This is a genomic window from Embleya sp. NPDC008237 (genome assembly GCF_042956465.1).
Lineage (GTDB): Bacteria > Actinomycetota > Actinomycetes > Streptomycetales > Streptomycetaceae > Embleya.
In genome coordinates, this window is record NZ_JBIBGL010000025.1 from 1 (window position 1) to 57,671 (window position 57,671).

The following is a 57,671-nucleotide window of genomic DNA, read 5'->3' on the forward strand; positions in this document are numbered from 1 at the left end:
GCGCACGACTCGCTGCTGTGCGTGGGCGTGGGCAAGAACAAGGCCGACCCGAACCGGTTCAAGTTCGCGGGCACCGGCTACTACATCAAGACCTCGGAGGAAATGCGCGCACTGTTCGGCGAGCTGCCCGAATCGTGCGACAACACCCTGGCCATCGCCGAGCGCATCCAGCCCTACGACGAGGTGTTCGCCGAGGTCAACCGGATGCCGCAGTTCGACGTCCCGGAGGGCGAGACGCAGGCGACGTACCTGCGCAAGAAGATCGCCGAGGGTCTGCAGCGGCGGTTCGGCGACAACCCGAGCCAGGAGGTGCTGGACCGGATCGAGTTGGAGATGGGCGTGATCACGCCCATGGGCTTCGACTCCTACTTCCTCGTGGTCGCCGACATCTGCCAGTACGCCCGGGACAACGGCATCCCCGTCGGCCCCGGCCGAGGCTCGGCGGCCGGTTCGATGGTGGCCTACCTCACCGGGATCACCGGCCTGAATCCGCTCGACTACGACCTGCTGTTCGAGCGCTTCCTCAACCCCGAGCGGATCAACCCGCCGGACGTCGACATCGACTTCGACGACCGCCAGCGCGACCAGATGGTGCGCTACGTCACCGAGAAGTACGGCTCCGCCTACACCGCACAGGTCAACACCTTCGGCACGATCAAGGCCAAGGCCGCGATCAAGGACTCCAGCCGGATCCTGGGCTTCCCGTTCGCCACCGGCGACCGGATCACCAAGGCGTACCCGCCGGACATCATGGGCAAGTCGATGCCGCTGGCGGGCATGTTCGACAAGGATCACCCGCGCTACACCGAGGCCGGCGAGATCCGCGCGCTGTACGAGTCCGACCCCGAAGTGAAGATGGTGATCGACACCGCGCGCGGCATCGAGGGCCTGACCCGCGGCACCGGCGTGCACGCCGCCGCGGTGATCCTGTCCTCGACCCCGCTGATCGACCTGATCCCGCTGCACCGGCGGGACAAGGACGGCGTGATCATCACCGGCTTCGACTACCCGTCGTGTGAATCGATGGGTCTGGTCAAGATGGACTTCCTGGGTCTGCGGAACCTGGGCATCATCGATCACGCGATCAAGATCATCAAGGCCAACCGCGGTGTCGACGTGGACATCGAGAAGATCCCACTCGACGACCCGACCACCTTCGAACTGCTCTCCCGCGGCGACACGTTGGGCGTGTTCCAGCTCGATGGCGGCCCCATGCGCGCGCTGCTCAAGCTGATGAAGCCGACCGAGTTCGAGGACATCTCCGCGGTCTCCGCGCTGTACCGACCCGGCCCGATGGGCATGAACTCGCACATCAACTACGCGCTGCGCAAGAACGGGCAGCAGGAGATCACGCCGATCCACCCGGAGTTGGAGAAGCCGCTCAACGAAGTCCTGGGCCCCACCTACGGCCTGATCGTGTATCAGGAGCAGGTGCAGCGTGCCGCACAGGTGTTGGCCGGCTACAGCCTGGGCCAGGCCGACCTGCTGCGCCGGGCGATGGGCAAGAAGAAGAAGGAAGTCCTGGAGAAGGAGTTCATCCCGTTCCAGGCGGGTTGCCGCGAACGCGGTTACGGCGACGAGGCGATCCAGGCGGTGTGGGACGTACTGGTCCCGTTCGCCGGCTACGCGTTCAACAAGTCGCACTCCGCCGCCTACGGCCTGGTGTCCTACCAGACGGCCTATCTCAAGGCGAACTTCCCCGCCGAGTACATGGCCGCGCTGCTCACCTCGGTGGGCGACGAAAAGGACAAGATGGGCATGTACCTGGCCGACGCCAGGTCGGCCGGCATCCGGGTGCTCTCGCCCGACGTCAACGAGTCCGTGGCCGACTTCACCGCCGTCGGCTCCGACGTACGGTTCGGCCTGCGGGCGATCCGCAACGTGGGCGACAACGTCATCAACGACATCGTCGAAGCGCGTACCAGCAAGGGGAAGTTCAACTCCTTCGCCGACTTCCTGACCAAGATCGGCCTGCCCGCGTGCAACAAGCGCGCGGTCGAATCGCTGGTCAAGGCCGGGTCGTTCGATGCGCTCGGACACACCCGCCGGGCCCTGGTCGACGTCCACGAGCAGGCCCTGGACGCGGTGGTGGGCCTGAAGAAGCAGGAGGCCGCGGGCCAGTACGACCTGTTCGGCGGCGGCGACGAGGCCGCCGCGGAACCGGCCGTCGGACTCGACTTCACGCTCACCGACCAGGAATGGCCGCGCAAGCTCAAGCTGGCCACCGAGCGCGAGATGCTCGGCCTGTACGTCTCCGCGCACCCGCTCGACGGCGCCGAGCACATCCTGTCCCGGCATCGCGACACCTCGATCACCGAGCTGAAGAACTCCGGCCGCACCGAGGGTCAGGTACAACTCGCCGGCCTGATCACCGGCATCCAGCGCAAGGTCAACAAGAGCGGTTCGCCGTGGGCGATGATCAACCTCGCCGACCACGACGGCGAGATCGAGGTGCTGTTCTTCCCGCAGTCCTACACGCTCGTCGCACACGCGCTGGAAGAGGACGTCGCGGTCAGCATCAAGGGCCGGCTCAACGAGCGCGACGGCGCGCTGAGCGTGTTCGGCTCCGAACTGGTTCCGCTGGACATCGGCTCGGCCGAACACGGCGGCAAGGCCCCGGTGTGCCTGCGGCTGCCCACCACCAAGGTCAACGAGAAGCTGGTGAAGGACATCAAGCGGGTGCTCTCCTCGCACCCCGGGGACAACCCGGTGCACCTGATCCTGGAGAGCGCACGCATGCGCACCCGCTACAACCTCGACTTCCGAGTCAACCCGGAGGGCGGCCTCGCGGGCGAGATCAAGTCGATGCTGGGCGCGGGAGTCTGGAGCATCTGAGCCGACCCGGACCGACGGAAGTCGGACGACCCGGAACCCGCGGGACCGACCGAGGGGTCGGGATCACGAGACGCACTCTCGTGATCCCGACCCCTCGGTCGTCTCCCCGGCGGCCGGCCGGGTAAGCAACGCTCGGGCACACGAAGCTCGGGCAGGCGACGCTCGGGCAGGCGTTCTTCCGGCGTTCGGGCATGCGGCCCCCGAGCCCCGGGCCCTCAGGCGTGCGTCCGGTCGTACTCCTCGCGTGCGGCCAGCACCTGTGCCATGTGCCCCTCCAGGTGCCGGATCAGATCGAGCAGCTTGGCCGCCGTCGCGGCGCCCAGTTCGGTGAGCGTGTACTCCACCCGGGGCGGGATCGCACTGTGCACTTCGCGGAGCACGAAGCCGTCCCGTTCCAGCGCCTGAAGGGTCTGCGCCAGCATCTTCTCGCTGACCCCGTCGACCCGACGGCGCAGCGCGTTGAAACGCAGCGGCCCGTCGTACAACCCGCCCAGCACCAGTACGCCCCAGCGGCCGGTGATGTGCTCCATCGCCCCCCGCGAGACGCATGCCCTCGCGAACACGTCGAACTCGAACTCCGGGGTCGGGTCCGGCCCGGTCTCGGTCACGGTTTCCATCGCTGCCCCCTTCGTCGTCTGCACCTGCGGCCGCGTCGGCACGTACCGAGGCTACCTCCGCGTCGACGCTTCCGAAAGTACTGCACTCTCTCACCGCTTGCGCTTTCAAAAAGTTAGTGCCATCGTTTGGTCAGCGGCCGGACGACGGGTTCGGCGCGGAAGAGAGGAACTCGCCATGATCGTCGTCACCGGAGCCACCGGGCAGTTCGGCCGCCTCGTCATCGACGCCCTCCTGGAGCGCGGCACCCCGGCCTCGGAGATCGTCGCCGCGGTACGCACGCCGGCCCGGGCCGCCGACCTCGCGGCCCGCGGAGTCGAGGTGCGCGAGGCGGACTACACACGGCCCGAGACGCTGGTGCCGGCCTTCACCGGTGCGGACAAGTTGCTGTTCGTGTCCTCCAACGGCCCCGAGGCGGACCGGATCGCACAGCACACCGCCGTGGTCGCCGCCGCCGCCGAGGCCCGGGTCGGCCTGTTGCTCTACACCTCGCTCTACGCCGCGGACAAGAGCCCGCTCGGCCTGGCCCGGGTGCACCGCGACACCGAAGTCCGAATCGCCGCCACCGGCCTGCCCAACGTGCTGCTGCGCAACAGCTGGTACACGGAGAACTACACCGGCTCGCTGGCCGGCGCCGTCGAGCGCGGTGCGATCGCGGGCTCCGCCGGCGAGGGCCGGGTCGCGTCCGCCGCCCGCGCCGACTATGCCGAGGCCGCGGCCGTCGTGCTGCTGAGCGAGGACCAGGCCGGGAAGGTGTACGAGCTCACCGGCGACAACAACTGGAGCCTGGCCGAGTTGGCCGCCGAGGCGGCGAAGCAGAGCGGCAAGGAGGTCGTGTACGCGAACCTGCCGGCCGAGCAGTACACCGAGGTCCTCAACGGCGTCGGCCTCCCGCCGTTCCTCGTCGAGCTGCTCGTGGACTCCGACGTGCAGATCGCCGACGGTGCGCTCGAAGGCATCACCGGCGAGCTGTCCGGCCTGCTCGGCCGCCCGACCACGCCGCTCGCGGACACCGTCTCGGTGGCGCTGAAGGGCTGACCGCACACTCGACGCAGGTAAGGACGCGGGTAAAGGGAAGCGCCCCCGAGCACGGCATCGGCCGAGCCGGGGGCGCTTCGGGGCGCGTGGGAGCCGCACGGGAGTACACGTGCGCTCGTGCGCTCGCAAGGATCCTCCAGACCCGGCGACAGCCGGCCGGCAGCCTCGGAGTGAGCGCGTGCCGCCGAAGGCCCCTACCCCGACCGGAGAATTCCCGTGCAGGACGGATCCCGGGCGGCCGGGCGGGTTGAGCCCGGCCGACCGCCTCGGGATCAACCCAGTTCGGCCTCGATCAGGTCGGCTGCCCGGGCCGTGCCGCCCTCCGCGATCGCGTCCTCCCGCAGTCGGGCCGAGCGGGCGGCCACCTCCGGGTTCGAGGTCAGGTCGAGGAGTGCGCCGCGCAGCGCCTCCGGGGTCGCATCCGCGGTGTCCAGGCGGTGGGCCACGCCCAGTTCGACCAGGCGATCCGCGTTGGCGAACTGCTCGGCGCCCTGCGGTACGGCGATCATCGGCACGCCGGTCGTCAGCCCCTCGCCGCAGCCGCCCATGCCGGCGTGCGTGACGAACGCGTCGGCCTGCCGCAGAATGGCCAACTGCGGCACCCAGGAATGCAGTTCCACGTTGTCCGGAATCGTGCCGAGGTCCGCCGGGTCGGTGTGCCGGCCGATCTGGAGCACCACATGCAGGCCCGGCAGATCGCCGAAGGCCGCGAGGCATCGCCGGTAGAACTCCGGCTGTCGGGTGAACGCCGAACCCAGCGAGATCAACAGCACCCGCTCCGCGCCGGCCGGGCGGGTCCATTCCCCCTGGTCCGCGCGATGCCCGAGACACGGGCCGACGAAGTCGACCACGGCCGGGTCCACGAGCGCCGCGTTCGGCTGCATCGCGCGCGACACCGTGGCCACGACCCTGCGGGGCCGGCCGCCGAACAGGTCCACGTCGGTGGTGGTCGCGCCGGAGTCCTCGAGCCAGGCCGCGAATCGCGCCCAGTACGCGTCCGCGCCCGGCAGTTGCTTCATCCCGGGCAGCACCTCGTCCTCGTAGCCCCGCCAGGCCACGTACGTCGGCGAAATCTGCACGATCGGCCGATCCTGGCGCTCGGCCAGGGCCCGGGCGGCGTAGGCGCCGATGTCGTAGAGGTACAGATCCGCCGGGTCGTGGTCGTACGCCGCGCGCAACTGCGGGAGCGCCTGGATCGCGTCGTCCAGGAAGGTGCCCATCGCGGCGATCGGATCGGCCGGCCAGTCGTTGTCGCCGACCGGCAACGTGGAGCGGTACGGCACGAACTCGGCCCCGGTCGGCGCGATCAGATCGGCGACGACGGGGTCGTTGGCATAGCTGACGCGATGACCACGATCGGCCAGTTCGCGGATGACTTCGAGGCTGGGCAGCACATGGCTGACGGCGGGGATGCCGATCATCGCGATGTGGGCACGGCGACGCTGGGACATGAGAGCTCTCGTTTCGAATCTACGGCGGGGTGGACACGCAGCCCGGCGACCCGGGCGTCGACGCGTACGTCACACGCGACCCGGTGCGGGCGGATCGAGGGCGCAGCCCTCGCCGATGTCAGCCGTAGATCTGTTGGAAGCACATGCGCACGACGGTATCCCGAGCGTTCGTCCCGAACCAACCGACTTTCCGGAACCGCTGCGTCCGTGACCGGGACGGCGTAATCACCGTGGGCCGGACCGGGATTCACGACGGCGCGCGCAGAGTTCCCTCGTGACGAGGCACTTGAGCCGAGGTCGACGCCCGCACTCGACGGCAGGCGGTTCGGGCGCGGCCATGCGTGGCTGCGTGCAGCGTGGCGGCGGAATCCGGCCGCGGCGGCCACGTCGCGGCCGGTCACGCGTTCGTGTGTCGATCGCAGCGCCGACACGCCGAGGAATCCCGAATCGGCGCGCCCGGGCCATCCGTCGCCAACGAGACGGGCCGGTGGGGGAGTCGCACAAAACCACCCGTTTGACTCCCGGTAATTGTGATCAGCGGATGATCTCATTGCGGACATTGGGCGATGAATTGCACTGATTCGCGCCCTTTGTCCCACGGGCAAGCACGTCCACGCACCTCCGAACAACGCGCTCGCCCACCCCTCGTCGCCCCGACGCCTGCGGCAACCCCGTCCCGGAACGCGTCTGCCCGCCGGTCGTTCGACGGCGACACCGAGTATGCGAAAGGCCCAGTTCATGGCAATCGATGGTGCTCGTTCCACGGGCTTCCGAGAACCGAGACATTCCCGATCGGCCGCGGTGGCGGCGATCATTCTCGGGCTGGTGCTACTGGCCTCGGCCGCTCTCGTGTCGATAGCGCCCGGCGCACGCGCAGCGACCGCCACGGTCGACCTGGGGACTGCGGACAGCTACGCGGTGCTGGGCGGGCAAACCGTCACCAACACCGGTCCCAGCGTCATCAGCGGGAGCGTGGGCGTCAGCCCCGGCTCCTCGGTCGTCGGCTTTCCCCCGGGAGTCGTCATCAACGGCACCATCCAAACGGCCCCGGCGGCAGACGCGCCGCAGGCGGACCTGACCATTGCCTACAACGACGCAGCCGGGCGGGCCCCGACCGCAAGCGTTGCGGGAGACCTCGTCGGTCAAACGCTGGTCTCCGGCGTGTACAACTCCACCGGGCCGCTCGGTCTCACCGGCACCGTCACCCTCGACGCGCAGGGGGACCCGAACGCGGTCTTCATCTTCCAGATCGCGGAAACCCTGATCACCGGATCCAACAGCACCGTCGCGCTCATCAACGGCGCCCAGGCGTGCAACGTCTTCTGGCAGGTCGGCAGTTCGGCCACGCTCGGAACCGGTACCAGCTTCAAGGGCACGATCATGGCGTTGACCTCCATCTCGGTCACCACCGGAGCGACCATCGAGGGCCGAGCCCTCGCCCGCAACGGCGCGACCACGCTGGACACCAACGTCATCACCAAGCCGACCTGCATCATCGGCCCGAGCGGTTCGCCCGGACCGAGCGGACCTCCGGGACCCAGCGGACCTCCGGGACCCAGCGGACCTCCGGGACCCAGCGGGCCGCCCGGGTCTCCCGGGGCTCCCGGCTCTCCCGGAGCACCCGGCTCTCCCGGCGCTCCCGGTTCCCCCGGCGCTCCCGGCTCTCCCGGCGCTCCCGGTTCCCCCGGCGCTCCCGGCTCTCCCGGGGCACCCGGCTCTCCCGGGGCACCCGGCTCTCCCGGGGCACCGGGCTCGCCCGGCGCACCCGGCTCCCCGGGCCCGGCAGGTCCGGCAGGTCCGGCAGGCCCGGCAGGTCCGGCAGGTCCGGCGGGGCCCTCGGGTCCGGCAGGTCCGGCGGGGCCCTCGGGCCCGGCAGGCCCGGGAGGCACCTCGAGCCCCGGCGCTTCCACTCCGCCCGCGTCGGGTCGCCCCACCGGCTCGCACCGACCCACCCATGGAGCGGGGTCCCAAGGACCGGGTCATGGTTCCCACCGACCCACCCACGCAGCGGAATCCCAAGCACCGGGTAACGGCGGTCCCCAACGGCCCACCCACGCGGCGGACGCCCAGGCACCGGGTAACGGCGGTCCCCAACGACCCGCCCACGCGGGTGACGCCCAGGCACCGGGTAACGGCGGCCCCGCCCACCACCGCGGTGACGCCGCGAACGACAAAGCCCCGCAGAATGCGCCCGCACCCGGGGCCCACCCGCAACTGGCGGCCACCGGTTCGAACAACTTCGTCGGTCCGCTGGCCGGCATCGGAGCCGCAATCCTGGCTCTGGGCGCCCTCGTCCTGATCCTCCAGCGCAAGCGCCGTACCGATCGCACCGAATCGGGAGGCATCGACGGATAGCGCAACGATCCGGCGGTGAGGCCCACACCGCCACAGCCATCCGCCCCCGGCCGCGTCCGAAAAGGACTGCGGACGGGGGCGGATCGCGTCCGCGGACCCTGCTGTCCACACTCGCCCGTACCGACAGCGGCCCGGCGACGGACTACTCGCCGAGCGCGAGGCAACCCGCCGCACTCCCGTGACGCCGCGCAAACGGAGCACCACGATGTTCCGGATCCCCTGATCGATTCACGACTCATTGGAAACTTTTCCGGTCATCGATCGAGTACGCTGCGTAGCGGGACGTCCCGGCTGCGGAAGATGAAGCCGGGGCGCCCCCACTCCCTCGATCACGTGCGTCGTCGCATCGAGCCCCTGCGCGGGCGGGTACAGGCGATCCGACCCTCCCGGCCGATTCGCTAATTCGTTGTCGGCCCCGGGTGGTCCGCGGTCGGCGCTTCGGGGCGGGGGGTGGGGGTGTGTCTGGCCGCGTAGCGGCGGGCCTTGGTGCGGTTTCCGCATACGCGCATCGAGCACCAGCGGCGGCTGCGGTTCTTGGAGACGTCCCAGAACACCCATGCGCAGCCGTGTTCCGCACAGCGCTTGAGCCGGGCCGACTCGCCGGTGGCGACCAACTCGGCCCAGGCGATGGCGAGTCGAGCCAACGCCCGGTCCGCCGGGGGGAGTTCGGGGCCCGGCGTGAAGCCGCCGGGATGCCCGTCGGTGCCGAACTCGAACACCACCGGCAGGGCGCGCAAAACCTCGTCGGCCTGCCGAAGCTGCCGTGGGTCGGGGGCGGTACCGACAGGTACACCCAACTTCTCGCGCAGGCCGGCGCGCAGTCGCAGCGCGGCGTCGAGGTCCGTCGGAGCGACCAGGGCGGCGGGATCGAGCAGGTCCCGGGCGGCCAGCCAGGTGCGAAGTTCGGGCGGCGTGGTCAGTTCGTCCGTACCGAGTTCGACGTCGATCGTGTTCACGAACGCCTCGATCAGCACCGCGGAAGCGGGTGCTTCGAGCATCTCGGGCCTCCGTTTCGACGCGGTCTCGGGTCCGGGGCCGGTTCGGTCCCGTGCGATATCGGGTCCGGTGAGTTCCCGGACCGGTGCGGTCTCGATCCGGCGTGGGCCGGGTGGTTCGGTCCGGTCACCGGTCGGGCCAGCCTACCCCTTCGCTAACCGGCTAACGATTTTACCGGTTGACGGCGCGCGTGCGTCGATGCCACGATCGAGCGGGCGTGCTAACCGGTGAACGGCTTTGACAGTTAGGGCGGGCGATGGTCTTGCAGAGCGTCGGTGTCGACCTACCGAGCGGGCGGATGGCGAAGCCGGCCGGTGCCCGGAACACCTCCGTGCTCCTGGCCTTCACCCTCGTCACCAACCTGGCGGACGGCATCACCAAGATCGCGCTGCCGGTGCTGGCCACCCGCAGCACCGATTCCCCGGCGCTGATCTCGCTGGTCTCGCTCGCGCTGACGCTGCCGTGGCTCCTGGCCGCGCTGCCCGTCGGAGTGCTGGTGGATCGCGCCGATCGACGTCGGTTGTTGTGGCTGGCCGACGGGATGCGGCTGCTCACCATCGGCGTGCTGATCGCGATCGTGCTCGCCGGCCGGGCCGGCCTCCTCGTGCTCGCGCTCGGCGGGCTGGTCCTGGGCGTGGCCGAGGTGATCGCGCTGACCGCCACCGCGGCGTTGGTCCCGGCGATCGTCCCGCGCGCCGACCGGGAGCGCGCCAACGCGCTGATCACCGGCGCCGAGACGGCCGCGAACGAGTTCGCCGGCCCGTTCGTGGGCGGCCTGCTGCTGGCCGCGGGCACCGGCCTGGCGCTCGGGACGACCTGGGTCGCGTATCTCGCCGCGAGCCTGCTGCTGCTCCTGCTCACCGGACGCTTCCGGGCCGCCACCGACCGGGCCGACCCGGCCGTCGACGAAAGCGGAGCCGAGGCGTCCACCGGCACCGCAGGCACCCCGACCGGTTCCGACGCCGGCGCACCCGCCCCCGAGTCCGTCGCCCGCCAAATCGGCGTCGGCCTGAGCTTCCTCTGGCGGCATCGCCTGCTCCGCACGATGTCCCTCATCCTCACCGTGTTGTGCGCGAGCTGGGGCGGCTGGCTGGCGCTGATGCCGTTGGTCGCGCACGACCTGATGCATCTGTCCGCCCGCGAGTACGGCGTGGTGTTGAGCGCCCTGGGCGTCGGCGGCCTGCTCGGCGCGCTGCTCGTCGGGCGGCTCAATCGGCTGATCGGCCACCGTCGGGTGATGCTCGCCGACCTGATCGGCACCTTCGCGATGATGGCGGTGCCCGCGCTGACCACCAACCTGTGGGCGGTCGCCGCGGCCGCCTTCGTCGGCGGCCTGGGCGGCACGCTGTGGTCGGTCGACTCCCGGCTGATCGGCCAGAACCTGGTGCCCGAAGGCATGATGGGCCGCTACAGCGGGGCGGCCCGGCTGCTCGGCTGGGGGGCGATGCCACTCGGCGCCGGCCTGATCGGCGGGCTCGCCCAGTGGTTCGGAGTGCGCGCCGCGTTCGTGGTGTTCGCGGTCGCCGTGGCGGCCACGATTCCGGTGTACCTGCGAGTCGTCACCGAGGATCGGCTGGCACCCGCGCTGCGGGTGCCGAGCTCGACGGACCTCGGCTGATCCGTGGCGCTCCCCGGGCCACGAACTCGGCGAGCACGAGCTCCGGGGTCGGCGGATGGCGCTCCCGAAGGGGGCATTCGTGCTGCGTCCGCCAAGGACGCAGCCGCGACGCCTTCGCATCCGCGGCCCCGGCCCACCCCCTCACGGCCACCGCGCCACCGCGGCCCGACTCACCCGCCCGTACTCACCGCGGCGGCTCCGGCCACATCCGGCCCGCCGGCATGTCCGGACCGTCGACCACCGCGGTGATCATCCGCAGGTTGGCCGCGAACGCCTCGACCTGCTCGGCGCCGATCGTCCGGCTGATCAGGCCGTCGGCTTCCTTGATCACCCGTCGGCCCTCGGCGACGCCCGCGCTGCCCAGCGCGGTCAGTTCGAGCAGGACCACCCGCTTGTGTACCGGGTGCGGCCGGCGGACGATCCAACCCGCCCGCTCCAGCGCGGCCGCCGCGGTGGTCACGCTCTGCGGGGTGATGTGGTGGGCGCGGGCGAGGTCGGCGGCGGACATCGCGCCGTTCTCGTCCAGTCGGCCGGCCAGACCGAGTTGGTTGATCGAAACGCCGATGCCTTCGAGCCTCTCGTTGAGCAGCCGCTGCATGGACTGTTGTGCACGCCAGAGCAGATGTGGCAGTTGCTCGCTCCACGCGGGCTCGGCGACTTCGTGGGGGGCGGGCATCGCGCGTTTCCCTTCTCCGAAAGGCGGGGCCTGCGCCGCAAAGGCGCCTCACCCGGTCACCGTAGGGCACGCGGATCGGCGGCTCGGCATCCGACGCCTTGGCAGACACCGAACAATATGCCAGCCCTCGTATAAGTTCTAAGTCTTCTGATAACTTAACAGGCTACGTAGAACTTGGAAGGTTGTCGCACCATGCCCACGACCCCCCGATCCGTTGCCTCGTCGGCCGCAGCCTCGCCGCCGACCACCACCGTGGCCCGCCCCGCCCTCACGGTCGTGCTCGCATGTCTCGGCGTATTCGCCTCGTACGTGCCGATCGGCGGGGTGGCGGTGTCCCTGCCGACCATCCAGCGCGGGTTGGACGCGTCCACGAGCGACCTCCAGTGGATCAGCGACATCTTCATCCTGCCGATGGCGGCGCTGATCCTGACCTTCGGCCTGATCGGCGACCTGTACGGGCGCAAGAAGGCGTTCCTGGCCGGCCTCCTCCTGCTCGCGGCCGGCTCCGCCACCAACCTCACCGCGCACAGCGTCGCCCAGGTCTGGGTGGGCCAGGCGCTCTCCGGCGCGGGCGGCGCCGCCCTGCTCACCTCGAGCCTGGCGCTGATCAGCCACGCCTACCCGGACTTCCGGGCCCGCGCCAAGGCCATCTCCGCATGGGCCGCCTCGCTGGGCCTGGGCATGTCGCTGGGCCCGCTGCTGAGCGGGACGATTCTCGAACAGGCCTCCTGGCGCTGGATCTTCGCCCCGATCGTGGTGGTCTGCCTGGTCGGCGCCGTGGTCGCGGCGATACTCCTGGAGGACTCCCGTTCGCCGCACGGCCGGGCCATCGACGTGCCGGGCCAGATCGCCGCGATCATCGCGATCACCGGCCTGATCTACGGCGTGATCGAGGGCGGAACCACCGGTTGGACCGACGGCCCGGTCCTGGTCGCGTTCGCACTCGCGATCCTGGGCCTGGCCGCGTTCATCGTGATCGAACACCGCTCGGCGACACCGATGTTGTCCCTCGAGCTGTTCTCGTCGCGCTCGTTCACCGGCGCCGGCGTGGTCACCATGATCACCATGTTCGGCCTGGTCGGGATCGTCTTCTCGCTCAGCCTGTTCTTCGGCAACGTCCAGCACCTGAGCGCGCTCGACATCGCCTACCGGTTCCTGCTCATCAACGGGCTCACCGTGGTGATCGGCCCGATCGTCGGCCGGCTGATGGGCCGGATCCCCTCGGGTGCGCTGCTCACCTTCGGCCTGGTGGTCACCGGGATCGGCATGCTGACCCTGAACACCCTGGAGCCGGACACCGGGTTCGCCGCGATGGCCGGCCCGCTCGTGGTGATCGGCGTGGGCTTCGCCTTCGTGATGACGCCGATCACCTCGGTCGCGGTCAGCAGCGTTCCGCACCACCTGGCCGGCATGGCCGGCGCGGGCAACAACACCCTGCGCCAACTCGGCGGCGCACTCGGCCCGGCCGTACTGGGCGTGGTGCTGACCAACCGCATCGCCGCCGCCCTGCCGGAGAACCTGACCGCCTCCGGCCTGGCCCCCGCCGACCGCGAGCACGTCACCTCGGCCGTCTCGGACGAGGGGCTCTCGGCAGCCGGCCACCTCGGCCTGCCCCCCGAGGCCACCGGCAAGGCGCTGTCCGCCGTCGGCAACAGCTTCGCGGACGCGCTGCACCTGTGCATGACCATCGCCGGGCTGGGGATGTTCGTCGCCGCCGCGGTCACCGTGCTGATGATCGGCGTACGCCGGCCGAAGACACCCGCCGGCACGACCGCCATCCGCGTCCCGGCCCAGGCGTCGGCCCCCGCCCCGCTGACCGGCTCCACCCGAGCCCGAGCCTGACCCGGAACCGGAGTCTGCGCCGGGCCTGAGCCGAACCGGAACCGGCGCCGAGCCGGAGCCGCTCGCCGATCCGATCGATCGACGAGCGGCTCCGTAGGGCGGTTCGCCCCCCGGGGCACTGAGCGAGGCCAAACCTCCGCCGAGGTCCGTGGACGGCCTAGGCGACCGGGGCGCGATCCCGCCCGCGCAGGCCCTGGGCGGTCACCACCGCGCCCAACAGCACGCCCACCAGCGGCACGATCAACGCCGTCCGGAAGCCGCCCAGCTCGGAGCCGCCCCCGCCGGCCAGTACCGCCGTCACCGCGGACAGGCCCAGCGCCGCGCCGAACTGGAAGGCGGTGTACAACAATCCGCCCGCCAGACCCTGCTCGTCCTCGTCGATGCCGTCCGTGGCGGCGATCGTGAGCGGCCCGTACGCCATCGCGAAGGCGAATCCGAGCAGCAACATCGTCGGGAACATCACCGGGTACGAGGTGTCCGCGTCGATGGACAGGAACAGCGCGTACGCGAGCGCGGCCGACGACATCCCGCCCAGGATCACCCGCAGGTTGCCGAACCGGTCGACCAGCCGCGGCGTCACCGTCGGCGCGAGCACCGCGTCCGCGCCCACCGCCAGCAGCGCGAAGCTGGTCTCCAGGGTCGACCAGCCGCGTACCTCCTGGAGGTAGAACACCGCCACGAACTGGAAGCCGAAGAACGAGCCCGCGAACAACATCGCGCCCAGATTCGCCCGCACCAGCGCTCCCGAGCGCAGGATGCCGAGCCGGACCAACGGGGCGACGGCGCGACGCTCGACGGCGACGAACGCGAGCAGCAGGGCGGTCCCGCCCGCGAAGGCCGCGATCGTCCACCCCCAGCCGCGCGCCGGGTGCTCCAGCCGGACCACGCCGTACACCAGCAGCAACATCGAGCCGGTCACGCTGATCGCGCCCGCCACGTCGAAGCCCCCACCGGCCCGGTCGGGTCGGCCGTCCGCGGGAATCAGCGCCAGGGCCAGGGCCAAAATCACCGCGGCCAGTGCGACCGGTACGAAGAACACCAGCCGCCAGTCGATCGCGGTCAGCAGGCCGCCGATCACCAGGCCCAGCGAGAAGCCGCCCGCGGCGGTGCCCGCGTAGAACAGCAGGGCCCGGTTGCGCTGGGGTCCCTCGGCGAAGCTCGTGGTGATGACGGACAGCCCGGCGGGCGTCATGAAGGCGGCCGAGGCGCCGGTCACGAAGCGCGCGACGATCAGCATCCAGCCCTCGGTGGCGAACCCGCCCAGGCCGGAGAACACCAGGAAGACGGCCAGCCAGAACACGAACATCCGTCGCCGACCGAGCAGATCGGCCGTACGCCCGCCCAGGAGCATGAAACCCGCGTAGGCGAGCACGTACGCGCTCATCACCCAGCTCACCGCGCCGGTGGACATGCCCAGGTCCTCGCGGATCGTCGGCAGCGCGACATTGAGCATCGCGACGTCGATGCCCTCCAGGAAGATCGCGCCGCAGAGCACGATCAACATGCCCCACGCGCGGGCGCCCATCCGTCCCGCGTCGTTCTCCGGCGGCGTGTGCGGCGTTCTGGGCGCCTCCACCTCGCCCGACCCCTGGCCGGAAACGGGCGAGGGGGTAGCGGTGGTGGGGGTGGGGGTGGACGAGGACGTGGATGCGGACATGCGGCAGCCCCTCGGGACGCTGGATGCGGGTGTGGTGGCGGCGTCGAGGCCCCGGGGCTCGGTTATCCGAACGAACCCGGTTCCCTCTTGTAACCACCCCCATCCTTCGGCAGCATCGACTTCCATGGAAGAAGGCACTTCAAAGGAACCGACCCCCTGCGTGGGTAACCAGGACGATTACGACGCGCTCCAGTGGGACGTCCGCGAAGGGTGCGAGGTTCGGCAGATCCTCGACCGGGTCGCGGACAAGTGGTCGCTCCTGGTCATCGCGATCCTGGAGAGCCGCACGTTGCGCTTCACCGAACTGCGTCGGGAGATCGACGGGATCAGCCAGCGCATGCTCACCGTGACGCTGCGCCAACTCGAACGCGACGGCCTGGTCCGGCGCACCGTCTACCCGGTGGTGCCGCCGCGGGTGGACTACGCGCTCACCCCGATGGGCACCACGCTGCACACCACGATCCGCTCCCTGGTCACCTGGACCGAGGAGCACCAGGAACGCATCGCGGAGGCCCGGGCCCGGTACGACGCGCGCGCCGACGCCGAGGCGGGCCTGCCCGCCGAGCCGTCCTCCGCCGGTCGCTGAGCCGGCCCGTGGAATCCGGTGGGCAAAGCCGCTTCGGCGCGCCGCCCACCACCGGCCGGCCCGCCCGCCTCCCTTGCCTTGCCGCCCGCCCGCCGGCACCCGCCGGCAGTGCCGGTCAGTGCCGGTCAGTGCCGGTCAGTGCCGGTCAGTGCACCGTGCGTACCCGGTCAGCGTGGCCGACCAGCATCGGTGTCGTCGGCAGGGACGAGCCAGGCCGAGGACGCAGGGAGAACACCATGGGCATGAGCGTGCTGATCTCGGGCGCGAGCATCGCGGGTCCGGCGCTGGCCTACTGGCTGCACCGGTACGGGTACCAGGTCACCGTGGTCGAGCGGGCCCCGGAGCTGCGGCCGGGCGGGCAGGCGGTCGACTTCCGCGGCGAGGTGCACATGACGGTGCTGCGCAGGATGGGCATCCTGGACGAGATCACCCGACATCGCACCGACGCCGGATCGCTGCGTCTGGTCGACGCGGCCGGGGGCGAACTGGTGGCCCTGCCCGCGTCGTTCGCCGGCGGCGAGGTGGAGATCCAGCGCGGTGACCTGGCCCGGATCCTGTTCGAACTGACCGAGGGCGACGTCGAGTACGTCTTCGACGACTCGATCGCCTCGCTGACCGAGACCGCCGACGGGGTGCACGTCACCTTCGAACGTGCCGCGCCGCGTTGGTTCGACCTGGTGGTCGGTGCCGACGGGCTGCACTCGAACGTGCGCAGGTTGGTCTTCGGCGAGGAGTCGCGGTTCGTCCGCGAATCCGGCTATCGGGTGGCCCTGTTCGACGCCCCCGACCGGCTGGGCGCCGGGCCGGGCAGCCTGATCTACAGCGAGCCGGGTCGAGGGCTGGCGGTGTCCCCGACCCGGGCGGGCCGGGCCAACGTGATGTGCGTCTACACCGACGCCGGAGCGGGCCCGGACCGGCGCGACGTCGAGGCGCAGAAGCGGGCGCTGGCCGCGACCTACGCCGACATGGGCTGGCGGGCCGAGGAGTTGATGGCGGACCTGGCCGAGGCCGACACGTTCTACACGGACTCGATCGGCATGGTCGTGATGGACTCCTGGAGCAAGGGTCGGGTCGTCCTGCTCGGCGACGCCGGCTACGGCGCCACCTGCGGCGGCATGGGCACCGGCCTCGCGATCGTCTGCGCGTACGTCCTCGCCGGCGAACTCGCGGCAGCCGACGGCGACCACCGCGCCGCGTTCGCGGGGTACGAGCGGGCGATCGGGAAGTTCACCAGGGCGTGCCGACAGGTGGCGGGCGGGGTCGGCCCGTTCTTCGCACCGATGACCGCGGGCCGGATCAAGCGGCGCACCCGGATCTACCGGATCCTGACGGCCGGTCCGTTCCTGCGCTTCCTGGACAAGATGACGACCAAGGCGGCGACCTCGATCACCTTGGCCGAGTACCCGGTGCCGGCACGGCTGTGAGGCGCGGGGCTGTGGGGTGGGGGGTGTGGAGCGGGGAGTTGTGGGGCGGCGCGGGCGTGCGGCGCGGCTGTGGGTGGCGGCCCGGGCGTGCGGCACCGACGCGCGGCTCGCGACGTTGTCCGCGCCCGCGCGAGCGGTCGGTCAGACCTGGAGACCGCCGGTGAGGATGTGCAATTGGCGGTCGTACAGCCCGACCAGGTCCTCGATGCCCTCGTGTTCCACCCAGTGCCGCATCACCGCGGTCGAGACGCCGATGATCGCGGCCGAGGCGCACTTGAGTACCAGGTCGTCCGGGTCGCGGCCGGTGCGCTCGGCCAGCAGCGCGGTGATCTCGTCCTGGGTGCGCAACAACTCGTCCATGGCTCGGGCGCGGAGCGCCGGGATGGTGAAGATCATCCGGTTCCGGTAGAGGAGTTCGTCCCGATCGGCGGTGAAGACGTGGGCCAGCGACTCGGTCAGTGCGTGTCGGATGGCGGCCACGATCGGTTCGTCCGCCGGCCTGGTCGCGAGCACGTCACCGAACACCGAGTTGTACTCGTCGGTGAGGACCACGTCCTCCTTGGTCGGGAAGTAGCGGAAGAACGTGCTGCGGGAGACGTCCGCGGCGGCGGCGATCTCGTCGACGGTGGTCGCGTCGTAGCCATGCTCGGCGAACAGGCGGTAGGCCTCGCGGCGGATGCTCTGCCGGGTCTTGAGCTTCTTGCGCTCGCGCAGGCCGGGGGCGGGGGCGGCGGGGGCAGTTGCGGGCTCGGGCGCACTTGCGGGGTCGGGCGCGCGTGCGGGGTCGGGCGCAGGCTCGGTCGAGGTCTCCTTGGGGCTCATGCGAGCAATTCTCCGTGGGCGGGAGCGGGGGCCGGCAGCGTGGGGGCCGGCGTGTCCTCGGCCTCGCCCGGCAGGTGGACCGCCGCGAAGGCGGCAACCACCAGCGCGATCGCGCCGCAGACCAGCAGGACCAGGTCCATGCCGTGGATGAACGCGTCGTGCGCGGACGCCAGGAGCACGGGATCGTGCGTCTGTGCGGCCACCGCGTCGGCGCCGGACAACGATTCCCGGGCCGCGTCGGCCGCCGGTTCCGACAACCCCGTCACCACGAGCCGGTCCAGGTAACCCGCGCCGAGCACGCTGCCCAGGACGGCCACCCCGAGCACACCGCCGACCTGCTGCACGGTCTCCAGCAGGCTCGCACCCGAGCCGGAGTTGCCGGTGGGCAGCGACCCCATCACCATGCTGGTCGCGGGCACCACGGCCATCCCGAAGCCGAGCCCGGCCAGGCCGAGCCACGTGGCGGTGAACCCGTACCCGCTGCCGCCGTCGGTACCGGCGCCCAGCAGCGCACCGGCGCCGAGCAGCGCCAGACCGACCGAAATCACCACGCGGGCACCGAACCTGGGCACCAGCGTCTCGCTCAGCGTGGCCGACACCAACAGCCCGCCGATCAGCGGCAGCACTCGCAGCCCGGTGCCGAGCGCGTCGTTGCCGAGCACACCCTCCAGGTACTGCGGCACCACGAACAGGATGCCCATGACCGCGAAGTTGACGAACACCGCGATCAGCGTGCCCCACCGAAACCGCGCATCGGCGAACAACCCGAGGTCGACCAGCGGATGCGCGAAGCGCCGCTGCCGCAACACGAAGCCGACCAGCAGTACCGCCCCGCCGAGCAACGTGCCGAGCACCAGCGGGCTGCCCCAACCGTCCTGCGGCACCAGGATCGTCCCGTACACCAGCGCGGTGATACCCAGCGCACTCGACACCACACCGAGCACGTCGACCGGCACCCGCGCGGCGGTCGCCCGTACCCGCTTCGGATCGGCGGGCAGGAACACCGCACTCGCCACCAGGGCAAGGGCCACGACCGGGATGTTGAACAGGAAGATCGAGCCCCACCAGAAGTGGTTCAACAACCAGCCGCCGACGACCGGCCCGATCGGCATGCCCAACGCGGTGGCCGCGGTCCAGGTCGCCACCGCCTTCGGCACCTCGTCCGGCCCGAAGATCCTGGGCAGGATCGCCAACGACAGCGGCATGATCATCGCCGCACCGAGCCCGAGCACGGCCCGTACCGCAATCACCTGCCCCGCCGAATCGGCCAGGATCCCGGCGGCCGAGGCGAGCCCGAAGACCGCCATCCCGACAAGCAACACCCGCTTCAACCCGTACCGGTCCCCCAGCAACCCGATCGGCAACATGGCGGCCGACAACGCGAGCAGGTAGCCACCCCCGATCCACTGCAACTGCGCACTGTCCGCTCCCAGTTCACCGGAAAGCGTGGGCAGCGCCACGTTGATGATCGTGCCGTCGAGCCCAATGATCAGCGCACTCAGGACGAGGGCACCCAGGGCCCACCAGCGGCGTGGTGAAACAGCGGTGTTCGACATGCCGTGCTCCCGTCGTGTCGGTGACGAAAGAAATTAAGTCACAACTGGAGCATGGGTTCAATAGAACCGCAGTTTCACTTTCTGTTTCTGCGTGGCCGCCCGTCGCCGAGCGGGTCGGGCCGGGTCGCGCGCAGGGGCCGGGGGGCGGGGGCGGGCAGGGAGCGGCGGCGAGCGGGCCGGGGCTGGGTCGCGCGCTGGACCAGAGCAGGCCGGGACTGGGGCGGAGGCAAGGTCGGATCGGGGCCGGGCCGAGACCGAGTCGGGACCAGAGCCGGGCCGGAACCGGACCTCGCCCGGCCCGGCCCGGCCCGGGCCGCCCGCCCCGGCCCCGGATCGATATCGCGCCTCAGGCAACCATCAACATCTCGCGAAGAGCCGCAGCATTGGTGACAGCAGTGGCACCGCAGCAGTTGTTCAGGAGCACATGAACCTCCTCGGCGTCCCGCGCAAGCCGCCGAATCCTGGGAACCCACTCGGCAAGTTCGCCGTCGGTGTAGTCGTGGCGGTACTTCTCCCGAGCGTCGCCCTCCCGCCAGTGGGCGCTGCGCCCGTGCAGGCGAACGATCGCGAGCTCGGCGGTGACCCGCACCACCGGAGGCACCGCCTCGACATGCCCCTGGGGCATGTCCACACACACATAGGGGATGCGTTCCTTGCCAAGGAAGGCGAACGTTTCGGGCGTCACCCAGGCGCCATTACGCGGCTCGAAGGCAACCCGATACGGAAACAACAGCTCCCGGCACCGCAATATGTACTGCTCGGCCTGCGCCCCCGGAAGAAACCAGGGCGGAAACTGAAGCAGAACCACGCCCAACCTGCCGCTCTCGTGAAGAGGCCGCAAAGCCGAACGAAATCGACCGGCGACCTCCTCGACCACCCCGGCCGGCAGATCGCGCGGGTACACGCTCCCCCTCGCCAAGGACCCACGCAGATCTCGCGGCAAAGCATCGACCCGAGTCGGATGACCGGTCAACAACGAGAACGCCTTCACATTGAACGCAAAGCCCTCCGGCGTCCGTTCGCCCCACAACCGGGCGTTGCGCTCCGAAGGAAGGTGATAGTAGGTGGAGTCGACCTCCACGAGCGAAAACCGCGACGCGTAATAGCGCAGCCGTGCCTCCGCACTCGTACACCCCGCCGGATACCACCCGGCATCCACCAATCCCCGATCCGTCCACCCACAGCTCCCCACCCGTATCCGCACCACGCCCCAACCCCTGCCCCCCACCGACCACTCGATGCCCACCCCACGACGACCCCATCAACCAACGCCATCCAGCCCACAAGCCCCCGGCCCGCCGGCACACGTAACTCCCGCGCCGACCGCGACACCACGCCCCCGCCGGCCAGCACCCGCCGACCCGAATCACCCGCCTGAGTTTTCGGTGTAGCCGGCTTTCTCGACCTGGCCTTCCGCACCCTCACCGCGGCCATCACCTGCCACGAACGACGACGGCCCCACTACGTAAGACACGTTCCAACCGGGCCCTATTGCTGTCCGGTGGAGTCCGGGCACGGCCCCGGCACCGTGCCGCCGCCCGACACTTGACGGGCCGTCAGGCACCGTTCGTCGCCGGGCCCGGCGGCCGGAGGACGACAGGCCCGGCGATGCCACAGCCGGCCGGCACGTGCCGGGCGAACCAGTCGCGGGCCGATCCGTGACCGTCTCCAGGCCCAAAGCCCGGCAAGCAGGTGGCCCGCGCGCCCGGGACGACGCCATGTCGCCGACGCGGGGGAGCCGGGCCCGGCCCGCGTGGGTGAGGTCGAGAACCCGGATTTCACGCCATCTCACGGATTTCGAGGTGGGCGCGCACGCCCCGACCGCCCTCAACCAGGGAGGCGACTCGTCGGATTCACGCACCTTGCGCTCATGCCCCGGGCGACCGAGCAAGCACCACCCGTCGAGTCGTTGCTGCGGGTCACGGCGTATCCGGGGATCGTCGCAGCACCATCGATCCGTGGCGATCGGGCGAGAATGGCCGGAGAAACCGGGCACGCTCGGCTTGCTGCGCGTTCAATCCGCCGCCGACTGTCCGAGGGACGTCGAAAATAGTGCCGCCGATTTCCTCCCCATTTACCTGACCGGGGATTTGCACCGTCGGCCTTTCAACAGCGCGCCGACTGCAACAGACCGGACGGCAATGTGAGGCCGATGTGAGGCCGGCCGTCCCGTCGCTTTCGCGGGCGAAGCCGGCGCCTTCCGCCGCCTCTGACCGCCGTTGCCACGTTGTGTGAGATGGCCGAGGTGATGGCGTCGACTTTGCGGCAGGAGCGGTTGGCGGTTGCCCGGGCGCTCGGAGGGGTGGATGCCGTACAGGCCCGGGCCCGGGCAGCCGACCTGGCTCGCGCCACCCGCGTTTTCCGGTCGCCATCCCCGACCGCCGGTGGCAGCGCTCACAGTGCCTCCAGTCGATTGATAGCTGGTCGTTGGGACCGGTGCCGCACGGATGTTCCAACCGCCGGAGTCTCGGATCGCCGGTCCGCTTCGGCCGGTTTCGCACCTACCGCCCGTCAATCGCTACCCGTAGTGTCTGGTCTACGTACAGTGATCATGCGGTCGTGGTTTTCCGGTGATCCCCGTCTTTCCTGGTCGCCGACCGGGGCGACACCACCGTCTCGGTCGCTTGCGCATGCCCGGATTGTCGTTCCACCACCGCCGCCGGCCCGCATCGGGACCTCGGGGGCCGTGGACGTCGTCGAGTGGGAAGGGGTCACCGCGTGGCCATGCTGGTGGAGGAGTTGCGGGCGTTGCTCGCCGAGAACGACGGCGGGGGTGGGCGGCGGGTCGAACTCGCGGGCAAGACGCTGGGACTGTCGCCCGACCCGTTCGAGACGTGGTTCCCCGACGCGGTTCTGCGCCTGGACCGCACCGACGGGGGCGGGGACGGTGACGGCGGCGATCGCGACGACGGTGACGACGCCCCGTTGTTGTGCGCGGGAACCGCCACCACCGCTTGGTCGGACGAACCCGTCCGGCTTCGCGTGGATTTCGAGCACGACAACGGTGTCCTGTCCGGGGTCAGGATCACCGCCGAATACCCGGCACCCGGTGTCGCCGCCCAAGCGCTGGCCCGCCGCCTTGGCGTCGCGTGTCCGACCCTGCCGGACGCGGTGGCCGCCACCGTGGTGACCACGACGCACAACGGGCTCGATCCCGTGTTGTCCGCCCACGGCCCCGGAGGTCGTGTGGCCGTGCTCGGCGGCGCCCTCCCGCTGTTGGTCGCCCAGTCCCAGGGCTGGCAGGTCCTGGCCGCGGCGAGCGACCTGACGGCTGAACAACTGGCGCGGGCGGGCGAACTCCTCGCCGCGGCCGACGCGGGCCCACCGCCCGCGATCGCGGGCGCCCTGCCCGGCGGGGCCTGGCTCGTGCTTCCGGGGCCGCGCCTGGTCCCGGTACGCCCGGACCGGGTCCGCGCGCCTCGCGACGCGGACCCCGACCGGCGCGACGGTCTCGGCCGTCCGCTTCCCGCCCGTACCGACAAACCGCCCGTCACCAGGCGCGGTTCGGGGCTGCGTCCGCCTGCCCGGGCGATCGCCGGCCCGGACGGTTTCACCGTCCTGGCCCCCGGCGCGTCGCGGCGGGGCACGCTCGGCTGGTCCGACATCGGCGCCCCGACCGGCGACACCGGCATCGATGTCAACTACACGAACCCGCCCGTGCAGATCGCGGGCGCGCTGACCGCGATCAAGTCCGAGGATCCCAAGTACAAGACGATCCTGGGCGGTGTCCTGCTGGTGGACACCGGCGCGTTGCACGGCACGGCGATGGGCGCCTATGTGATCCCTGAGAACGCCTCGGTGGATCCGTCGTTCTTCGCGTTCGGCTCGCTCGGGGCGGAGAAGGGCATCGGGCCGCCGCCGTTCCAGATCCGCGGGATCGCGCTGGGTTTCGGCTGGAACAGTCGGATCCGGATCCCGCGCGTGGAGGACGTGGGCACGTTCCCGTTCGTCGTCGCGCTCGACAACCCCGCCGCGATCGGCGCCGAGGACGCCGACCCGGTGTCCGTGCTGAACTCCCTCGTCGGCGGCACCAGCCCATGGGTGACACCGATGCAGGACGAGTTGTGGGTCGCCGCCGGGTTGGCGTTCAGCGCGTTCGAGCTCATCCAGGGCAACGCCATGGTGATCGTGCAGACGGGCGCGGACTTCACGATCGCGCTGCTGGGGATCGGCGGAACGTCCTTCCCGCGCGACGCGGACCGCAAGTACGCCAAGGCCGAACTCGCCATCGAGGCGGTGATCAAACCCCACAAGGGCGAACTGAGCCTGGGCGCCGCGATCACCCCCAGCTCCTACGTGCTCGACCCCAACTGCCGGCTGCGCGGCGCGGTCGCACTCACCGTCTGGTACGGACCCAGCCCCAACGCGGGTGACTTCGTGTTCACCATGGGCGGTTACCACCCCAGCTACCAGCGGCCCACCCACTACAAGGCGCCCGCGCGGCTGGGGTTCGACTGGGACCTGGCCGGGGCGGTGACGATCTCCGGCAGCGCGTACTTCGCGATCACGCCCTCCGCGGTGATGGCGGGCGGCGGCATCGACGTTCGCTTTCAATCCGGGCCGCTGCGCGCGTGGTTGATCGCCAAGGTCGACGCGCTCGTGCAGTGGAAACCGTTCTACTTCGACGTCGGCATCAGCGTCCGCATCGGTGTCCAGGCCCGCATCAAGATCCTCTTCGTCAAGATCACCATCACCGTCGAGGTCGGGGCAAGCCTGAGAGTGTGGGGCCCGCCCACCGGCGGCGAGGCCACCGTGCACCTGTGGTTCATCTCGTTCACCATCGGCTTCGGCTCCGGCCGTCAGGGCACCGGGAACGAGCTGGACTGGGACCGGTTCAAGGACATGCTGCCCCCGGCCGACAACACCGTCCGCGCCATCCCGGGGGCGGGTCTGATCAGCGACCGCTACATCGCCGCCCGCGGCCAACGCCGTGTCGGCGCGTGGCAGGTGTCCTCGGCCGGGTTCGAGTTCACCACCGATTCGGCCGTCCCGGTCACCCACCTGTTCCTGGGAGACTCCACCACTCCCGCCGAGACCGGCGACCCCCTGGCCATCCGCCCGATGGGCGCCACCGGCCGCACCAGCGTGCAACGCGTGTCCCTGACCTACGACACGGCGCCAGTGGATCTGCCCGAGTGGGGGCGCTCGCGTATCACCGCAAACGTGCCCCGGGCGCTGTGGGGCACCGGGAAACAGGAGAACCTTCCCACTCCGGGCGAACAACTGATCCCCGAACAGCTGATCGGCGCCCGCTTCGCCTCGCCCGCCGCGGAGAACGGCACCTCCACCGGCTACATCAGCGAGAAGGCCATCGAGTTCGACCCGGTCACGCCCGACGGCCCCCTGCCCCTGGACCCGGCGACCGGACCGACCGGACCCATCCCGCAACGCCCCACCGACGGCGGCGTGATCGCCACGATCGCCTCCACCGTCGACGCCGACGATCGGCGCACCGCGCGCACCGCGCTGGCCGCCGCGATGGCCGAGGCCGGCCTGGACCTGGGCCCGCTGGACGCGAACCTGCCCGCCTTCGCCGCCGCCGCGGCGACCGCGTTCACCGCCGAGCCCATGCTCGTGCCCGCCGGCTGAAAGGAGAACCCGCCGTGACCGCGCCGAACCCACAGCACCGCATGCGGCTGTTCGACCACCGCATCCCGTCCCTGTACGCGGGCAAGTACGACCTCACCATCGAACAGGGCATCACCGGCATCGACACCGCCGACCGCCTCCCGACCCGACGCCAACCCTTCGACGTCCGCGAACTACGGTTCTCCATCGCGCCCACCGACGTCCTCGCCTGCTACCCCGCCCCCGGATCCAAGGGCCTCTACAGCCAGGTCCTGCCGCACATCACCATGGACACCCCCGCCGTGCCGTGGTTCCGTCCCCTGGACGGGCACCACAAGAGCGTCCCGTGGATGGCGCTCCTGGTCTTTCGCGAGGGCGAACTCCCCGACGACCCGAACGCCCTGGGCAAGGTCGACGTCATCACCGTGCGCGAACTCCTCGCCGGTACCCACCCGGGCCGCCCGCCGGCGATCCCGCCCGGCGAACTCTTCGACGAGGAATGGGACCTGGCCTGCAACACCATCCTGGTCCCCGGCGCGCTGTTCACCGCGATCGTCCCGCGCCCGGACGAGCTGGGGCTGCTCGCGCATTCGCGCGAGGGCGGACCACCCGACGCCACCCGCGTCGCCGGCACCGACCCCGAACCGCTGGAGGAGGAACTGAACTCGGTCGTGGTCGCCAACCGCTTCCCCGACGTCGACGCCGGCCGGCACGTGGTCCACGTCGTCTCCCTCGACGGCTTCGAACGCTACCTCGGCGGCAGCACCGAATCACCCGGGGACGTGCGCCTGGTGTCGCTGTGGTCGTGGACGTTCGAAACCGAACCCGACACCGGCATCGGCTTCGGCGACCTGGTCCACCACCTCGCCACCGAAGGCCGCGCCGACGACGACCCCCCGGACCTGTTGCTGCGGCTGCCCACCGGCACCGCCCCGTCCTCACGCACCCCCGCTCAACGCGAGGTGGCCGAGCGCCTGGCCACCGGCACGGTCGCACTCCCGCAACGCCTGGAGACCGGGGAGCGCACCCTCGCGTTCCACCGCGGGCCGTTCACCGCAGCGCCCGCGCAACCGCTGCCCGCGCCCGCCGCGCCGCGCCTGGACTCCGCCGACGAGGCGCTGATCTACCTGGAGGAGCACGGCGTCTTCGACACCTCCTACGCCGCCGCGTTCACCCTGGGCCGCAGCCTCGCCCTCGCCGACGCGCAATTTCGCACCGCGCTCCTGGAGTTCCGCAAGGCCGCGCGCAACGCGGCACGACGCATGGTCTTCCACCCGCGTGCGGACGGCCTCGCCGTCACCGCCTCCGACCTGACCCGCAACACCACCCGGGACGCGTTCGACCGCCTCCTGCTCGACGACGGCGGCGCGCGCTTCACCCGCGCACTGCGGCACGCCGGAGCGGACGTGGCCGCCGGACGACGCCGACCGGCCGGCCGCGGCACGCGCCGGACGACGGCGACCGTCACCGACATCCGCGCCTCGCTGAGCAACGCCGACGTACGCGGTGTGCTGCGCGAGGCGCTCGCTCCCGAGCTGAGCCCGGTGGAACAGTGGCTGGACCGGCTGCGCGTGTTGGACATGGTCCCGCTGGAACACCTGGTGCCACTGATGGACATGCTGCTGCCACCCGAGAGCATCCGCTTCTTCCACGTCGACCCCGCCTGGGTGCGCGCCGCGATCGACGGCGCGCTCAGCGTCGGCGTCGGTCACGCCCTGGACCTGGACCTGAACTCCCTCGCCGCTGGAGTCGCCGCGCCCCCGGTCTCGGGCGTGCTGGTGCACTCCGTGTTGATCCCGAACTGGCCCAAGATGGTCGCCGCCGCCTACGACGCGAACGGCGCGGTCGTCGAGCCACTGCGCGAGGCGGTGTACGGAACCGAGGTCAAGGTGTTCCTGTATGCGGGCCCGATCGGCGGCTTCACCCTCGCCGAGCCCCCGCAGGGCCTGCACTTCGGGTTCGGCGACCTGGGCACGATCGAGTTGCGCAAGATCAGCGGGCCGAACATCGGCTACCCGGCGGGCGAGTTCCCGACGGACCCCACCGACGACCGCTTCGGACGGTTCCTGCGGCCCGAGCCGGAGTCGGACGGGTACGACGTCCTCAACATCACCGGGCCCGGCGACGCCCTGCTGCCCGCGCTGTCCGCCGCGCACGGCGGTGCCCCCCTCTCCTCCGCGCAGTTCGCGCTGCAGATGCTCAAGCGACCGCAAGTGCAGATCTTCGACCGTTCCTGAACCCGACCCCGGGGAGCACACCACCCATGTCCACGCTCACCACGCTCGTGGTTCCCGTCGAAGTGGCCGCACTGGCCGTCAACACCCAGACCCGCGACACCGACGGCACCTACGTCTTCCAACGCTGGCAGACCAACTTCCGCATGCTCGAAGAAGAGAACCTCGCCCCCGAACCCGCCCCCTTCGACACCGAACTGTGGCCCGGCGACCGGGAACGGCGCGGGATCTACCTGCAATGGCAACTCCCCGAAGCCCTCACCCGCGGCGCCCACGACGAGAGCGAGGGCATCGGCGACTTCCCGCTCGTGCCCAACCGGTGGCTCGTCGTGCGCTACCGCCCGGGCGGGCGCCAGGTCCGCACCTGGCTCGTGCAAAGCGACCACCTGGGCACCGCCGACGACGGCCCCGACACCGTCGAGGGCACCGTGTCCTTCGCCGACCCGCACTCCGACCGACTGCGCGCCACGCTGATCGGACTGCGACACGACGTCACCGCGACCACGCCGTGGCGCGAACCCGCCGAATCCGCCGAGCCGTTCCTGACCGCGATCGGCCCCGGCCTGACCACGTTCTCCGCGTTCCAGCCCTACAACGAGAACGTCTTCTCCCTCCACGACACCCTCGAGGACCTCGCCGACGAGGGCGCCGACACCCTCAGCTACCACGTCGTCGGCTGGTACTCCAACCCCGGCCGCGACGACATCCTCGCCGGCCGCGACGGCTCCCTCGACGACCTCCTCGAGCGCCTGGAGTGGTCCGCCCCAACCGCCACGAGCACCATCGACCGCACCCTCTACACCGGCAGCGCCCTGAACATCGCCTGGGACCCCGAGGGCACCGTCCCCGAGTCCGACTGCCCCGGGCCGGACGGCATCGCGGTGGCGGTCGGCAACAGCGTCAGCGAGGCGATGGCCGGCCTCCAGGACCACAACGCCGGTCCCAGCGCGCTCGGCGACGACGAGGCCCGCATGTTCCGGGCCTTCGCTCTCGGCACCCTCGACGCGCTGGACCGTTCCGACGGCGCCGGCGACGACATCACAGACCGCACCGCCCACCACGCAGGATTCGGCCCTGTTGCCGGCGGATACACCTGGCGCGTCGTCGACCACGCCGACAGCGATGCCACCACCCGCGTCGCGCTCACCGCCGACCAACGCGCCGCGGAAGATCGCGTGGTGGCCGACCTCAACAAAACGCAGGCCGCCCACGATGCCCTCGCCCGACGCCTGGCCACCGCGCAGGAGCGCTTGTACACCCTGTGGGCCCTGTCACTGGAACCAAAGCAACCGGGCGACTTCGCCGAGGCCATCACCGACGAACTCGAACCCGCCAACCCGGACGGCGCGGCCGGCATCGTCGCGAAACTCGCCGGCGAGTTGGGCGAATTGCGGTCGCGGATGCCGTGGGGCACCACCGCGGACAACCTCGCCGAAAGCGCCCGCGAGTTCGCGGACACCAACGGCCTGGCACGCTCACGCGCCCTGACCCGGGCACCACGGGATCCGTACGAGGCGAGCGCGGACCCGGTCGTCCTGCTCCAGGGCTCCCACCTCAACGCCCCGCTCACCCGCGGCTCGCTGCTGCCGTGCCGCACCACCGACCGCCTCGTCACCGCCATCGGATCGCACAACGCGGGATCGGTGACCACCGACGTCGCCCAGGTCAACACCAGCGGCCTGCCGGCCGAAATCCCCGCCGCACTCACCGAGTTCTTCCTTCTCGCGCGCGCCCGCGCCGCCGCCGGGGACGGCGACCTGGGCGCCGTCACGGGCGCGCTGCCCGAATACGGGACCGGGCCGTGGCGGCAGCCGTGGCAGCCGCTGTACCTGCTGTGGGAAGCCGACTACACCCCCCTCGCCTACCGGGAGGGCGGCGCCGAGCGGTGGCACTTCGACGGCACCCGCTATCGGTGGCGCCGCGAGGAGGGCACACGGATCCCCGAGGCCATCACCATCCAGGGCCGCCAGACCCTCGCTCCCACCGCCGGTCACGAAACCGAGGGTCACCTCGCCTCCTACGCAGCCCACCGCGGCGACCTGCCCGCCGACGTCATCGCCCGGTTGCGTGAGGAAGCGCGTACGGAGGATTTGTTGTCGCAGTGTCTGGACGGGCTGGGCGCCGCGCTGAACCAGCGCGACCCGAGCGTGTCACCGCAGCCGGACGGGGACCTGGGCACCCTGATCGGGGACACCTCGGCGATGCCACCGGTCCCGGGAAAGGCCCCGGAGTTCCCGTGGCAAAAACCAGAGGACTCGCGCTTCCACGAACTGCGCGCCGGACAGATCGCGTTCACGGGACTGTCGGTGGTGGACCGGTTCGGGCGCGCGGTCAACCTGATCTCCGACCCGCTGCACTTCGAGCCGGTCCTGCCCACCACGATGGTCCCCGACTTCCCGGTCGAGGAACTGGCCGCCAAGCGGTTCGCGGAACTGTCCCCCCGCCTGCTCCAACCCGCCCGCCTGCGCTTCGACTTCCTCGACGCCACCCGCGACGAACAGGTCGACATCACCCCCGGCACCAACCCGGTGTGCGCGTGGCTCACCCACAACCGACTCGACCGCACCCTGGTCTGCTTCGACCCCGCAGGCGTCGCCCTGGGCGAACTGCGCACGATCAAAACCGCCCAGGGCCCGCGGATCGTACACTGGGCCAACCTCCCGGGGTCCACGATCACCTCCCTGCCGGAACTGGCCGCGATCTCCCCCCACACCGCGCGGTTCCTCACAGCGATCGAGGACGGCGGACCCGACGTCCTGGACGCGGTGCGGGCCACGCTGGACGAGGCGTTGGCGTCGATCGACCCGGACGGACCCGAGGACCCCGGCCTCGGGTTCCTCCTCGGGCGCCCCCTCGCACTGGTCCGGGCACGACTGGACCTGGAACTGCACGGCCCGGCCCGGCGCTCCATCGCCTGGTCCCAGGTCCTCGCGCCGGACGAACCGGAACTGCCCACCTACGATTGGACGATCCGCCTGGGCGAGGCCACCCACACCGACGACGGCCTGGTCGGCTACGTCCTCGACGACGACTACACCCACTTCGACACCGTCGTCCCACCCAAGGGCGCCTCGAACGGCTACCTGCGGTGGATCGACGACGGCTCCCGACTGCGACTGTCCTTCGGCGGCGACAGCAGCGCCGTCGCCACCCTCCTCGTCGACCCCCGCGCGGCCGTCCACGCCACCACCGACATCCTCCCCGTCGGCACCCTGCACGTCCCGCAGGACTTCACCGCACAGGCACTCGCCCGCATGTCGGTGAGCTTCCGCACCGGACCGATGCTCGCATCCGTCGTGGACGGCGCCGCGATCATGCCGCACCCGGCCACGGCCACCGGCTCCTGGTCGTGGGCCCAAGCGGCCGGCGACACGTGGGAAAAGCTCCCGATCACCGTGCCCGACCCCACGGGCATGCCCGCCGGGGCCGCGCAGATCCGGTCGGGATTCATGGTCTTGGACGACGCCGCCATGGCGACGCGAACGAATGGGGAAGACGCATGAGCCTGGTCCTCCAATCCGTGGCCGCCTCGCCCGGTGACGGAAGCGACCCCGAGGCAGCCGCGGCGGGAACGGTCCTGGTCTACGAACCGACCACCCTCCCTGATCCCGTACGCGTGTCACCCGCAGAAGGAGCGGTCGAACGCGCCAACCTGGTCTTCGTCGGCAGCCGACACCTGGGCTCGGGCATCGAAGCGAACAAACTCACCGCGTACATCCCCACCGGCACCGCCTCCGCCGAACTGGCCCTGGACCTGACCGGGATCACCGCGCAGACCAGCCTGCCCGGCTGGACCGCGACCAGCGATCCCGCAGGCCAACGCATCGTGTTCGCCCCGCCCTCGGGCGTCGCGACGATCGAACCCGGCCAGGGCCTCACCATCCAACTCGACGGCATCCGGATCAACCGCGTCGTCGGCAGCGCCCCCGTCATCCTGGAACTCTCCTACCGCACGGTGGGAACTTCAGCATGGAAGACCGACCGGACAACGTTCGGCATCGGCAAGTTCCCCGCCGACTTCTACCTCCGCGAATTGACCGCCGAGCCCAGGGTCGTGGGCAACGGCGGCACGGTCAAACTCACGTGGGAGGCGTCCGCAGGGGCCACCTACAAGCTCCTCTACGGCGGCGCCGCCGAGATCGACGTCACCGCCGTACGCACCTACGACGTCCCCAACGTCAGGGCGAGCACGATGTTCTACCTGCGTGGCACCACCCAGTCCGGCAACAACCCCGTCGAACGAACCCTCAGTACCGGCGTGACAGTCGACGAGCCCGATCTGGTCGTGCGCACCCTTACCGTCCGCGACACCATCACCGCAGACGGGGCAGTCACCGTCGGCGGAACCCTCACAGGCAACGGCCCCGTGGATCTCTTCCGTGGAGGACAGTCGCTGAGATACATGCCGGGCAAGAACTACACATTCACCGCACCGACCTCGGGCTTCCTGATGGGGAAGATCACCACCGTCGGCAGCGTCAGCTCGTCGACGTTGACGCTGCGAACGGTTCTCGGCGAGGAAACCCACATCGCCCAAGTACATGCGGCTGCCGCCGGAGCCGACGGCAGCAACACGGCGAGTCTGCCCGTGGTCAAGGGAACCGAGTGCGCGTACTGGGTGAAAATCCGAGAAGGCGGCATCTCGCCCAGCTTTCGCTGGGTCCCCTTGGGCGAGGCCGGCCGCGTGACGCCGAGCGAGCACTGGGGGACCCCCACGACCGAGGAGTCCACCAAAGCCGACACCCCCCAGGAAGAACTTGCGGAGTGAACGCGGACAGGCAACCAAACCGCCGGGCCCGTGGCCCGAACCCGCTGGGCACTGCCATCACGTGACCGGCTGCGGGTCCGTCTCGTGCGTGCGGCTCGCGCCGCGCGTCGAGACGGACCCGATACTGCCCCGGCGCCCGACCTGCGCAACAGCGTCGATCGCCATGCCCCAACCCGCAGGGCATGCTCGGCGCCGCGGCCGTGATCCGGAGCCGGGTCGGCGCTTTCATCATCCGCACGGTATTACACGGGTTGCCCGATTCCGGTCCGTGGCCACCGGCATGCGCGCAAGGAGCCCGGAGATCCGGTCGGGATTCATGGTCTTGGACGACGCCTCCTCGGCGACGCGAACGAAAGGAGACAGCACATGAGTGTGATCCTGCAAACGGTGGCCGGGTCCCCGGGCGACGACAGCGACCCCGAGGCGGCCGGGGTCGGGACGGTCCTGGTCTACGAGCTGACCACCGAACCCGACCCGCTACGCGTGTCACCCGCGGAAGGCACCGTCGAACGCGCCAACCTGGTCATCGTGGGCAGCCGCCACTCGGACTCGGGCATCGAAACCCGCAAACTCACCGTGTACATCCCCACCGGCACCGCGTCCGCCGAACTCGCCTTGGACCTGACGGGAATCGCCGCACAGACCAGCCTCCCCGGCTGGACCGCCACCAGCGACCCCGCAGGCCAACGCATCGTGTTCGCCCCACCGTCCGGCACAGCGACGATCGAGCCCGGCCAAGGTGTCACGATCCAACTCGGCGGCATCCGCATCAACCGCGTCGTCGGCAGCGCACCCGTCATCCTCGAACTCGAATACCGCGCCGTGGGCACCTCCGCGTGGAAGACCGACCGCACCACACTGGGCGTGGGCAAGTTCCCCCACGGCTTCTACCTGCGCAACCTCCGCGTGGACCCGCTCGTCGTGGACAACGGCGGCACCGCCACCCTCGAATGGGAGGCGTCCGAAGGCGCGACCTACAAACTCCTCTACGGCAACGCCGAGATCGACGTCACCAACCGCCGCGAGTACCCGGTCACCAACATCCGCCAGAGCACCATGTTCTACTTGCGCGCCATCGCCCAGGGCGGCAACGACAACGTCGAACGCACCCTCAACGTCAACGTGACGGTCAACAAACCCGACATGGTCGTCCGCAACCTCACCATCGAAGGGCACCTCCAAGCCACCGGCCCCGTCCAACTGTTCACGGCCCCACAGGAGATCGACGTCTCCTCGCCCTTCACCGCGACAGCGCCCAGCGACGGAATCCTCTGGGCCTACGTGTCCCGCGGCAAGGTGCGGCTGTACATCGGGCCGGATTCCACGGCCAGACGCGGTTTGCTGGTGGCCGGCCAATACAACACCGACTACGGCGATCAAAAGCGAGTGGCCTTCCCCGTCCGCAAGGGTGAGAGCGTGGCCCTCTCCCTGGAGGGAGGCGACGGCACCTTCTTCTGGTTCTCGTTCGGCGGACTTCCCCTCGTGTGACCCGGGAACGCGTCCTCGCTCCTGCCCGGTTCGTGAGGCATGGTCTTCCCCTCGGTCCGGTCTTCTGCCATGCGCCGAGGGCAGGGCCACGGCGCGCACGAACTCCGTGCGCGCCGGGCGGTACCTCGCGGCCGGACCGTCCGGCGCTGTGGATCGGTCCTTGTCGCCGTCGTCCTGGCCGGAGCGGGCCTTTTTCCCGGAGCTTCGCGGCGGAGCGTTCGGCGGCCTTGCGGGCGCTCTTGCTGCCGCGCGGGACGTAGCGCGTAGAACGGTGACGCTGGAGTGGCCGAGCAGGAGCCGGGCGGCGCGCAGGTCGCCGGTGCTGTCGACCTCGTTGAAGGCAGCTCCGTGGCGCAGAGCGTGCAGCTTGATCGGCGGCAGGTCGAACTCGGCCACCAAGCGGTTGAACCCCTTGGTCACCGAGCCCGGAGCCGGCGCGCGGACCTGCGCAATGTGCCAGGAGCCGCTGCCTTCGGGCTCGGCGCCGCGGCGCCGTGCTGCTCGACCGCATGCAAGCGGTGCCCCGCCGGCCGCCTTCGGCTTGTTCCCGCTCCCTGTGACCGTCGTGGCCACATGACTCCCCGCCGAAGCCGGCCCGCATGCGGCCGTACCCTCACACGGATTCCGCGGCACCCGAGCACCACCCTGACTGCGCACGACAGAGCCGATGATTCGTCTGATTCACGAACCTCGCACTCACGCACTCGGCACCCGGGCGCGCGCTGCCCGCCGGGCCGTTCCCGCAGGTCACGGCGTGTCCGGGGATACTCGCAGCATGTTCGATCGGTTACCGGTACTCTGCCGGTGGGCAAAACGCGGATCACCGCCGGCGCCCAACCGGGCCGTTAGCTCAATTGGCAGAGCAGCGGACTTTTAATCCGCGGGTTCAGGGTTCGATCCCCTGACGGCCCACCGCGCTTGACGACTTTGCCGCTGGTCACCGGCCTACGGGCCCCAGGAGTGATCCTGCGCACCCGGGGGCCGCGGACACACGACGTACGCATCTCCCTGGGCCGCACCCACGAGGTGAGCACCCCTCACACTCCTCCGGAACCAAGGGCACACTCGTGTCACCGAGGCCGAGCGCAGCGGAACGGGCCCGCACAGCCACGTCACGCACCGCCGGCGCCCTCGGTAATGGTGGGCTCCGGGGCACTCTCGGCGAGCATGGTGTCGGCCGTCCACAGGTCGCCACAGAGCATGCGCGGCGCAAACGAGCAATGGGCCCCGACCACCGGTCGGGGCCCAGCGCTCACGCACGCCTTGTCATGCTCGGCTCACACCAGAGCGTCCACCTTTACCGCAGGTCCGTCCGACCCGCCCAACGCGTCCGACCCGTCCGACTCCGCCGATTCCGTGGCGCCCTTCGCCTGTCGCCTCGGCAGCAGTTGCACCAGGGCTGCGACCGCCGCGCAGAAGGCGGTGAGCAGCCACAGGCCGTTCACGAAGGCGTCGCCGAAGGTGTCGGCCGTCGGGGCGTTGCCCAGCGTGCCGTAGAAGACGATGCCGACCAGGGCCACCCCGAGTGCGCCGCCCACCTGCTGGGCCGTGGAGAGCAGACCCGCGGCCGAGCCGGCGTGCCTGGCCTTGATCCCGGCCAGTACCGTCGCCGCCATCGGACCCATCACCAGGCCCATGCCGAACCCGGTCAGCGCAAGCCCCGGGATCAGTGCCAACGTCGCGTGGGTGGCGGACAGCGTCTCCACCAGCACCACGTGCCCCAGGCCCTGTACCAGCGCGCCCACCGCCAGCACCTGTCGGCCCAGCTTCGCCGCGATCTGCCCCGAGATCGCCGAGGACAGGAAGTACCCGACTCCCAGCGCGATGAACAGCAGCCCCGAGTCGAGCGCCGACATCCCGTGACCCATCTGCAGGTAGAGCGCCAGGATCAGGAAGAAGGCCGCGTTCACCAGGCCGTACACCAGCGCCATCGTGATGCCGACCGAGAACGGCCGCTCGCGGAAGAGCACCGGGTCCACCAGCGGCGCACCGCCGCCCCGGCCCAGCCGGCGCTGGTACAGCGTGAACGCGCCGAGCAGCAGCGGAGCGACCCCGAGGGACAACCACGTCCACAGCGGCCAGCCCTGCTCGCGGCCCTGGACCAGCGGCAACACCACGGCGACCAGGCCGAGCGTGATCAGCGCGGTACCCACCAGGTCGAGCCGGGTACTGCCCTCGCCCCGGCTTTCCGGCACCAGCCGCGGGGTCAGCGCCAGGGCGACCAAGCCGACCGGGACGTTGATCCAGTAGATGCTGCGCCAGTCGAGCCCGAACAGGTCGGCCTGGATCAGCGCGCCGCCGATGAGCTGACCGAAGACTCCCGCGAAGCCCATCGCGAGTCCGTACGCGGTGAACGCCTTGACCCGCTGCTCGCCGACGTACAGCACGTTGATGATCCCGAGCACCTGCGGCATCAACAGTGCTGCCGCCGCACCTTGCAGGACCCGGGCGGTAATCAGCATCTCCGCGTTCCCGGCCAGCCCACAACCCGCGGAGGCGAGGGTGAACAGCCCCAGGCCGATCGCGAACATCCGCCGCCTGCCGTAGATGTCCCCGAGCCGGCCGGCCGTGATCAGTCCGGCGGCGACCGCGAGGCCGAAGCCCGCGACCACCCATTGGATCGCGGCCGGAGTCGCGTGCAGATCCTCCTGGGTGGCCGGGATGGCGACGTTGACGATGAAGAAGTCCAGCGTGGTGATGAAGATTCCGGCGAGCAGGACCAGCAGGGCACCCCACGACTGCCGGGGCGTCGATGCCTCTGCTGCGGGAGCCGTGGCCGTCGTGGCGGCGGACATGGATGTTCCTTCCGTTCCGGGCGAACGCGCCGAACGGCGCGCGAGGGGGTCGAGACACGAGAAGTCGAGGCGCGAAAAGTCGAGGCGCGAGCGCCGTCGAGACGCAAGAAGTCGCGGCGCGGGAAGAGGCGCACGCCACGACGCGAAATCCAGATGAGCAGGAGGAGAGAGAAGAAAGAGAGAAGAAAAGGAAGAAGGAGGGCGTGAAACCCGTCACCGCGAGGACACCGGGGGCCGGACGCTGCCGTGGCCCGGCCCCGAATCCGTCGAGCGGTTACCTCACCGGGTCACAGGCCGGCCGGAACCTTGTCCAGGAAGCCGCTGACCAGGGCGATCCGGCCGTCCTCGGCGACCAGGATCACGTCGAAGCCGACCGCGATGGCCTCCTCGCCCGCCGGGCCGAGGTTCCACGTGAAACGTGCCGTGTCGTGGTGGCCGTCGACCGCGCCGCCGAGCGTGAACACGAGCCCCGCGAACTGCCCCTGCACCGCGCCCAGCGTGGCGTCGATCGCGTCGTGGCCCTCGGCCGCCACCAGCGGGTCGACGTACCGGGCGTCCTCGGTGTAGACCTCTTCGACCAGCTTGCGGCGCGCGGCCGGGTCGACCTCGTTCCAGGTGGCGATGTAGCGCTCGGCCAGGGCGGTGAAGTCGATGTTCGTGGTCATGGTGACCGTCCTTGTGTTTCCTCCGGGCTTCCGGCTGTTCCGGCGAGCTCCGTTGCCCATGAACTTACGGAGCCCCGTACCGACGGGAATCAGTCCCGCATAGGTACTTTGGCGCAGGAGAGATCAGTACCGACGGCCAGTACGGGGCCGACGCCGGCGTCGGCACCGAGGATCGGCGCGAGGGACCGGCACGAAGGACCAGCACCAGAGATCGACACCGGAAGATCGGTGGACATGGGGGACGGCAAGGCATGTTGTACGGACGAGACACCGAACTCGGAACCATCGAGCGCCTGCTCGCCGATGCCCGGGACGGCCGCAGCGGCGTGCTCGTCGTGCGCGGCGAACCCGGCATCGGCAAGACCGCGCTCCTGGAGCACGTGCTCGCCGGTACGGACATGCGCACGATCCGGGGCACCGGGGTCGAATACGAGGCCGAACTCCCCTACGCCGGGCTGAGCCTGCTGCTCCGCCCGGCCCTGGGACACCTGGACCGGCTGCCCGACCCGCAGCGGCAGGCCCTGGCGGCTGCCTTCGGGCTCGCCGCGGGCGGGCGCTCCGAGCCGATGTTCGTCGGCCTTGCGGTGTTGTCGTTGTTGTCCGAGTACGCCGGCGACGGGCCGCTCCTGTGCGTCGTGGACGACGCGCAGTGGCTGGACCGGGCCTCCCGCGACGCACTCGTGTTCGCCGCCCGCCGGTTGTACGCCGAGGGCATCGCGCTGATCTTCGCCGCCCGCGAGGACCGGCACGCCTTCCCGGTTCAGGGCCTGCCCGAACTGTCGTTGGCGGCGCTCCGGCCCGAGCACGCGAGCGCGCTCCTCGACGAGCACGCCCGGGACATGTCCGCGACCACCCGCTACCGCGTGCTCGTCGAGTCCCGGGGCAACCCGCTCGCCCTGATCGAACTGCCGGTCTCGCTCGCGGGCGAACGGTCCGGCGACACCCTGCGTCCGGGGGCCCTGCCGCTCACCAGTCGGCTACAGCTCGCCTTTCACGGCCAGATCACCCGGCTCCACGAGCGGACCGGGATGTTGTTGCTGTTGGCCGCGAGCGACGACTCCGGCGAGTTGGGCATCCTGCTCCGGGCCGGTGCCGGGTTCGGCGCAGGTCCCGCGGATCTGGCCGCCGCGGAGGAGGCGTCGCTGATCGTCGTCGAGGACGACCGGCTGCGCTTTCGGCACCCGCTGATCCGGGCCGCGGTCCAGCAGGGCGCGCCGATCGACCGCCGGCTCGCCGCACACCGCGCGCTGGCCGACGCGTTCGACGCGCCCGACCACGCGGATCGGCGCGCCTGGCATCTGGCCGCCGCCGCGACCGGCGTCGACGAGCCGGCCGCGACCGCCCTGGAGAGCACCGGCGAACGGGCCCGCGAGCGCAGCGGCCACCTCGCCGCCGCGCTGGCCTACGAGAAGGCCGCGCGGCTGAGCGAGGACGTCGGGGCGCGCACCCGCCGCCTCGTACTCGCCGCCGAAGCCGCCTCCGAGGCGGGCGAGTTGGACCGGGCCCGCACCTTCGCCGAGCGGGCCCAGTCGACCGCGATCGACGACGCGATCCGGGCCCGGCTGCTGCATGTGCGTGCGCTGTCCGATTTCTGGCAGGGCGGGTTCGTCAACGCGCACGAGTTGTTGCTCCGGGGCGCCGCGCTCACCGCCACCGGCCGACCCGAACGCGCGGCGCGCATGCTGCTCCAGTCCATGCACACCGCGTGGTACCTGGGTGAGACCGAACTCGATTCCACCATGCGGGAGTTGGCCGCACTGGATCTGCCGCCGACAGCCTCCGTGACCCCGGTCGTCGAGTTCATGATCGCCGCATTCCCGCCGAAGCCGGACTCCGCGCACCCGGGCACCGCGCACCCGGGCACCGAGAACCCCGACGCCGAGCACCCGGGCACCGAAAGCCCCGACTCCGAGCACGCGCCGAACGAACACCCTGCGTACGAACACCCGGCCGCCGAGCGCCCGAACCTGGGCGACCTGATCCGAGTCGCGCCCCGAACCGGCAACGAAGAACAGCGCGACCTGCTGCTGGCCTGCGGCGTCGGACTGGCCCTGGGCCAGGACGCGGACGCGCACCACATCGCGTCGCTCTTCGCCCGCGACAGCCGACTGCACGGTGGGATCGGCCGATTGCCGACGATCCTGTTCTTCGTGGCCGAGGCGGAGATCTTCGAGAGCCGCCACACCGACGCGTTGGCCACCGCGTCCGAGGGCCTGCGGATCGCGCAGGACAGTGGGCAGCAGCAGTGGATCAGCCAGTTCGAGAGCGTACTGGCCTACCTGGCGGGCATCGCGGGCGACGAGGAGGCCGCCCATCGGCACGCCGACGCGGCACTGGCCGGCGGCGTGGGCAGCGCGATGCCGGCCGGCGCGCCGTGGTCCGCGTGGGCACTGGGGCTGCTGGATCTGGGCCTGGGCCGCCCCGAGTCGGCGCTGAACCGGCTGGAGCGGCTGGCTCGGGAGCCGCTGCGGCATCACATCAGCGCGACCCGCTCGATCCCCGACCTGGTCGAGGCGGCGGTCCGCTTCGGCGCCCCCGAACGGGCGCGGGAGCCGCTGGCCCGCTTCGAGCAGTGGGCCGAGCGAGCCGAGCAACGCTGGGCCGACGCGCTGGTGTTGCGCTGCCACGCGCTGTTGGCGAACGACGACGCGGCCGAGGAGTTGTGGCTCGCCGCGCTGGCCCGACACGAGAGCGAGCGCCGGCCGCTGGAGCGGGCCCGGACCGGACTGCTGTACGGGGAGTGGCTGCGTCGACTGCGCCGCAAGACCGACGCGCGCGACCGGCTGCGCACCGCGCTGGAGGAGTTCGACCGCCTCGACGCCCGGTCCTGGGCGGATCGTGCCCGTACCGAGCTGGGCGCGATCGGCGGCAGCGCGACGCCCCAGGGCCCGCAGCCCGCCGGTGTGCTCGCGCTGCTCACCCCGCAGGAGCTACAGATCACCCGGCTCGCGGCGCAAGGGTTGTCCAACCGGGACATCGCGGCCCAGCTGTTCCTCAGCCCGCGCACGGTCGGCCATCACCTCTACAAGGCCTATCCCAAGCTCGGCATCGTCTCGCGCACCGAACTGACCGCGATCCCGGAACTGGCCGCGCTCACCGGTTGACCCGAAACCACCCCTGTCCCCGAACCACGAACCACCACCGAACCCCGGACCACGACCCGCCACCGACCCCCGCCGCACAACCCGTGAACCACCGATCGCCGCCCCCGATCGGCGCGCCCCGCCCGGCGGCCGGCAATCAGCCGCCGACGCCGATCCGCGCAGGCCGATTCCACTCCGCCGCGACCCCGCGCAGCACCGGGTGCTCGGCTCCCCCACCGGCACGGATGTGCTCGTACAGCGTGCGCAGCACATCCGCGCCGTCGGCCGCCCACAACTGTTCGGCAACGCGTGTCAGGGAGAAGTGGTACCACCCGAAGTTGATCGCTCCCTGCTCGAACGAGCGCTCCATGTCCTCGAGTTCGCGAATCGGAGTGACCTCGACCGGCAACTCGTCCACGGTCGCGGTGAAGGCCCGCAGTGCGGGCAACAGTTCCGGCTCAACTTCCTGCGTGTAGCCGACCATCGCGAGATTCGCGTGCAGCTCGGCGATCCACATGCCCGGGTAGGCGGGCCAGGCCTGATCCTGGAACAGGTGGGTGAGTTCGTGCACGGCCACCAGATCGAAGTACGGCCGCAACGCGGGCGGCTCCCCGTACTCGGCGCGCAGCACCGCAGCGGCGCGCGCACCCAGGTGCGGCCGAATCGCCGCGAGCAGCTCGGTGCCGAACCACCCGTCGTCGGCGGCCACCCGCAGATGGTCCTCCGCACCCTGAGGCGTGCCGTAGAGCGGTACCGTCGCCACGCCGTCCCAGTCCGCGGCATCCGCCACGGACAACCGGATGCGCGGCGCGAATCCCAGCCGTTCGGTCAACCACGCGGCGGCACGGTCGACGCGCTCCGCAACGAACGCGGCTCGCTCCCGCGCGCCCTGGCTGTATCGGACCGTACAACCGAAACCGTCGAGTGTCGCCAACGCCGTCACGCATACCTCCGGGTGAGATCGGCCGCCACCATAGGCACAGCGATCCCACCCCCGCCCGGATTTCCGCACCCCTGAAACGATCTTGCCAATCCGTTGGCCGAATCACCCCACCACCCGGCAACCGAACCACCCCGCCGGCCACCCAGCCACCCAGCCACCCAGCCACCCAGCACGATCCGCGCACCGAACCCGTCAGGCAACCGAGCCCGCCGACCCACCGAACCTCTCGACCGACCGACCCCCGGCCAACCAAACCCGCCGACCAACCACCCCAAGACCGGCAATCCCGAGGCGAGCAACCACCCCGAGACCGGCAACCCCGAGACCATCAACCCCGTCAGGGCTTCCAGAGCAGATCCCGCCCCGAAGCCCCGAGCGCCCGCTCGAACGCGGTCGCCCCGGCCGGCACCGCCACCGGCACCGCGAAGCCGTCGTACTCGCGGTACATCTCCGCATACCTCGCCACGATGCCCTCGACCGCCTCGCCCAGCTCCACCGACGCCCGGTAGTCCTGCCCGGTCGCCCGAGCCACGTCCCAGCCGTGCAGGGTCAGCTCCAGGAGCAACATCGCGGCGATCTCCGTCGCGGGCATCATCCCGCCGCCGCCGAAGTCGATCTCGCCCTCCCACACGGCCGGCTCCGCCCATGCCGCCACCCCGCGCCGCAGCTGCGCGCCGTACGCGTCGGCCCAGTCCGGCTCGACCACGAAGTCGCGTGTGGTCAGCTCCTCGGGCAGTGCCGTGCGCCGCGCCCGGTGCTCCAGGCCGTGCGAGGTGTAGACGATCCAGTGGTTGAGCAGCGCCCGGGTGTCGTATTCGGGACAGGGGGTCCGTCCGGCGATCTGCTCGGGCGCGACACCGTGGGCGAGCCGATCGGCCTCGGCGGAGGCTTCGACGAAGAGGTGGTGAATGTTCATGGACACGACGCTATGCGGCCCACCGAAACCGGTCTTGAACAAACGCGACAGGCCCCGGCCCGGCCGCGCCACAGGACGCATCGGGCCATGTCACAGGCACCGTTTACGGTGGTTGTATGAGGCTTCCCTACCGCAATCGCGGGGTGCTGCGCGCGGCCGTCGCGCCCGGCGCCTGGGACCTGAGCCTGTACGAGCCGGCCGCCGATCTGGCGCCCTTCGTCGACTACCACTGGATCGTGCGCTGGGACCTGCGCGGGCGATCGCCCTACCGGCAGAAGGTGCTCTCCCACCCGAACGTGCACCTGGTCTTCGAGCAGCCGCACCCGGCGGTGTACGGCGTGGTGCGGGACGTGTTCGAGCGCGAGCTGAGCGGCGCGGGTCACGTCTTCGGGATCCGATTCCGGGCCGGCGGCTTCCGGCCGTTCCTGGCCGGCCCGGTGGCCGAGCTCACCGACCGGGTGCCACCCGCGGCCGACCTGTTCGGCCCGGGCGTGGCGGCCGTGGGCGAACGGGTGCTCGGCACCGTCGACGAGTCCGACCGGGTCGCCGTCGTGGAGTCCTGGCTGCGCGGCGCGCTGCCCGCACCGGCCGACACCCCGACCGGCGTCGACCCGACGATCGCCGAGGTGGCCGCGATCGTCGAGCGCATCACCACGAATCCGAACCTGTTCCGGGTCGACGACCTGGCCCGGGAGGTCGGCGTCCCGGTGCGTCGGCTCCAGCGGCTGTTCGCCGAATACGTGGGGGTCGGCCCCAAGTGGGTGCTCCGCCGGGCCCGCCTCCAGGAGGTCGCCGAGCGCGCCGAGCACGGCGACGGCATCGACTGGGCGGCGCTGGCCGCCGATCTGGGCTACGCCGACCAGGCCCACCTGACCCGCGATTTCACCGCCGCGGTGGGCACCGCACCGGGCCGCTACGCCAAAACCTGAGCACCCGCGGACCCGGGTCCCCTCCGCGGGATCCGCACACGACCCCGCCCGGTCCGAGGACGAGAACCCACCCCGCGCCCTCCGCGAACCCTCCCCGCACGGCCCCGCACCCACCCCACATCCTCCTCGCACGGGCGCCGACCGTCCGCGCGCCGAAAATGCAATCCTTGACGGGTGCCCACCACGCTCGTCGAAACCCAATTCCATGCCGTCCTGAGCGCGTCCGACGACGCCCTGGAGGACACGATCGACCTCGGCGCGTCCCTGCTCGCGGCCTCCGCCGCCGACTGGCCGCAGATCTCGCGCGCGGTGCTCGCGCTGTACGACCGCACCGCGGACGGCTGCTGGCGACGCGGCTGGCAACCCGCCGACGTGGTCCGCGCGGTCACCCGCGAGCTGGGCGAACGCCACGCCCCGATCGCCGCGGACCTGGTCGCCGCCCAGGCCCGCAGCCACCCGGGCACCGGCCGCCGCTGGACCGCCCAGCTGCGCGACCTGGACGCGAGTACCCCGTGGTGGAGCTCGGACGACGCCTACCTCACCGAGTTGGGCGCCCGGGAGAACCTGGACCGCTTCGGCACCGCCGCACGCGTGCTCGAACTGCTCCGCTCGATCGCCCGCCTGCCCGCCATCGAGCCGCTCGCCGCCGCGTCCTTCCAGGAGCCGGCCCGCAAGCAGCCCGCGACCGGCGCACCCCGCCAACTCGGCCGGGTGCGTGCCCTGCTCGCCAAGGCCGAGTCGAGCGAGTTCCCCGAGGAGGCCGAGGCGTTCACCGCAAAGGCGCAGGAGCTGATGACCCGGCATCGGATCGACGAGGCGCTGCTGGGCGCGCAGGAGGGTTCGCGCCACGCGCCCGCCGCATGCCGAATCGGTGTGGACAACCCGTACGAGGGCGCGAAGGCACTGCTGCTGGACGCGGTCGCCGACGCCAACGGCTGCCAGGCGATCTGGTCGAGTTCGCTGGGCTTTTCCACCGTGGTCGGCTTCGACTCCGAACTGGACGCGGTCGAACTGCTCTACACCTCGCTCCTGGTGCAGGCCACCGCCGCGATGAACCGGGCCGGCTCGCGCTACCACGAATCCGGTCGCTCCCGCCGGACCAAGACCTTCCGCCAGTCCTTCCTGATCGCCTACGCCGACCGGATCCGCGAGCGGCTCACCACCGCCAAGGAGGAGGCCGAGGCAAGCGCGAACGAGGCAGCGGAAAATCGCCTGCTGCCGGTCCTGGCCGCCCGCGACGTCGCGGTTCGGGAGACCACGGAGCGCATGTTCCCCACCAAGACCACACACCGCCTGCGCGGTCGCGACGCGGACGGGTGGCGACACGGCCAGGCCGCCGCCGACCGAGCCGAACTGGGCCTACGGGACAAGCTGGACCGCGGCGAGCCGGCCCGCCCGTAGATCCCCGAAACCGAAACCCCACCCCGAAAGCATCGGGACCCGAAGCCATCGGAACCGCGAAAAAGCGTCAGCGCGGCAACCAGTTCCCGCGCTGCGCCGGCACCGTCGAGGCGCGCGGTCCACAGCGCCCCTCGGCGACCGCCCGGTGCGCCTGACGCGCCGTCATACCCGGTCCCGCCAACGGCTCGACGTCCTCCAGGTGGAGTGGGTCGCCGCACACCGAGCAGACCACGGCCGGCTCCGCCTCGTGCCCCTCGGAGCCGCCGTGCCGGTAGACCACCGGCGGCCCGGTCTCGTCCGCGAGCCAGGTGTCCCCCCACTGGCCGATCGCGACGAGCACCGGAAAGAAATCGCGGCCCTTGGCGGTCAGTACGTACTCGTGTCGGGGGCGCCGCTCCTCGTACGGGACCCGGTCGAGCAGGCCCTCCTCGACCAGCCGATTCAGCCGCTGCGCCAGCACGTTGCGGCCGATGCCCAGGTTCTCCTGGAGGTCCTCGAACCGCCGGACCCCGTAGGACGCCTCCCGCAACACGAGCGGCGTCCAGCCGTCGCCGAACAACTCCAGGACGCGCGCGATGGAACACGGCCAGGTTCCGAACGAGGTCCGCTTCATGTCGCCACATTACTGAGCGGGGCGGGATCGATACGCGATCGATCCCGCCCCGCTCAGTGTTTTTGACTACACGTCAGTTACCGCAAGGTCACTCGGCGCTTACGCGTCGCGCTTCCAGCGCGGCTTGCGGTCGCCCGCCGGGCCGCCGGCCGGACGGTCGTAGTGACCGTCCCGACGCGGCGCACGGTCGTGCGAACGGTCCCGGTCGTTGTAGGACGGCCGGTCGTTGTTGTACGTCGGACGGTCACCGCGCGGGGCGCGGTCGTTGCCGTAGGCGGGACGGTCGCCGGTACGCGGCGCGCGGTCCCCGTACGACGGACGGTCGCCGCGGTAGCCACCCTCGCGCCGGTCGCCGCCGCCGTAGGACGGACGGTCGCCGGAACGCGGTGCCCGGTCCCCGTACGCGGGCCGGTCGCCGGTACGCGGTGCCCGGTCGCCATAGGCCGGCCGGTCGCCCGTGCGCGGAGCGCGGTCGCCGCTGTTGTAGGCGGGACGGTCACCGCTGTTGTACGCGGGACGGTCGTTGTACGCGGGACGGTCGGCACGCGGGCCGCGGTCGCCCGACGGACGGTCGCCGCGGTAGCCACCCTCGCGCCGGTCGCCGCCGCCGTAGGACGGACGGTCGCCGGAACGCGGTGCCCGGTCCCGGTCGCCGTAGGACGGCCGGTCGCCACGCGGCGCGCCGCCACGACGGTCGCCGCCGCGGTCGCTGCCGTACGGCGGACGGTCGCTGCCGCGGTCGTTGCGGTCGCCGCCCCGGTAGCCGCCCTCGCGCCGGTCGCCGCCGCGCTCGCCCCGGTCCGGACGCTCGTAGCGCTCGGTCCGCACCGGCACGTCGCCGTTCTTCGCGGCCTCGGCCAACTCGGCCGCCTTGCGCCGCAGTTCCGCCGCCTCGGCCTTGAGCTCGATGATCCGACCGGCGAGCCGCTCGGCCTCGGCCTCGGCCTCGACCGCGGCGTCCGCCACGGACTGCGCCTTGACCTCGGACAACGTGCGCGCGCCGGTCAGCTTGCGCATCTCCGGGTCGTTGGAGCCCTGCACCCGAAGGCGGGTCGGCTCGACGCCGGCGTCCTCCATCAGGCGGTCCACCGTGCGGCGCTGGTGCGGCAGCGCGAGCGTGACCACCGCACCGGCCTCGCCGGCGCGCGCGGTACGACCCGCGCGGTGCAGGTAGTCCTTGGAGTCGGCGGCCGGGTCCACGTGCAGGACCAGGTCGATGCCGTCGACGTGGATGCCGCGGGCGGCGACGTCGGTGGCGACCAGGACCGGCGTGCGGCCCTCCTTGTATTCGGCCAGGGTGCGGGTACGCGCGCCCTGGGTCATCCCGCCGTGCAGCGCCTCGGCTCGAACGCCCGCCTCACGCAGCTGCTGCGCGACGCGGTCGGCGCCGAACTTGGTCCGCACGAAGATCATCGTGCGCCCGCGACGGGCCGCGATGGCCGCCGTGACGTACGTCTTGTCCTTGGGCTGCACGACCAGCACGTGGTGCGACATGGTCGTCACCGACGACGAGTGCGGGTCCACCGAGTGGGTGACCGGGTCGACCAGGTACTTGCGGACGATCGCGTCCACGCCCTTGTCCAGCGTCGCGGAGAACAACATCCGCTGACCGCCGGCCGGGATCAGGTCGAGCAGCGCGGTGACCTCGGGCAGGAAGCCCATGTCCGCCATCTGGTCGGCCTCGTCGAGGATGGTGATCTCGACGTTGTCCAGCACGGCCGAACCGCGGTCCACCAGGTCCTGGAGCCGACCGGGGGTGGCGACCAGGATCTCCACGCCGCGCTCCAGCGCGAAGATCTGCTTCGGCATCGACATGCCGCCGGTGACCGTCTTCATCCGCAGGTCGAGAATGCGACCGTAGGGCTCCAACGCGTCGTGCACCTGCATCGCGAGTTCACGCGTCGGCGTGAGGATCAGCGCGAGCGGGCGACGGGCGCGGGCCTTGCGACCCGACAGGCGGGTCAGCATCGGCAGACCGAAGCCCAGCGTCTTGCCGGAACCGGTCCGACCCCGGCCGAGGATGTCCTTGCCGGCCATCGCGTCCGGCAGCGTCGCCGCCTGGATCGGGAACGGGTGGGTCACGCCGCGTCGCGCGAGCGCGTCCACGACGTCCTTGTGCAGACCGAACTCGGCGAAGCTGGGGCCGGTCGGCTCGGGCACGGCCTCGGCGTCGACCTCGTCCGAGGCGTCGTCCGCCCCGTCGAGCCCGGCCTCGTCGGCGGCGTCGTCCTCGACGCTCGCCTCGACGTCCGTGTCGCCATCGGTGTCGTTGTGCACATCGGCGTCCGTCGCGGCCTCGTCCTGCGCCGCGAGCTCGGTGTCGCCGTCATTGGTGTCGTCGTTCTCGACGACCTCGGGAGCGATCTCGGTGATCTCCGCGGCGACCTCGGTCACCTCGGCTGCCTGCGCATCCGCCACACCCTCCTGCACCTCGGCACCTTCGGTACCGGGCATGGGCGTAGCAGTGTCATTGGCATAGGGGGGCATGCAAAACCTTCCGGATGCGGCCCGTCTCGAAGGTCCGCAGCCGAAATGTGGTCGCACGAGAAAGCGACACTTCTGCGGAGCACCAGAACGAGCCTACGAGGCGCCGCGACTCATGGCGGTGCCTGGATATGGGCAAAGCGATTCACCAGCGTACCCGATCACTGCGCGTTTACGCCTATCGGGTGCGTTCGTACTCCACCCTCAGACGTGCGTCCTCGTGCACGACGAGCAGCCTCGGACGCTGCCACGACCAGTGCTCGGGGAGCAGGTACAGCGTCCCCGGGGCACGCCGCAACAAGCGCAGTCCGGTGTACCGGTAACGGTAGGAGGCGCCGATTTCTTCCTCGACCGCGATCCCGTCGTCCGATCGCATCCGCAGATCCTGCACCGAATACAGGACCACCCCGGTCCGCCTGGACAGTTGGTGCGCGACGGCCCTGCCCGCGTCCCGCCCGGACACCTTCGCGTACGCCCCCGATGCCCAGAACAGACACAGCACCACGGCGGCGGTGGTCAACAACACCGACGGCGACCACGGCCGCGAGCCGGCCGCGGAGCTGCGCCGGTGCGCCCCGATCCGGCGCGAGAGCAGCACCCCGTACGCACTGATCGACAGCCCCAGCGCGAGCGCGCACGGCAGCAGGAGGGGCCACCACTGCGCACCGCGGGCGGGCCACCGGTACACCCCGATCCAGGTCGCGCCCGGCAGCACGAACCACGCACAGCGCAGCCACCACGCACACCACGCGGCGATCCGTCGGTGCCGACGCAGCCACACCAGCAGCCGGGGATGCACCACCCGGGTCGCGAGCAGCGCGGCGACGAGCACGAGCAGCGGCCGGTACAGCGCGCGCAGGCCGTCCGCCAGATACTCCAGGGTCGGCCTGTCCAGCACGCTCTCGTCGAACCCGAGGTACTCGGACCGGGCCGAGTCACGTGCCCAGCCGAAGTGGTACAGCAATCCGGTGAGTACGAGCGCGACCACCACGAAGGCGGTCACGAACTCGCCGTGGGGGCTTGCCGATCGCCCGTCCGGGGCGCCCTTGGCGACCTCGGTGCGCGCCGTCTCGACGACCCGATGGGCCCGGTGCGCGGACCTGCGCCGCCCGGGCGCCCGTCGATCCGCCGGCGGGGATCCGTGTTCCACCACGGGTGCGGGCTCGATCGTGTCCGGTTCGCCGAACCACTCGGTGAGCATCGACACCGGCTCGCGGTAGGACACCTCGGCATGCCCCACAGAAAGGTTGCCGGTCGTCCGGAAGGGCGCGAACTCGGCCGGCCCGCCCGGGATTTGCTCGCCCCGCTCGGCCCGCTCGGCCGGCCCGACGTGCCCGCCGGGCGCACCGGAACCGGCCCGGGCGCCCGGCCCGTCGGCGCCCTCGCCCGCCCGGGCCGTCCCCCGGGTCCGCGGCTCCGGATCCCCCCACGCCTGTCCGGGCCCGGGTTCGTACGCCTGCGGCACCGGCGAGCGCCGCCACTCGCCGCGAGCGCGCGGCACCGCCGACTCGGCCGCTGCGGGCCCGCCCACCCGGGTGGTCGATCCGGTTCCGGGAAACTCGGGCTCATCGTCGGCGAAGTCCGGCATCGGCCCGATGTCCCCCTGCGTGGTCACCGCTTCAGCATGGGCACGGAAAAACTCCGGCTCCAATTCACGACACCGCGCGTCACCCGTTCGGCCGCAGCGCGTGAGGGCGCGACGGGAGCGCACGAGATCCCCGACCCGACGCCCGGGCCGGATACCCGTCCGGCGGATCCCGCTGCGGCGCGGCCCCACCGGGATCCACCGGAGACGGCCTAGCGTGCTCGGGTGTCACAGACCCGAGTACTCACTGCCGTCTCGATCGGCGGCGCCATCGGGGCGCTGTGCCGCTGGGCACTTGCGGAGGCGCTCCCCCACAGCGGCACGGCCTTCCCCTGGGCGACCCTGCTCACCAACGTCACCGGTTGCCTGCTGATGGGGATCCTGATGGGCCTGACCCCGCCCGGCCCGCTGGTCCGCCCCTTTCTGGGCACCGGTGTGCTGGGCGGCTTCACCACGTTCTCCACCTTCGCCGTCGAGACCCGCACCCTGGCGGCCGGCCACGCGTGGGCCTCGGCCTTCCTCTACGTCGTCGGCAGCGTCGCCCTGGGCCTGGCCGCCGTGCAGATCGGCCTCGCCGTCGCCCGCCGCCCGCGCGGGGTCGCCGGATGATCCCGCTGATGGTGGTCCTGGGCGCGCTGGTCGGCGCTCCGCTGCGCTACCTGACCGACCTGTACGTGTCCGCGCGCACCGAGTCGGCCTTCCCGTGGGGCGTGCTGACCGTGAACGTGATCGGCTCGCTGATCCTGGGCGTGCTCACCGGCCTGGCCCCCGACGAGCGGATCGCCGCGCTGATCGGCACCGGCTTCTGCGGCACCCTCACCACGTTCAGCACCTTCGGCTACGCGACCGTGGACACCTACGCCCGAGGCCGGCGCGCCATCGCCGCCGGCTACGTCCTGCTCAGCCTGACCCTGGGCCTGGCCGCGGCCGCCCTCGGCCACACCGCGGCCCGCTGACGCACCGTCAGCCGTACCCGTGCTCGTGCAGCCACTCGTCCCCGATCCCGAAGTGGTGCGCCACCTCGTGCACGACGGTCACCTCGACCTCCTCGACGACGTGTTCGTAGGTCTCGCAGATCCGCAGGATCGGGTTGCGGTAGACGGTGATCCGGTCCGGCAGGACGCCCGCGTACCAGTCGCCGCGCTCGGTCAGCGGGATGCCCTCGTACAGGCCGAGCAGGTCGGCCCCGTGCTCGCCGTCGGGGGCGGGTTCGTCCTCGACGAAGATCGCCACGTTGTTCATGAGCCTGGTCAGCTCAGGCGGGATCCGATCCAGGGCCTCGGCCACCAGTTCCTCGAACTCCTCGCGCGACATCTCCAGCACTCCCCCATTCTGCGGGTTCGCACCCCCGTTCGCGGGGCCTGCCGCGGGCCCGCACCGGCCCCCGGTTATCCGCTTTGCAAGCACTGCCGAAAACCCCGTATAGTTCGGGACGTCCCCGACGGCAACAAGACGCCGGACACGGCCAACAAGCCCCCATCGTCTAGTGGCCTAGGACGTCGCCCTTTCAAGGCGGTAGCACGGGTTCGAATCCCGTTGGGGGCACGCAACAAACCCCCTCGGGGGCCGCAACAAGCCGGACAGCCAGTACGGTAGGGTTCAACACGAAGGAAGCCCAAGGAAACGCGGGTAGAGGTCCTGTGGAGCAGTTTGGAGTGCTCGTCACCCTGTCAAGGTGAAGGCCGCGGGTTCAAATCCCGTCAGGACCGCAAGATGGAAAGGTCGGGGCGCCGAAAGGCGCCCTGATCCATCGAGGCCAGGTAGCTCAGTTGGTACGAGCGTCCGACTGAAAATCGGAAGGTCGGCGGTTCGACCCCGCCCCTGGCCACCGCAGCCGGAGAAACCGACGCCCCAGACGATTCGTCGTCCGGGGCGTTCTTGCATTGCCGAACCGGGCGCCGGTGGCCCGATCGGCGGCTCGGCACCGCAGCGGCCGGCCGACTCACCCGCTCGGGTGTCGCCCCGGGCGCGCGCTCGTGTCCGCGCCGTTCGTCCCGGACTTCGTCGTGATACTTCGGTCATGAGCGCCGCGGACACCCCCGACCGGATGCCCACCCATCCCCCGCACGACGAGGCGATGGGAACGCGGCTGAACTGGCTGCGGGCGGCGGTGCTGGGCGCCAACGACGGGATCGTCTCCACCGCGGGCCTGGTGGTCGGCGTCGCCGGAGCCACCGACGAACGCGCCCAGTTGCTCACCGCCGGGCTGGCCGGACTGCTCGCCGGATCGTTGTCGATGGCCGCGGGCGAATACGTCTCGGTGAGCACCCAGCGCGACGCGGAGAGGGCCGCGCTGGTCCAGGAGCGGCGCGAGTTGGCCGACGAACCGGAGGCCGAGCTCGACGAGTTGACCGGCCTGTACCAGGAGTTGGGCCTCACCCGGTCGCTCGCGCGCCAGGTGGCCGAGCAGCTCACCGCCCACGACGCGCTCGCCGCACACGCCCAGGTCGAACTCAGGATCGACCCGGACGAGCTGACCAACCCGTGGCATGCGGCGGGCGCCAGCTTCCTGGCCTTCACCGCCGGCGCCCTGCTGCCGCTGCTCGCGATGGTGCTGCCGTCCGCCTCGACCCGACTGCCGATCACGGTGGCCGCCGTGCTGGTCGCCCTGGTGGTGTGCGGCTGGAGCGGTGCGCGATTGGGCGGTGCCCCGCCGACGCGCGCGATCGTGCGCACCACCGCGGGCGGGGCCCTGGCGATGGCGGTCACCTACGGGGTGGGCAGTCTGCTCGGCGCGAGCGGGGTGTGAGCCGGATCACCGCCCGCATCCGGGATCGGGCATCCGCGTCACCATCGAACAAATCGGCCCGGACTCGTCGAGGACTTCCGTGTTTTCCCACTCACCGAGCCACCGCCGGCCCGCAGGTCTCGATACCGTCCTCGGAGTCGGTTCGCATCGGACCGTCACCGTCAGCCCGTGGAGCGGAGGATTCGTGGCCACCCCCTCTCGTGTCATCAGGCTCGTGTCGTCGAGTTCGCGTCCGCAACGCAAGGGCGGCATGAAGTCGACCGCGGTCGCGGCGACCCTGACCCTGACCCTCGCGGGCGCGCTCACCGCGTGTGGAAGCGGCGGCGGCAAGAACTCCGCCAGGAGCGGTTACGCCGAGGTCTGCGCGGACCGCACGCACAACGTGCGCGTCGACGACTTCCGCTGCCTCGGCCGAACCGACCCGACGCTGTCCTGGTACTACGTCCCGCATTCGTGTGGACAGACCCTCACTCCGGCCAGGGGTACGACCCTGCTCGCCGGGCAGGGATCCTTCGATCGCCCGCGCAAGGGCAAAGTGGAACGCGGCGGCTTCGGCTCGTGCCCGTCGAAGAGTTCAAGCTGACGCGGTGTCACATCCGGGGAGGGCTTGAGCCATGCGCCGTATACCCAGTACGCCTCGACCGGGCTGGAAGCCGCTCGTCGAGTCGCAGGGGCTGCTCTATGCGACCTGGCAGGAGGACGACGGCACCGAGGTGCCGTACTGGCACGAAGAGGCGTACTACGAGCTGACCCTCGACGAGGTGGACCGGCTCGAGGACGTCACCGAGGAACTGCACGAGATGTCGGTCGCCGCCGCCCGGCACGTGATCGAGCGCGGCGACCTGACCGCGTTCGGCCTGCCCGACGAGGCCCGCGACTACCTGCGGATCACGCTGGAGGAGGAACACCCGAGCGTCTACGGGCGGTTCGACCTCGCGTGGGGCGGCGACGGCCGCGCGGCCAAGCTGCTCGAATACAACGCGGACACCCCCACCGCGCTGATCGAGGCCTCCCTGGTCCAGTGGTACTGGCTGCGCGACTGCTTCCCGGAGCGCGACCAGTGGAACAGCCTGCACGAGCGGCTGGTCCGCGCGTGGCGGCGGATCAAGCCGTATCTGCGCTCGGAGACGATGCACTTCGCACATGTGGAGGGCACCGAGGACGAGGAGGAGTGGCTGCACACCGCCTACCTCCGCGACACCGCGTCCGAGGCCGGGCTGACCACGATCGGCCTGGAGGTCGCCGAGATCGGCTGGGACAGCGAGCGGCTGCGCTTCGTCGACCTGGAGGAGCGGGGCATCGACACGATGTTCATGCTCTATCCGTGGGAGGACATGCTCGCCGAGCCGTTCGGGAAGCACCTGGTGAGCCATCCCCGTTCGTGCCTGTTCATCGAACCGGCCTGGAAGGCGATCCTGTCCAACAAGGCACTGCTCGCGGTGCTGTGGGAGCTGTACCCCGGCCACCCGAACCTGCTCCCCGCCTTCCTGGACTCGCCACGCGGCATGGAGTCGTACGTGGCCAAGCCGCTGCACGGACGCGAGGGCGACGCGATCCGGATCGTCACCCCCGCCGGCGAGCACATCCAGCCCGCCGAGGCGTACGGCGACGAGGGCTGGTGCTTCCAGGAGTACGTGCCGCTGCCCGACTTCGACGGCAACAAGCCCGTGCTCGGCGCATGGGTGGTGGACGGCAAGTCCGCGGGCGTCGGCATCCGCGAGTCCAGCGGCCCGGTCACCGACGGGTACGCCCGCTTCCTGCCGCACGTGATCGACGGCCCGGCCCCGGACGAGGACACCCGGCTCGCCTGGCTCGACGAGGACTGACCGGGCACGACCCCGCGCGCACGGTCACGTTGCTCGCACACAGTCACGAACGCCGGCGATTCGGCGAGATCGAAATCGCGCCCCGAACATGCGGATCATCACTCTGCGTGTTCAATCACCGATTTCCGGTCGGGTCCGTCGAATCCACCCCGATGCCCCGATCGTCGGGCCCGCACGGCACCGACGGGGCCGGGAACCCGGATCCGCCGAGCCGCCGCGGCTGCGTTCCTCGACCGACGACACCGAGACCGGCCCCGATGGCGCCCACCGGCCGTCCCGAAGCCCCACGGCGCCCCCAGCACGCCGAGGCCGAGCCGGGTCCGCCCCACGACTCGGGCCGCCCGGCCGGTGGCCCTGCGGATCCGCGGGCCCCGGAAAAGGTTCGAACCACTGCCGCGGGCAGCCGGCCGGACCGGCCGCGAACACCAGTGTGACCAAGGTCACTGTTTTGACTGGCAATGGTTTTCATCGACGGCCGGAAATCGACTGTGCATTCTATGTGATATTTTACTGGACGCCGTCATGGATCCCGGACGAAAACGCCCCGCCGGGCCCCGTCCCACTCCGGGCCGACCGTCCCGGACACCGCCCGAAACCACCGCCGGAGCCGCAGGCCGGCCCGCTGAGCGGCACCGCGACGACCTCGGGCCGACCGTCCGCCGGGTCGGCACTTTCCGGGCACGCAAAAGAGTGCTGCACCGGACCCGGCGGGATCCGGTGCAGCACTCAGGGGAAAAGCTTTCGACGCAGCCCTCAGGCTTCGCTGCGCTGCTGCGGAATGCCCGCGAGCAGGGCGCGGACCTCCACCTCGCGGTAGCGACGGTGTCCGCCGAGCGTGCGGATCGACGTGAGCTTGCCGGCCTTGGCCCAGCGCGTCACCGTCTTGGGGTCGACGCGGAACATGCTGGCAACCTCGGCCGGCGTCAGCAGCGGCTCGGCATCAGGCGTACGAGCGGTCATGAGCGGCCTCCTCGGGAGAACCGAACCAACACGGTTCTTTCTTCAAATTCTGCACCTTGACCCACGATGTCCTAAATAGTTCACGAGGGCCAAGTCGGTTATAGGACGAACGGCTTGTCCTTCACAGTACAAGTACACCATCCGTCGCACCCGGTTGGTCAAACCGCCGGATTTGGCATCCCAGGGTTCAAGCCACGCGATCCCGAAGGACCAGGCATAGCGGACAGTCACCCGACTGTGACGATGAGTCACTCGGGCCCGATCGACCCCTCGCGTCCACCCCGTCCCACCAGCAACGAAGTATCCCCGATGACTCGACCCGGCCAGACCGACTACATCTGGTTTGTCCTTTTCATCATATACGAACCATTCGCTGGCGTATGCACCTTGTTGTGAGTCGATCTCCACCAACCTGGAGGGCTGGGAGTCCCACAACTCGAACCAGCAGGTTGAGAGGCTTTCAGATCACGGGGTGAGTGAACACGAAAGAGTGACGACGGTCACGCCGAAACTTCATGAAATGCGGACGCTTGCTCAGCTCGCGTGCTCCAGAGCACGTACCGATTGCCAACGCTCCGTAATCCTTCGGTAGGCCGCCGATGCTCGCGCTCCGTCACCGGATCCCAGTGCGGCGATGCCCTCGGCGACGTCCGCGACCGAGTTCTCGGTCGCCGGATCACCCGTCCCGAGCAGTCGCACGAGCCCGCCGTAGTCCAACTCGACCAGCGCGCGCGGGTGGAACTCCTCCAGCCAGCGGCCCACGTTCTCCAGCCCGGTGATCAGCGCGCCGTCCTCGACCGTCTCGCGGAGCACCTTCAGCGCCCGGGCGACCCGACGCCGGGCCTGCACCATCGGCGTGCGGTAGTAGAGCTCGCCCGGCCCCGCCGACGCGTCCTCGGCCGCCGGCACCAGGACCCGCTCCTCCGGGGCGAACAGCACGAACCAGCGCACCGGGACATGCCACGTGCTGCTGTGGATGTGCGGATGCACGTCGGGGTGCGCGGACTTCCACCGCTCGTGCTCCACATGCGCCTGATCGATCACCATCCGCGGCCAGAACACGTCCAGCACCGTGGCCGGATACTCCCGCCGCAGCTCGGCCAGCGCCGTCCAGCAGCGCAGCCGGGTCTGCCGCGGGCAGATCACCGTGACGCCGTCCAGGACGTGCACGTAGGCGTCCTCGCTCTCGTGCGGCGGCGCGATCACCGGAGGGGTGGCCAGGAGGTTCTCCAGGCCGCTCCGGTGCTCCTGCGCGGTCAGTCCGGCGGGCGAGGGTGCCTCGGGCGACGCGGGGGTGCCTGCCGGCTGTGTGGCGACGTACGCGGCCCACCGCTCGCGTTCCGGCTCGGGAAACGCGGCAAGCGGCTCGTACACCCGCAGGTACGCCGCGTAGGGGGCAACCACCGAAGTCCGCACGAACGAATCTTGGCACGTCGGTCGAGCCCTGACGTGGAGAAGGTCCGACCCGGTGATCCCCAGGGGTTCTAGGCTTGAACCGCCGCGCAGATCCGCGCGGCGGATACATCACCACGATCCCATGGAGTCACCACAGTGACCGACAGGATGGATGGCCCCGACGGCACGACGTCGGGCCTGGTGTTCGGCAGGTCGACCGGCCACGAACAGGTCGTCTTCTGCCAGGACCGCGCGAGCGGCCTGCGCGCGATCATCGCGATCTACTCCAGTGCCCTGGGACCCGCCCTCGGCGGCACCAGGTTCCACCCCTACGAGACCGAGGAAGCGGCCGTCGCGGACGTCCTCAACCTCTCCCGCGGCATGGCCTACAAGAACGCCCTGGCCGGACTCGACCACGGCGGCGGCAAGGCCGTGATCATCGGCGACCCCGACCGGGACAAGTCCGAGGTGCTGCTGCGCGCCTACGGGCGGTTCGTCCAGTCGCTGGGCGGTCGCTACATCACCGCCTGCGACGTGGGCACCTACGTCGACGACATGGACGTGGTCGCCAAGGAGTGCGACTACGTCACCGGTCGCTCCCCCGAGAACGGCGGTGCGGGCGACTCGTCCGTGCTGACCGCGTACGGCGTCTTCCAGGGCATGCTGGCGTCCGCCGAGCACCGCTGGGGCACCCCGACGCTGCGCGGACGCCGAGTGGGCGTGGCGGGCGTCGGCAAGGTCGGCCGGCACCTGGTCGGTCACCTGGTCGAGGACGGCGCCTCGGTGGTGATCACCGACGTCGACGAGCGGGCGGTGGCGCACGTGCGCCACCTGCATCCCGAGGTGGACTTCGCAGCCGACACCGACGCCCTGATCCGGCTCTCGGACCTGGACGTGTACGCGCCCTGCGCGCTGGGCGGCGCGCTGAACGACGCCACCGTCCCCGTGCTGACCGCGGCCGTGGTGTGCGGGGCGGCCAACAACCAGCTGGCCCATCCCGGCATCGAGAAGGCGCTCGCCGAGCGCGGAGTGCTCTACGCGCCGGACTACGTGGTCAACTCCGGCGGGGTGATCCAGGTCGCCGACGAGCGGCACGGATTCGACTTCGAACGCGCCAAGCGCAAGGCCACGGGCATCCGCGCGACGACCGCCAAGATCTTCGCGCTGGCCGACGAGGAGGGGGTGCCACCGGCCGTCGCGGCGGACCGATTGGCCGAGCGGCGCATGGCGGATGTGGGCCGCCTGCGTGACATCTACCTCCAAAGCTGACCGACACGGTATCGTCAGACTCGGCAAAGGACCCCAGATCAGGCCCCTGACCAGCCGGAACAGCACAGCTCGGTCGGGGTCCGAGCCCCGCTGTCACCCATGCGACGTACCGCCCGGCAGCGGAAGCAGGTACCGTTAATCCCCTACGGGCCGGTTCTCAAGTGCCATCGAACCGACCCTGACTATGAACGCGTGTCAAGACCCGGGGCCGTGAGCCCCGTCGTTGAGGGGGTCGAGCCATGGGGCGCGGCCGGGCCAAGGCCAAGCAGACAAAGGTCGCCCGCCAGCTGAAGTACAACAGCGGCGGTACGGATCTGAGCCGTCTGGCTGAAGAGCTGGGCGCGTCGTCGCCAACCGACTTGCCGATCGGCAAGCCTGAGGTTGACGACGACACGAGTGAAGACGAGTTCGACGACCCCTACGCGGGGTATTCGGCTCGTTACAACGATGACGAGGACGAGGAAGACGACGGCCGATCGCGCCATCGTTGACCCTGCGTTCCTCGTTCTCGAGCACGGGAACGAACGCC

At 70.9% G+C, this 57,671-nt stretch carries 40 protein-coding genes and 4 tRNA genes; 26 read left to right on the forward strand and 18 right to left on the reverse strand.

Annotated features, from left to right (window positions below; genetic code table 11):
• On the forward strand, positions 1-2,835 hold a 2,835-nt coding region (dnaE, locus tag ACFZBU_RS42440; protein ID WP_391589142.1), incomplete at its 5' end, for a DNA polymerase III subunit alpha.
• A 215-nt stretch (positions 2,836-3,050) separates the two neighbouring features.
• On the opposite strand, the gene ACFZBU_RS42445 is transcribed toward dnaE, so the two are convergent.
• Positions 3,051-3,452, reverse strand: coding sequence for a winged helix-turn-helix transcriptional regulator (locus ACFZBU_RS42445; RefSeq protein ID WP_391589143.1), 402 nt, complete (start codon positions 3,450-3,452; stop codon positions 3,051-3,053).
• Between the two features lie 175 nt (positions 3,453-3,627).
• Between ACFZBU_RS42445 and ACFZBU_RS42450 the strand changes: the two genes are divergently transcribed.
• A complete protein-coding gene (locus ACFZBU_RS42450) occupies positions 3,628-4,488 on the forward strand; it encodes an NAD(P)H-binding protein (protein ID WP_391589144.1) in 861 nt (286 codons plus the stop codon).
• A gap of 272 nt (positions 4,489-4,760) precedes the next feature.
• Here the strand turns inward: ACFZBU_RS42450 and ACFZBU_RS42455 are convergent, their stop codons facing one another.
• On the reverse strand, positions 4,761-5,939 hold the full coding sequence (locus ACFZBU_RS42455) for a macrolide family glycosyltransferase (RefSeq protein ID WP_391589145.1): 1,179 nt from the start codon (positions 5,937-5,939) through the stop codon (positions 4,761-4,763).
• Between the two features lie 972 nt (positions 5,940-6,911).
• Here ACFZBU_RS42455 and ACFZBU_RS42460 point away from each other — a divergent pair.
• The gene (locus tag ACFZBU_RS42460) at positions 6,912-8,294 is read left to right on the forward strand and encodes an ice-binding family protein (protein ID WP_391589221.1); all 1,383 of its coding nucleotides are present in this window, start codon (positions 6,912-6,914) and stop codon (positions 8,292-8,294) included.
• A gap of 398 nt (positions 8,295-8,692) precedes the next feature.
• Here the strand turns inward: ACFZBU_RS42460 and ACFZBU_RS42465 are convergent, their stop codons facing one another.
• The gene (locus ACFZBU_RS42465; RefSeq protein WP_391589146.1) at positions 8,693-9,292 is read right to left on the reverse strand and encodes a CGNR zinc finger domain-containing protein; all 600 of its coding nucleotides are present in this window, start codon (positions 9,290-9,292) and stop codon (positions 8,693-8,695) included.
• Between the two features lie 254 nt (positions 9,293-9,546).
• Here ACFZBU_RS42465 and ACFZBU_RS42470 point away from each other — a divergent pair, with 254 nt between their 5' ends.
• Positions 9,547-10,908, forward strand: a complete 1,362-nt coding sequence (locus ACFZBU_RS42470; RefSeq protein ID WP_391589147.1) for an MFS transporter — start codon at positions 9,547-9,549, stop codon at positions 10,906-10,908.
• 184 nt (positions 10,909-11,092) lie between these two features.
• Here the strand turns inward: ACFZBU_RS42470 and ACFZBU_RS42475 are convergent, their stop codons facing one another.
• Positions 11,093-11,584: a MarR family winged helix-turn-helix transcriptional regulator gene (locus ACFZBU_RS42475; protein ID WP_391589148.1), complete on the reverse strand. Its 492-nt coding sequence runs from the start codon at positions 11,582-11,584 to the stop codon at positions 11,093-11,095.
• Positions 11,585-11,776: 192 nt separating this feature from the next.
• Between ACFZBU_RS42475 and ACFZBU_RS42480 the strand changes: the two genes are divergently transcribed.
• Positions 11,777-13,426, forward strand: coding sequence for an MFS transporter (locus tag ACFZBU_RS42480; RefSeq protein ID WP_391589149.1), 1,650 nt, complete (start codon positions 11,777-11,779; stop codon positions 13,424-13,426).
• A 157-nt stretch (positions 13,427-13,583) separates the two neighbouring features.
• Here ACFZBU_RS42480 and ACFZBU_RS42485 read toward each other — a convergent pair whose 3' ends face one another.
• Positions 13,584-14,951, reverse strand: a complete 1,368-nt coding sequence (locus tag ACFZBU_RS42485; RefSeq protein ID WP_391589222.1) for an MFS transporter — start codon at positions 14,949-14,951, stop codon at positions 13,584-13,586.
• 256 nt (positions 14,952-15,207) lie between these two features.
• Between ACFZBU_RS42485 and ACFZBU_RS42490 the strand changes: the two genes are divergently transcribed.
• Complete coding sequence (locus ACFZBU_RS42490) at positions 15,208-15,669, forward strand: winged helix-turn-helix transcriptional regulator (RefSeq protein ID WP_391589150.1); 462 nt, start codon at positions 15,208-15,210, stop codon at positions 15,667-15,669.
• Positions 15,670-15,905: 236 nt separating this feature from the next.
• A complete protein-coding gene (locus ACFZBU_RS42495) occupies positions 15,906-17,093 on the forward strand; it encodes an FAD-dependent monooxygenase (protein ID WP_391589151.1) in 1,188 nt (395 codons plus the stop codon).
• Between the two features lie 141 nt (positions 17,094-17,234).
• Here the strand turns inward: ACFZBU_RS42495 and ACFZBU_RS42500 are convergent, their stop codons facing one another.
• From ACFZBU_RS42500 to ACFZBU_RS42510, 3 genes are all read right to left on the reverse strand, one after another.
• Complete coding sequence (locus ACFZBU_RS42500; protein ID WP_391589152.1) at positions 17,235-17,915, reverse strand: TetR family transcriptional regulator; 681 nt, start codon at positions 17,913-17,915, stop codon at positions 17,235-17,237.
• Positions 17,912-19,471: an MFS transporter gene (locus ACFZBU_RS42505; protein ID WP_391589153.1), complete on the reverse strand. Its 1,560-nt coding sequence runs from the start codon at positions 19,469-19,471 to the stop codon at positions 17,912-17,914. Before ACFZBU_RS42505 ends, ACFZBU_RS42500 begins: the two co-directional genes overlap by 4 nt.
• 346 nt (positions 19,472-19,817) lie before the next feature.
• Positions 19,818-20,717, reverse strand: a complete 900-nt coding sequence (locus tag ACFZBU_RS42510; RefSeq protein ID WP_391589154.1) for a DUF72 domain-containing protein — start codon at positions 20,715-20,717, stop codon at positions 19,818-19,820.
• A gap of 1,478 nt (positions 20,718-22,195) precedes the next feature.
• On the opposite strand from ACFZBU_RS42510, the gene ACFZBU_RS42515 reads away from it, so the two are divergent.
• The 6 genes from ACFZBU_RS42515 to ACFZBU_RS42540 all read left to right on the forward strand — a co-directional run bounded on the left by ACFZBU_RS42515 (position 22,196) and on the right by ACFZBU_RS42540 (position 34,441).
• Complete coding sequence (locus tag ACFZBU_RS42515) at positions 22,196-25,060, forward strand: DUF6603 domain-containing protein (RefSeq protein ID WP_391589223.1); 2,865 nt, start codon at positions 22,196-22,198, stop codon at positions 25,058-25,060.
• 14 nt (positions 25,061-25,074) lie between these two features.
• Positions 25,075-27,276, forward strand: a complete 2,202-nt coding sequence (locus ACFZBU_RS42520; RefSeq protein WP_391589155.1) for a hypothetical protein — start codon at positions 25,075-25,077, stop codon at positions 27,274-27,276.
• Positions 27,277-27,302: 26 nt separating this feature from the next.
• Positions 27,303-30,776, forward strand: coding sequence for a hypothetical protein (locus ACFZBU_RS42525; protein ID WP_391589156.1), 3,474 nt, complete (start codon positions 27,303-27,305; stop codon positions 30,774-30,776).
• Positions 30,773-32,041, forward strand: a complete 1,269-nt coding sequence (locus ACFZBU_RS42530; protein WP_391589157.1) for a hypothetical protein — start codon at positions 30,773-30,775, stop codon at positions 32,039-32,041. The genes ACFZBU_RS42525 and ACFZBU_RS42530 overlap by 4 nt, the downstream gene beginning before the upstream one ends.
• A 366-nt stretch (positions 32,042-32,407) precedes the next feature.
• Positions 32,408-33,529: a hypothetical protein gene (locus ACFZBU_RS42535; RefSeq protein ID WP_391589158.1), complete on the forward strand. Its 1,122-nt coding sequence runs from the start codon at positions 32,408-32,410 to the stop codon at positions 33,527-33,529.
• Positions 33,530-34,368: 839 nt separating this feature from the next.
• A tRNA-Lys gene (locus ACFZBU_RS42540) sits at positions 34,369-34,441 on the forward strand.
• Positions 34,442-34,806: 365 nt separating this feature from the next.
• On the opposite strand, the gene ACFZBU_RS42545 is transcribed toward ACFZBU_RS42540, so the two are convergent.
• The gene (locus ACFZBU_RS42545; protein ID WP_391589159.1) at positions 34,807-36,324 is read right to left on the reverse strand and encodes an MFS transporter; all 1,518 of its coding nucleotides are present in this window, start codon (positions 36,322-36,324) and stop codon (positions 34,807-34,809) included.
• A 287-nt stretch (positions 36,325-36,611) separates the two neighbouring features.
• Complete coding sequence (locus tag ACFZBU_RS42550; protein ID WP_391589160.1) at positions 36,612-36,989, reverse strand: nuclear transport factor 2 family protein; 378 nt, start codon at positions 36,987-36,989, stop codon at positions 36,612-36,614.
• Between the two features lie 251 nt (positions 36,990-37,240).
• Between ACFZBU_RS42550 and ACFZBU_RS42555 the strand changes: the two genes are divergently transcribed.
• Positions 37,241-40,093 (forward strand): AAA family ATPase, encoded by a 2,853-nt coding sequence (locus ACFZBU_RS42555; protein WP_391589161.1) that lies wholly within the window; start codon positions 37,241-37,243, stop codon positions 40,091-40,093.
• Positions 40,094-40,229: 136 nt separating this feature from the next.
• Here ACFZBU_RS42555 and ACFZBU_RS42560 read toward each other — a convergent pair whose 3' ends face one another.
• Positions 40,230-41,015 (reverse strand): hypothetical protein, encoded by a 786-nt coding sequence (locus ACFZBU_RS42560; protein ID WP_391589162.1) that lies wholly within the window; start codon positions 41,013-41,015, stop codon positions 40,230-40,232.
• A gap of 337 nt (positions 41,016-41,352) precedes the next feature.
• A complete protein-coding gene (locus ACFZBU_RS42565; protein ID WP_391589163.1) occupies positions 41,353-41,931 on the reverse strand; it encodes a TIGR03086 family metal-binding protein in 579 nt (192 codons plus the stop codon).
• 116 nt (positions 41,932-42,047) lie between these two features.
• Between ACFZBU_RS42565 and ACFZBU_RS42570 the strand changes: the two genes are divergently transcribed.
• Both ACFZBU_RS42570 and ACFZBU_RS42575 read left to right on the forward strand, forming a co-directional pair.
• Entirely contained in the window at positions 42,048-42,860 is an 813-nt protein-coding gene (locus tag ACFZBU_RS42570; protein WP_391589164.1) for a DUF6597 domain-containing transcriptional factor, read from the forward strand.
• A gap of 174 nt (positions 42,861-43,034) precedes the next feature.
• Positions 43,035-44,261: a DUF2786 domain-containing protein gene (locus ACFZBU_RS42575; RefSeq protein WP_391589165.1), complete on the forward strand. Its 1,227-nt coding sequence runs from the start codon at positions 43,035-43,037 to the stop codon at positions 44,259-44,261.
• A 67-nt stretch (positions 44,262-44,328) separates the two neighbouring features.
• On the opposite strand, the gene ACFZBU_RS42580 is transcribed toward ACFZBU_RS42575, so the two are convergent.
• The 3 genes from ACFZBU_RS42580 to ACFZBU_RS42590 all read right to left on the reverse strand — a co-directional run bounded on the left by ACFZBU_RS42580 (position 44,329) and on the right by ACFZBU_RS42590 (position 48,973).
• Positions 44,329-44,874: a winged helix-turn-helix transcriptional regulator gene (locus tag ACFZBU_RS42580; RefSeq protein WP_391589166.1), complete on the reverse strand. Its 546-nt coding sequence runs from the start codon at positions 44,872-44,874 to the stop codon at positions 44,329-44,331.
• A 99-nt stretch (positions 44,875-44,973) separates the two neighbouring features.
• Positions 44,974-47,328, reverse strand: a complete 2,355-nt coding sequence (locus tag ACFZBU_RS42585; RefSeq protein ID WP_391589167.1) for a DEAD/DEAH box helicase — start codon at positions 47,326-47,328, stop codon at positions 44,974-44,976.
• A 208-nt stretch (positions 47,329-47,536) separates the two neighbouring features.
• The gene (locus ACFZBU_RS42590; protein ID WP_391589168.1) at positions 47,537-48,973 is read right to left on the reverse strand and encodes a hypothetical protein; all 1,437 of its coding nucleotides are present in this window, start codon (positions 48,971-48,973) and stop codon (positions 47,537-47,539) included.
• Between the two features lie 195 nt (positions 48,974-49,168).
• Here ACFZBU_RS42590 and crcB (ACFZBU_RS42595) point away from each other — a divergent pair, with 195 nt between their 5' ends.
• Together crcB (ACFZBU_RS42595) and crcB (ACFZBU_RS42600) are read left to right on the forward strand one after the other, a co-directional pair.
• Entirely contained in the window at positions 49,169-49,552 is a 384-nt protein-coding gene (gene crcB, locus ACFZBU_RS42595; RefSeq protein ID WP_391589169.1) for a fluoride efflux transporter CrcB, read from the forward strand.
• Positions 49,549-49,899 (forward strand): fluoride efflux transporter CrcB, encoded by a 351-nt coding sequence (gene crcB, locus ACFZBU_RS42600; RefSeq protein ID WP_391589170.1) that lies wholly within the window; start codon positions 49,549-49,551, stop codon positions 49,897-49,899. Before crcB (ACFZBU_RS42595) ends, crcB (ACFZBU_RS42600) begins: the two co-directional genes overlap by 4 nt.
• Before the next feature lie 7 nt (positions 49,900-49,906).
• Here the strand turns inward: crcB (ACFZBU_RS42600) and ACFZBU_RS42605 are convergent, their stop codons facing one another.
• Entirely contained in the window at positions 49,907-50,266 is a 360-nt protein-coding gene (locus tag ACFZBU_RS42605) for a metallopeptidase family protein (protein WP_391589171.1), read from the reverse strand.
• Positions 50,267-50,415: 149 nt separating this feature from the next.
• On the opposite strand from ACFZBU_RS42605, the gene ACFZBU_RS42610 reads away from it, so the two are divergent.
• The 6 genes from ACFZBU_RS42610 (at position 50,416) to ACFZBU_RS42635 (ending at position 53,518) form a co-directional block, all read left to right on the forward strand.
• Positions 50,416-50,488: transfer RNA gene (locus ACFZBU_RS42610), tRNA-Glu, on the forward strand.
• A gap of 89 nt (positions 50,489-50,577) precedes the next feature.
• A tRNA-Asp gene (locus ACFZBU_RS42615) sits at positions 50,578-50,652 on the forward strand.
• 45 nt (positions 50,653-50,697) lie between these two features.
• A tRNA-Phe gene (locus ACFZBU_RS42620) sits at positions 50,698-50,771 on the forward strand.
• 192 nt (positions 50,772-50,963) lie between these two features.
• Positions 50,964-51,692 (forward strand): VIT family protein, encoded by a 729-nt coding sequence (locus ACFZBU_RS42625; RefSeq protein ID WP_391589172.1) that lies wholly within the window; start codon positions 50,964-50,966, stop codon positions 51,690-51,692.
• A 214-nt stretch (positions 51,693-51,906) separates the two neighbouring features.
• The gene (locus ACFZBU_RS42630; RefSeq protein WP_391589173.1) at positions 51,907-52,275 is read left to right on the forward strand and encodes a hypothetical protein; all 369 of its coding nucleotides are present in this window, start codon (positions 51,907-51,909) and stop codon (positions 52,273-52,275) included.
• A 31-nt stretch (positions 52,276-52,306) separates the two neighbouring features.
• Positions 52,307-53,518, forward strand: coding sequence for a glutathionylspermidine synthase family protein (locus ACFZBU_RS42635; protein ID WP_391589174.1), 1,212 nt, complete (start codon positions 52,307-52,309; stop codon positions 53,516-53,518).
• 753 nt (positions 53,519-54,271) lie between these two features.
• Here ACFZBU_RS42635 and bldC read toward each other — a convergent pair.
• Together bldC and ACFZBU_RS42645 are read right to left on the reverse strand one after the other, a co-directional pair.
• The gene (gene bldC / locus ACFZBU_RS42640) at positions 54,272-54,478 is read right to left on the reverse strand and encodes a developmental transcriptional regulator BldC (RefSeq protein WP_020555617.1); all 207 of its coding nucleotides are present in this window, start codon (positions 54,476-54,478) and stop codon (positions 54,272-54,274) included.
• A gap of 534 nt (positions 54,479-55,012) precedes the next feature.
• On the reverse strand, positions 55,013-55,894 hold the full coding sequence (locus ACFZBU_RS42645) for a hypothetical protein (RefSeq protein WP_391589175.1): 882 nt from the start codon (positions 55,892-55,894) through the stop codon (positions 55,013-55,015).
• A 147-nt stretch (positions 55,895-56,041) separates the two neighbouring features.
• Between ACFZBU_RS42645 and ACFZBU_RS42650 the strand changes: the two genes are divergently transcribed.
• Positions 56,042-57,142, forward strand: coding sequence for a Leu/Phe/Val dehydrogenase (locus tag ACFZBU_RS42650; protein WP_391589224.1), 1,101 nt, complete (start codon positions 56,042-56,044; stop codon positions 57,140-57,142).
• Positions 57,143-57,381: 239 nt separating this feature from the next.
• Positions 57,382-57,633, forward strand: coding sequence for a DUF3073 domain-containing protein (locus ACFZBU_RS42655; protein WP_020555620.1), 252 nt, complete (start codon positions 57,382-57,384; stop codon positions 57,631-57,633).
• Positions 57,634-57,671: the final 38 nt, after the last annotated feature.

Bases quoted from the DNA above. Each gene is read 5' to 3' on its own strand.
- ACFZBU_RS42445 (WP_391589143.1), bottom strand. From the start codon at position 3,452: ATGGAAACCGTGACCGAGACCGGGCCGGACCCGACCCCGGAGTTCGAG.
- ACFZBU_RS42450 (WP_391589144.1), top strand. From the start codon at position 3,628: ATGATCGTCGTCACCGGAGCCACCGGGCAGTTCGGCCGCCTCGTCATC.
- ACFZBU_RS42455 (WP_391589145.1), bottom strand. From the start codon at position 5,939: ATGTCCCAGCGTCGCCGTGCCCACATCGCGATGATCGGCATCCCCGCC.
- ACFZBU_RS42465 (WP_391589146.1), bottom strand. From the start codon at position 9,292: ATGCTCGAAGCACCCGCTTCCGCGGTGCTGATCGAGGCGTTCGTGAAC.
- ACFZBU_RS42470 (WP_391589147.1), top strand. From the start codon at position 9,547: ATGGTCTTGCAGAGCGTCGGTGTCGACCTACCGAGCGGGCGGATGGCG.
- ACFZBU_RS42475 (WP_391589148.1), bottom strand. From the start codon at position 11,584: ATGCCCGCCCCCCACGAAGTCGCCGAGCCCGCGTGGAGCGAGCAACTG.
- ACFZBU_RS42480 (WP_391589149.1), top strand. From the start codon at position 11,777: ATGCCCACGACCCCCCGATCCGTTGCCTCGTCGGCCGCAGCCTCGCCG.
- ACFZBU_RS42485 (WP_391589222.1), bottom strand. From the start codon at position 14,951: ATGGGCGCCCGCGCGTGGGGCATGTTGATCGTGCTCTGCGGCGCGATC.
- ACFZBU_RS42490 (WP_391589150.1), top strand. From the start codon at position 15,208: ATGGAAGAAGGCACTTCAAAGGAACCGACCCCCTGCGTGGGTAACCAG.
- ACFZBU_RS42495 (WP_391589151.1), top strand. From the start codon at position 15,906: ATGGGCATGAGCGTGCTGATCTCGGGCGCGAGCATCGCGGGTCCGGCG.
- ACFZBU_RS42500 (WP_391589152.1), bottom strand. From the start codon at position 17,915: ATGAGCCCCAAGGAGACCTCGACCGAGCCTGCGCCCGACCCCGCACGC.
- ACFZBU_RS42505 (WP_391589153.1), bottom strand. From the start codon at position 19,471: ATGTCGAACACCGCTGTTTCACCACGCCGCTGGTGGGCCCTGGGTGCC.
- ACFZBU_RS42515 (WP_391589223.1), top strand. From the start codon at position 22,196: ATGCTGGTGGAGGAGTTGCGGGCGTTGCTCGCCGAGAACGACGGCGGG.
- ACFZBU_RS42525 (WP_391589156.1), top strand. From the start codon at position 27,303: ATGTCCACGCTCACCACGCTCGTGGTTCCCGTCGAAGTGGCCGCACTG.
- ACFZBU_RS42530 (WP_391589157.1), top strand. From the start codon at position 30,773: ATGAGCCTGGTCCTCCAATCCGTGGCCGCCTCGCCCGGTGACGGAAGC.
- ACFZBU_RS42535 (WP_391589158.1), top strand. From the start codon at position 32,408: ATGAGTGTGATCCTGCAAACGGTGGCCGGGTCCCCGGGCGACGACAGC.
- ACFZBU_RS42545 (WP_391589159.1), bottom strand. From the start codon at position 36,324: ATGTCCGCCGCCACGACGGCCACGGCTCCCGCAGCAGAGGCATCGACG.
- ACFZBU_RS42550 (WP_391589160.1), bottom strand. From the start codon at position 36,989: ATGACCACGAACATCGACTTCACCGCCCTGGCCGAGCGCTACATCGCC.
- ACFZBU_RS42555 (WP_391589161.1), top strand. From the start codon at position 37,241: ATGTTGTACGGACGAGACACCGAACTCGGAACCATCGAGCGCCTGCTC.
- ACFZBU_RS42565 (WP_391589163.1), bottom strand. From the start codon at position 41,931: ATGAACATTCACCACCTCTTCGTCGAAGCCTCCGCCGAGGCCGATCGG.
- ACFZBU_RS42570 (WP_391589164.1), top strand. From the start codon at position 42,048: ATGAGGCTTCCCTACCGCAATCGCGGGGTGCTGCGCGCGGCCGTCGCG.
- ACFZBU_RS42580 (WP_391589166.1), bottom strand. From the start codon at position 44,874: ATGAAGCGGACCTCGTTCGGAACCTGGCCGTGTTCCATCGCGCGCGTC.
- ACFZBU_RS42585 (WP_391589167.1), bottom strand. From the start codon at position 47,328: ATGCCCGGTACCGAAGGTGCCGAGGTGCAGGAGGGTGTGGCGGATGCG.
- crcB (WP_391589170.1), top strand. From the start codon at position 49,549: ATGATCCCGCTGATGGTGGTCCTGGGCGCGCTGGTCGGCGCTCCGCTG.
- ACFZBU_RS42625 (WP_391589172.1), top strand. From the start codon at position 50,964: ATGAGCGCCGCGGACACCCCCGACCGGATGCCCACCCATCCCCCGCAC.
- ACFZBU_RS42635 (WP_391589174.1), top strand. From the start codon at position 52,307: ATGCGCCGTATACCCAGTACGCCTCGACCGGGCTGGAAGCCGCTCGTC.
- bldC (WP_020555617.1), bottom strand. From the start codon at position 54,478: ATGACCGCTCGTACGCCTGATGCCGAGCCGCTGCTGACGCCGGCCGAG.
- ACFZBU_RS42650 (WP_391589224.1), top strand. From the start codon at position 56,042: ATGGATGGCCCCGACGGCACGACGTCGGGCCTGGTGTTCGGCAGGTCG.
- ACFZBU_RS42655 (WP_020555620.1), top strand. From the start codon at position 57,382: ATGGGGCGCGGCCGGGCCAAGGCCAAGCAGACAAAGGTCGCCCGCCAG.